Raw genomic sequence first — 55,646 nt, forward strand, 5'->3', positions numbered from 1 at the left:
CGGGTCGGAGATAAGCGGCCGCTTCGGGGCCGGTCCCTTGCGGGGCATCAGCTCTTCTCCTTCTTCGCGCCGTAGCGGCTGCGAGCCTGCTTGCGGTTCTTGACACCCTGCGTGTCGAGAGAGCCACGGATGATCTTGTAACGAACACCCGGCAGGTCCTTCACACGACCGCCACGCACGAGCACCATCGAGTGCTCCTGGAGGTTGTGACCCTCACCGGGGATGTAGGCCGTGACCTCGATGCCGCTGGTCAGCTTCACGCGAGCGACCTTGCGCAGTGCGGAGTTCGGCTTCTTGGGGGTGGTGGTGTAAACGCGGGTGCACACACCGCGCCGCTGCGGCGAGCCCTTGAGGGCCGCCGTCTTCTGCTTGGCCACCTTGTCCTGGCGGCCCTTGCGGACCAGCTGCTGGATCGTTGGCATTCGCCGGCTGCTTCTTCCGTCTTTTGCGGGTTCGCCTCTCGGGTCACCCTCGTGTTTCTTGATCCCTCTCTGCACCCGAGGTCGGGCGTGTCGCCCGCTCCCAAGGTCCGCAAGTAACAGTTCAACTGCCCCTGCGAGTGGAGGACACCGCTGCCTCACGGGCACGCGGAGCGGCCCGACATGGGTCGGGCACGAGTAGCAAAGATACCCGCCCACGTCTACCTGGGTCAAAACGGGGGTAGTGCACGCGCACCTGCAGTAGACATGCTTCCTGCGGGTTCAGCTGAGCGAGAGGCACAAACCGGTGTGGCGACAGTGGATCGTGCCCTGCGTGCTCACAGCGCTGTGCGTGGCAGGACTCACAGTGCTCGTCAGGCCGCCGAAGACGAACCACCGCTCGCCGGTCGGTGACTGCTACGCCGTGTTCGGCGGCAAGCGGTCCATCAACTTCGCCCTGGTCGACTGTTCGGCGGACAACTCGACCTACAAGGTGGTGTTGACCGTCGACTCTCCCGGCTGGTCGCTGGACCTGGGTGCCTGCCCGGGCGGGCCCTACCGCGCGCTGCGCGAACGCATCGGCGACACGGAGTGCCTGATGCTCGACCTCGGGGAGGGCGAGTGCCTCAACCGCGTCACGAGCAGGCTCGGGCAGCGGAGCGACCTCGTGAAGGGCCGGTGCGACGACCGCTCGGAGTCGAAGGTCACGAAGGTCGTCACCGGTCCCCGCGAAAGCTGCGGCCCTGGTGAGACGACGACCTTCTACTCACAGCCGGCCACGACCATCTGCCTGGTGAAGCTGTGAAGACAGCTGCCCTGCTCGCCGCGCTCACGCTGGTGCTCGCCGGGTGCTCCGGCTGGCACGAGCAGGCCGGCGTCGGCGAGTGCGCGAAGCAGATCGACGTGAACGACACGAGCGTCGACATGGAGGAAGTGGACTGTTCGTCCCAGGACGCCGTGTACCGGGTGTCGTCGCGGGAGAAGCGGACGATGTGCCCGACCGGCGACTACCTCGACGAGTCGTCCGGGCGATCGCGCAAGACCGGCAAGACGCGGTACTGCTACGTGCTGAACGTGCGGGAGGGCGACTGCCTCAAAGGGGTCAACCAGTACTTCGAACGGGTGACGTGCGGGACCGGGACGCGCAGGGTGACGAAGGTCGTCGACGGCAAGTCCGACCGACTGTTGTGCGCCGGCGAGGACTCGAAGACGTACTCGCAGCCCATGAAGACCATCTGCATCACCAAGTGAGCCCGCCTGATTCACTTGACGGCGTGGACGATCTGATCGCGGCGATGGCCTCGCTGACCGGCTCTTCCGCCGATCCCGAGGTGCTCGGCGGCGACCGCGGTGACGTCGTGGTGGTGCGGGTCGGCGACGTGGTGGCGAAGGCGCATCCCGCGGACGTCGACGTCGAGGCGTTGCGGCAGCGGGTGGAGATCGCGGCGGCACATCCGGAGTTGTTGTTGCCGCCGTTGAAGCCGTTGCAGTTCGTGGACGACCGGCCGGTGACGGTGTGGCCGTACGGGACGCCGGTGAGCCAGGAGGACCCCGACGGGGCTCCTTGGGAAGAGAGCGCAGCGCTGCTGGCGCGGCTGCACGCGTTGCCCGTACAAGGGCCGGCGGCCGGTACACCCGACCGGATCGTGCGAGCCATTCAAGCGTTGCCGCCGGACCTGCCGCACGCCGACGTGGTGCTGCGAGCGTACGAGGCTTTGCCGCCGTTGGACATGTCCGGGCGGGCGTTGATCCACGGCGACTGGCACCTCGGGCAACTGGTGCGCAGAGGCGCCTGGCGGCTCATCGACGTGGACGATCTCGGGGTGGGCGATCCCGTGTGGGACCTGGCGCGACCTGCGGCTCTGTTCGCGGCGGGGGTCCTGCCGGCTGACCTGTGGGCGCGGTTCCTCAACACCTACCGTGAAACGGGCGGTGTGGCCGTGACGACATCGGAATGGGATGTCCTCAACATTCCGGCTCAGGCGTACGTTGTTCAGATGGCAGCGCGGGCACTCATGTCCGGGCTGCAGGCAGTGGAACCGCTGGTTGAGGCTTGCCGTCGGATCGTCACGACGCAGGACAACGGCGACCGCGGCTAATATCGTTTTTGTCCGGTCCCACCGCAGGAGGCTCACCACGATGCAGTGTCCCAAGTGTCATGCGAACATGCGCACGTTCGACCGCATGGGCGTCCACATCGAGCAGTGCGACGGCTGCCGCGGGGTCTTCCTCGACTACGGCGAGCTCGAGTCGATCACTCGCCTCGAGGCCACCATGCACACGCCGCCGCCCGCGGCTCCTGCCCCGCCGCCCGCCGCCTACCCGCAGCCGGCCCAGCCCGCCTGGGGCGCCGCGCCGCAGCAGATCCACCACCACCACGGCGGCGGCCACGCGGGCTACGGCTACGGCCACCGCAAGCACCGCGGCCTCGGCGGTCTCTTCTTCTCCTCGTGACTTCGTAGGCGGCCCCGGATCCCTGCTCCGGGGCCGTTGACGACTACCGAAAAAGTGGTGAATAATCGGTAGTCAACGGGAGGAGTAGCCATGTCTGTCGCGACCGAGGCCGCCCACATCCGGGACCTCTTCGAAACCATCGAAGAGCTCGAGTCCGTAGCGTCATCCCTGGCAGAAGACGACGAACGCCGCCGCAAGCTCGACGGCGTAGTAGCGCGAACGCTGCGCCAAGCCCCACCGGTCCGTCCCGTGGTGGCAGGCGAGCTCCTCGACCTCACCGAGAAGACCGTGAAGGCCTGGGCCCGTGAGGGCGTGCTGGCCATCCACAGCCAGGAACCGCGCATGCTGCTCGACACGGTGCGCCTCCACGAGGTCCTGCACCTCGTCTCGGACCTCCGCCGCGCCGGCAAGACCCGCGGCCTGATCGACGAAGTCCACCGCCGCCTCAGCGACCAGTCCCTGCTGGACCGTCCAGACCTCGCCTCCTCCCTCGACGAGATGCGCAGCGGCAAAGGACGCGTGGTCCGCACAGCTTGATCCAGGTAGTCGAAACCCACACCGCTCACGCCCAGGCCAACGGCCTGCGCGGCCGTGCCCGCGTGGCCTACGAACGCTTCCTCGACGAACTGGCGCACTCGGGCTGCGCCTCTTTGGGTTACCGCGTGACAGGTCCGGAACCCCTACCGCGTCTCTGCGTGAAACACCTGCGCGGCCCTGACCGCGTGGTGGTGGCGTTCCCCTCCCCCGAAGTCGTGTGGGTGCTCCTGGTCGGCCCGCACGACGACGACCCCGGCCTGGACCTCTACGAAGCCCTCTACGAGATGGCCGGCGTCCGCCCCCGTCTGTCAGAGAAGCGCACCAAGCCCCGCTGCTGCACCGACGAGTCCGGCATCCCACCGCTCGTCGACGAGCACCTGGTCGACGACCTGGTCATCCGCGCCCGAGCACTGGCCAGAGCCCGCCGCCGCTGAACCATTCCTGACCTCGCACAACATCCTCTCCCTGGCTCAACCGACAAATTTTCTTGTCAAGACAGGGTTCGTTGTCTTACGCTCGTTCCACCAGACGAACGGAGATCACGATGTCCTTCCAGGCCTACCTCGACGGCGCCGAGAAGAAGACCGGCAAGACGCCGGCGGAGCTGCTGGCAGCAGCCACCGAACACGGCTTCGGCGAGGCCACCAAGGCAGGCAACTTCCTCGACTGGCTCAAGAACGACTACGACCTCGGCCGCGGTCACGGCATGCCGCTGTACCAGATCTTCAAGCACGGTCCCGAAATCGCGGCCAAGTACGACAAGTCGGAGAACCCCGCGCCGGTGCGCCTGGACGGCATCGCCAACCGCTAGAGCCCCAGCGCGGGCAGCAGGGCCTCGTCCACGATCGCCGCGATCTCGTCCGGGCCCGGGATGCGGTCGCTGTCGATGGACAGCTTGAAGACCAGCGCCTCGCCGATCTGGGTGGTGATCGGCGTCAGCCGCCGTGGATCGAGCCGGCCGCTGGCCGCGTAGTGTCGCAGGACCGTAGCGGTGAACGTGCCGCCCCGAGGGTCGAACACCTTGCGGTACAACGCTTCCGCCAACTCCGGGTAGCGCGCGCGTTCGGACGTGATCGCCAGCACCGCACCGGCCGCCGGAGTGATCATCCAGTCCGTGAGCAACGTCAGTGCCGCGATGAGATCCGCACGGAGGTCGTCCGCCGCGGGCGTCGGCACCTCGACGGGATGCGCCTCGCCCAGCGCGTCGACGAGCAGCTCGAACGGTGTCGCCCAGCGCCGGTACAGGACGGTCTTCGCGGTGGCGGCGCGGCGCGCGATGCCCTCCATGGTCAAGCCACCGAGGCCGGTTTCCGCCACCTCGGCGAGTGCTGCCTCGTGAATGGCGCGGACCAGCGCCTCTCCCCGTCGCCGCTCCGGCGTCACGACTTCTGCCCTTCCCCAACAAGAAACGATGCCGTATCTTATCAGCTCATTAAGCTACGGCTCCGTATCTAATTTGGGGGATCGCTCATGCTCACACTCACTCGGCGGGCGCTCGCGCCCGACCTCGCGCGCGGCGTGATGCTGCTGCTCATCGCACTCGCGCACGCCCACATGTACTTATCCGGGCACGAGACCGGCTTCCGCTCGTACGCGATCGACGGCAGCCCGCTCGACCTCCTGGTCACCGGGATCCAGGTGACCCTGGTCGACGGGCGGGCCATGCCGATGTTCGCCGCGCTGTTCGGCTACGGGTTCGTGCAGATCGCGGCCAAGCAGCCCGGCGACGCACGCCGGGTCCTGCGGCGGCGGAGCGCGTGGTTGCTGATGTTCGGGTGCGCCCACGCGTTGTTGTTGTTCTTCGGGGACATCCTGGCCGCGTACGGGCTGCTCGGCCTGGCGCTCGCGGGGGTGCTGCGGTGGCGGGACCGGTCGCTGCTGGTGTTCGCGGGGCTGTGGCTGGTCGTCCACGGCACGGTGATCACGTTGGGCGGTCTGCGGATCGCGGAGTTCGGTGGCGCGTCAGGGATGACGGCGGCCGCGGACCCGGTGAGCGCGTTGGTCGAGCGGGTCGCGTTGTGGGGTGCGTTGACGCCGTTCTTCGTCGTCGAACTCGTCGTGCCGTTCGTGCTCGGTGTGTGGGCGGCCCGGCGACGCCTGCTCATTGAGCCTCAGGAGCACCGGAAAGCGTTGCGTGCCATCGCGTTCGGCGGCATCGGCACGGCCGTTCTCGGCGGACTGCCGCTGGCGCTGGTCGACACCGGCGTCTGGAACGACGGACCGGAGGTGGCCCTCTACGTGCTGCACGGTCTCAGCGGAGTGGCCGGCGGGCTCGGCTACGCGGCGCTGATGGGACTCATCGCCGCCAGGGTCAGCGAACCGGGCACGGTGGTCACGGCCCTCGCCGCGTGCGGCCAACGGTCGCTGACCTGCTACCTGTTGCAGTCAGTGGTGTTCGTGGCCGTGTTCGTGCCGTACACGGGAGGGCTCGGCACAGAGGTGGGCACCGCGGCGGCGTCCGGCATCGCCGTGCTCACCTGGCTGGCCACCGTCGTGTTCGCGGAAGTGTTGCGGCGCAACGACGTTCAGGGGCCGGCTGAAACACTGCTGCGCAAGCTCGCCTACCGGTGAAACGCCGAACGGCCCCCGGAGCGGGAGGCTCCGGGGGCCGTTCCAAGACAACCGACTAGCGGTAGTCGCGACCGAAGTCGTAGTCGTCCAGCGGCACCGCGGCACCAGTGCCCGTGCCGAAGACGTCGGGGGTGTAGTACCCGTCGTCGTACGAGGGGATCGCGTACGCAGCGGCACGCGCCTCCTCGGTCGGCTGGACCTGGATGTTGCGGTAGCGGTTGATGCCCGTACCAGCCGGGATCAACTTACCGATGATCACGTTCTCCTTCAGACCGATGAGCTTGTCCGAACGCCCGTTGATGGCGGCGTCGGTCAGCACACGAGTGGTCTCCTGGAACGACGCCGCGGACAGCCACGAGTCGGTGGCCAGCGAGGCCTTCGTGATACCCATCAGCACCGGACGACCGGCAGCCGGCTCGCCACCCTCGGCGACGACGGCGCGGTTGCCCGACTCGAAGTCCGCGCGCTCGACCAGCGAGCCCGGCAGGAACTCCGTGGCACCCGAGTCGATGATCGTGACCCGGCGGAGCATCTGCCGGACGATGACCTCGATGTGCTTGTCGTGGATCGCCACACCCTGGGCGCGGTACACCTTCTGCACTTCCTGCACCAGGTGCAGCTGAGCCTCGCGCGGGCCCATGACGCGCAGGACCTCGTGCGGGTCCGGAGTACCTTCCAGCAGCTGCTGGCCGACGGCCACGTGGTCGCCGTCCTGCAGCGGGCCGGTGGCCGTGTTGGCGAGACGCTGACGCTTGGACAGCTTCTCGAACACGATCTCCTCGGAACCGTCGTCCGGGATCAGCGTGATCTTCCAGAAGCGGTCGCCGTCCTCGATGCGCACGCGGCCGTCGACGTCGGCGATCGGCGCCTTGCCCTTCGGGACGCGGGCCTCGAAGAGCTCCTGGACACGGGGCAGACCGGTCGTGATGTCGTCACCGGCCACACCACCCTGGTGGAACGTACGCATCGTCAGCTGCGTGCCGGGCTCACCGATCGACTGGGCGGCGACGATGCCGACGGCCTCGCCGACGTCGACCAGCTGGCCGGTGGCCATCGAGCGGCCGTAGCAGGACGCGCACACACCGACCGCGGACTCGCAGGTCAGCACCGAGCGCACCTTCACGCGGATGATGCCGGCCTCGACCAGTCGCTCCAGCGCCGGGTCACCGAGGTCGTCGCCGCGGTTGAGCACCAGGTTGCCGGAGGCGTCCAGGATGTCGTCCGCCACCGTGCGGGCGTAGACCGACGTCTGCGCGAACTCGTGCAGGCCGACCTTGTCGCCCAGCTTCTCGCCGACGGTCATGTTCACGCCACGCGTGGTGCCGCAGTCGACCTCGCGGATGATGACGTCCTGCGAGACGTCCACCAGACGACGGGTCAGGTAACCCGAGTCGGCGGTACGCAGCGCGGTGTCGGCCAGACCCTTACGAGCACCGTGCGTCGCGATGAAGTACTCCAGCACCGACAAGCCCTCGCGGAACGAGTTCTTGATCGGACGCGGGATGTACTCACCCTTCGGGTTGGTGACGAGACCACGCATACCCGCGAGCGAACGGACCTGCGTCATGTTGCCGGCGGCGCCGGACTGCACGATGACGCGGATCGAGTTGTCCTCGGGGAAGTTGTCTTCCATGATCTCGTGGACCTGCTCGGTGGCCTTGGTCCACACCTTGACCAGCTCGGAGTTGCGCTCCTCGTGGGAGAGCTGACCGCGCTGGTAGCGCTTCTCGACGGCGTCCGCGAGGCGCTCGTGCTCCTCGAGGATGTCCTGCTTCGCCGCGGGCACGAGGACGTCCGAGATCGCGACGGTCACACCGGAACGGGTGGCCCAGTGGAAACCGGCGTCCTTCAGCTTGTCCAGCGTCCGGGCGACGGTGACCATCGGGTACCGCTCGGCGAGGTCGTTGATGATCACGGCCTGCCGCTTCTTGGGCATGACCTCGTTGATGAAGGCGTAGTCCTGCGGCAGGATCTCGTTGAACAGCACGCGACCCAGCGTGGTCTCCGCGAGCCACGGCTGACCGGGCTCCCAGCCCTCCGGCTCGGCACCCTTGGGCGGGTTCTTGTCCGAGACGCGGATCTTCACCATCGCCTGCAGGCCCAGGACCTTGCGGTCGAACGCCATCAGGGCCTCGGCGGGCGACGAGTAGAAGTGGCCCTCGCCGATGTCGCCGGCCTTGTGCCGGGTCAGGTGGTACAGACCCGTCACCATGTCCAGACGCGGCATGGCCAGCGGCTTGCCGGACGCCGGGGACAGGATGTTGTTCGACGACAGCATCAGGACGCGGGCCTCGGCCTGCGCCTCGGCGGACAGCGGCAGGTGGACTGCCATCTGGTCACCGTCGAAGTCGGCGTTGAACGCTTCACAGACCAGCGGGTGCAGCTGGATGGCCTTGCCCTCGACCAGCTGCGGCTCGAAGGCCTGGATGCCGAGGCGGTGCAGCGTAGGTGCGCGGTTCAGCAGCACCGGGTGCTCGGTGATGACCTCTTCCAGCACGTCCCACACGGCCGGGCGCGCACGCTCGACCATCCGCTTGGCGGACTTGATGTTCTGCGCGTGGTTGAGGTCGACGAGCCGCTTCATCACGAACGGCTTGAAGAGCTCCAGCGCCATCTGCTTGGGCAGACCGCACTGGTGCAGCTTGAGCTGCGGGCCGACCACGATGACCGAACGGCCGGAGTAGTCGACGCGCTTGCCGAGCAGGTTCTGACGGAACCGGCCCTGCTTGCCCTTCAGCAGGTCGGACAGCGACTTCAGCGGGCGGTTACCGGGACCGGTGACCGGGCGGCCGCGGCGGCCGTTGTCGAACAGCGCGTCGACGGCCTCCTGCAGCATCCGCTTCTCGTTGTTGACGATGATCTCGGGCGCGCCGAGGTCGATCAGTCGCTTGAGGCGGTTGTTGCGGTTGATCACGCGGCGGTACAGGTCGTTCAGGTCGGACGTGGCGAAGCGGCCACCGTCGAGCTGCACCATCGGGCGCAGGTCCGGCGGGATGACCGGGACGCAGTCCAGGACCATGCCCTGCGGGTTGTTGCGGGTCGCCTGGAAGGCGGCAACGACCTTGAGGCGCTTGAGCGCACGCAGCTTCTTCTGGCCCTTGCCGCTGCGGATCGTCTCGCGCAGGACGTCGGCCTCGGCGTCGACGTCGTAGTCACCCAGGAGCTTCTGGATGGCCTCCGCGCCCATGGCACCGGTGAAGTAGTCGCCGTAGCGGTCGTACAGCTCGCGGTAGAGCAGCTCGTCCGCGATCAGCTGAGCGCGCTCGAGCTTGGTGAAGGTGGACCAGATCTCGTCGAGGCGGTCCAGCTCGCGCTGGGCGCGGTCGCGGAGCTGGCGCATCTCACGCTCGCCGCCCTCCTTGACCTTGCGGCGCACGTCGGACTTGGCACCCTCGGCCTCGAGCTCGGCCAGGTCGGCCTCGAGCTTCTGGGCGCGGGCCTCCACGTCGGCGTCGCGGCGGTTCTCGACGCGCTTGCGCTCGACCTGCATCTCGCTCTCGAGCGTCGGCAGGTCGTTGTGGCGCAGCTCGGCGTTCACGCCCACGATCACGTAGGCGGCGAAGTAGATGATCTTCTCGAGGTCCTTGGGGGCCAGGTCGAGCAGGTAGCCCAACCGGCTGGGGACGCCCTTGAAGTACCAGATGTGCGTGACCGGAGCGGCGAGCTCGATGTGGCCCATGCGCTCACGACGCACCTTCGCACGGGTCACCTCGACGCCGCAGCGCTCACAGATGATGCCCTTGAAGCGCACGCGCTTGTACTTGCCGCAGTAGCACTCCCAGTCCCGGGTGGGACCGAAGATCTTCTCGCAGAACAAGCCGTCCTTCTCAGGCTTGAGCGTGCGGTAGTTGATGGTCTCGGGCTTCTTGACCTCGCCGAAGGACCACTGGCGGATGTCGTCCGCCGTCGCGAGTCCGATGCGGAGCTCATCGAAGAAGTTGACGTCGAGCACGTCTACTCTCTTCCCCTTTTTAGATCGGTGGCAAAGGAGCTGGTCGGAAGGCCGTCAGGGGGAACGCGGGAGGTGCTCCCCCTGACGACCGGCGAGGTGACTAGTTGACGACGTCGTCCACGGAGGGCGACTCGGACCTCGACAGGTTGATGCCGAGGTTCGCGGCCGCGCGCTCCAGGTCTTCGTCGTCGCCGTCGCGCATCTCGATCGCGGCACCGTCCGAAGACAGGACCTCGACGTTGAGGCAGAGCGACTGCAGCTCCTTGAGCAGCACCTTGAAGGACTCCGGGATACCGGGTTCCGGGATGTTCTCGCCCTTGACGATGGCCTCGTAGACCTTCACGCGGCCGAGCACGTCGTCGGACTTGATCGTGAGCAGTTCCTGCAGGGTGTATGCGGCGCCGTACGCCTGCATCGCCCAGCACTCCATCTCACCGAAGCGCTGACCACCGAACTGCGCCTTACCACCCAGCGGCTGCTGCGTGATCATCGAGTACGGGCCGGTCGAACGCGCGTGGATCTTGTCGTCCACCAGGTGCAGCAGCTTCAGGATGTACATGTAGCCGACCGACACCGGGAACGGGTACGGCTCACCGGAGCGACCGTCGAAGAGCTGCGCCTTGCCGTTCTCCTTGACCATCCGCTCACCGTCGCGGTTCGGGATGGTGGAGCCCAGCAGGCCCGTGATCTCTTCTTCCTTCGCACCGTCGAACACCGGGGTGGCGGTCTTGGTGCCGGGCTCGACCTCGTACAGCTCCTCGGACAGGTTCTTCGCCCAGTCCGGGTCGCCGTTGATGCTCCAGCCCTGCTTGGCGATCCACCCGAGGTGGGTCTCCAGCACCTGACCGATGTTCATACGACGCGGAACACCGTGGGTGTTCAGGATGATGTCGACCGGCGTGCCGTCCTCGAGGAACGGCATGTCCTCCGCGGGGAGGATCTTGCCGATGACGCCCTTGTTGCCGTGGCGGCCGGCGAGCTTGTCGCCGTCCTGGATCTTGCGCTTCTGGGCCACGTAGACGCGGACGAGCTCGTTCACGCCCGGAGGCAGCTCGTCGTCGTCCTCACGCGAGAAGACGCGGATGCCGATGACCTTGCCGTACTCGCCGTGCGGCACCTTCAGCGAGGTGTCGCGCACCTCGCGCGCCTTCTCACCGAAGATCGCGCGGAGCAGGCGCTCCTCGGGGGTCAGCTCGGTCTCACCCTTGGGCGTGACCTTGCCGACGAGGATGTCGCCGGGCTGGACCTCGGCACCGATGCGGATGATGCCGCGCTCGTCCAGGTCGGCCAGGACCTCTTCGGAGACGTTCGGGATGTCCCGGGTGATCTCCTCGGCGCCGAGCTTCGTGTCGCGGGCGTCGATCTCGTGCTCCTCGATGTGGATCGAGGTGAGAACGTCGTCCTGCACGAGGCGCTGCGACAGGATGATCGCGTCCTCGTAGTTGTGGCCTTCCCACGGCATGATCGCCACGAGCAGGTTCTTGCCGAGCGCCATCTCGGCGTTCTCGGTGCAAGGACCGTCGGCCAGGACCTGACCCGCCTCGATCCGGTCGCCCTCGTTGACGATGGGCTTCTGGTTGATGCAGGTGCCCTGGTTCGAGCGACGGAACTTGTGCAGCGCGTAGGTGTTGCGCGAGCCGTCGTCCGCCATGACGGTGATGTAGTCGGCGGAGACCTCCTCGACCACACCCGTCTTCTTCGCGACGACGACGTCACCGGCGTCGACGGCGGCACGCAGCTCCATGCCGGTGCCGACCAGCGGCGACTCGGAACGCAGCAGCGGCACGGCCTGACGCTGCATGTTCGCACCCATCAGGGCGCGGTTCGCGTCGTCGTGCTCGAGGAACGGGATCATGGCGGTCGCGGCCGACACCATCTGGCGCGGCGAGACGTCCATGTAGTCGACGTCCATCGGGTCGATGAACTCGACCTCGCCGCCCTTCTTGCGGACCAGGACGCGGTCGTCGGTGAAGTTGCCCTCTTCGTCGGTCGGCGAGTTCGCCTGCGCCTTGACGAAGCGGTCTTCCTCGTCCGCGGTCAGGTAGTCGATCTGGTCGGTGACCCGGCCGTCGGTGACCTTGCGGTACGGCGTCTCGATGAAGCCGAACGGGTTGACCCGCGCGTACGACGAGAGCGAACCGATCAGACCGATGTTCGGGCCTTCCGGCGTCTCGATCGGGCACATGCGGCCGTAGTGCGACGGGTGGACGTCGCGGACCTCCATGCCGGCCCGCTCACGGGACAGACCACCGGGACCCAGCGCCGACAGGCGGCGCTTGTGGGTCAGACCCGCGAGCGGGTTGGTCTGGTCCATGAACTGCGACAGCTGCGAGGTGCCGAAGAACTCCTTGATCGCCGCCACGACGGGACGGATGTTGATCAGGGTCTGCGGCGTAATGGCCTCGACGTCCTGCGTGGTCATGCGCTCGCGGACGACGCGCTCCATGCGGGACAGACCGACGCGGATCTGGTTCTGGATCAGCTCGCCGACGGTGCGGAGACGACGGTTGCCGAAGTGGTCGATGTCGTCGACCTCGACAGGCACGTCGCCACCGGCGGCCGCGTCCATGACCGTCTCACCGGCGTGCAGGCGGACGAGGTACTCGATCGTCGTGACGATGTCGTCCTCGGTCAGGACACCGGTGTTGATCTCGGTGTCCAGGCCCAGCTTCTTGTTGACCTTGTAGCGGCCAACCTTCGCCAGGTCGTAGCGCTTGTCCTTGAAGAACAGGTTCTCCAGCAGGGCCTGCGCCGACTCCTTCGTCGGCGGCTCGCCCGGACGCAGCTTGCGGTAGATGTCGAGCAACGCCTCGTCGGTACCCGCGGTGTGGTCCTTCTCGAGCGTGGTCAGCAACGTCTCGCTGAACGCGAACCGCTCGCGAATCTGCTCCGTGCTCCAGCCCAGAGCCTTCAACAGCACCGTCACCGGCTGGCGACGCTTCCGGTCGATGCGGACACCGACGGTGTCGCGCTTGTCGACGTCGAACTCCAGCCAAGCACCCCGGGACGGGATGATCTTGACGCTGAAGACGTCCTTGTCGGTCGTCTTGTCGACCGCGGTGTCGTAGTACACACCGGGCGAACGCACGAGCTGGGAGACCACCACGCGCTCGGTGCCGTTGATGATGAACGTGCCCTTGTTCGTCATCATCGGGAAGTCACCCATGAACACCGTCTGGCTCTTGATCTCGCCAGTGGTGTGGTTGGTGAACTCCGCCGTGACGAACAGCGGTGCCGCGTACGTCATGTCCTTGTCCTTGCACTCTTCGGTCGAGGCCTTGACCTCGTCGAAGCGCGGGTCGGAGAAGGACAGTGACATGGAGCCGGAGAAGTCCTCGATCGGCGAGATCTCGTTGAGGACCTCTTCGAGGCCACCCGTCGGGGTCTCGTCGCCGGCGTCGACGCGGCGCTGGAACCACGCCTCATCGCCGGTCAACCACTCAAAGGACTGGATCTGCAGGTCAAGCAGGTTGGGCGTCGAAAGGGGCTCATGAATCTTCGCGAACGAGACCCGCTTCGGCGCTCCAGGGATCCCCGACGTGGAGTTGGTCGCAGCAGTGGCCTTGGTCGCGCGAGAGATCGCCAAGATGCGTCCTTCCAGGGACAAATAGCTGGCTAGAGCGAACTAGCACGGCTGTCAAGGGTGCGGCGCTGCTCGACTAATCCACGCTCTCGGCGAAGGGCAAGCGGAAAATGGGCAGCGCAAAGGGGCAGTCTAGCCACGCGCACGGCGACTGTCGAGAGGCACCTGGAAGGACCCTCCTCTTGCTCACCGACAGAGTGACCCTGCATGAGCGTGCAGTCAAGATGTCAGCGGCCGATCCACTCTCTGGATGGAGCGCTCTTCACCGTCAGTCACCCATTTGACCTGCATAAACACGCGTGCGGCCGATTTGGTGGGAAGTTGGCGGCGTCAAGCGGACCTACAGAGCGCCACGAGATTTGATGTGACCGAGATCACGCGTGTCGGGGCTGGCGGAGGGCGTCTCGGCGGTGCTTTCGGGGCACTTCGAGGACCTCACGGCGGAGTTGATCTTAGAACACGGAGATCAAGTACCCGCCACCGACCCGACCCAAACGACCCCTGCTCTCCGGGAACGCGGGGGCCCCGCGTTTCCTCCTGGGGAACGTGGGGGCCCCGCGTGCCGGTCAGCAGCCTTGGAGTTGGCGGTTCTGCTCCGCCGTGGCCCCGAACATCTCCATGTTGTCGATCTTCCAGCGGCCACCGTCGTCGACCGCGCTGACACGGAGCATGGCGGTGCCGCCGCCCGACTGGTTGTCCGTGGTGCGGGTGGTGACCTGGTCGGCGAAGACCAGGACGGTGGCGTGGCCGTCCTTCAGCGACGACACGGCGGAGGACACCACGCGGACGGTCACGACCAGCTTCTGCTGGGGCGCGACCTCCTTGACCGGGCCGAACACGGCGTTGTACTGGCACAGCGCCTTGCCGGTGAGCAGCTCGCGGGCTGCCTTCTCGGTGGCTTCCACGTCGGCGAAGTTGTACGAGAACGACTTCTCCACGGCCTCGCGGACCTGGCCGTTCACCGCCGAGGTGGTCGCCGAGTCGACCAGGGCCGCGTCGTAGGCCACCCCGCGCGACTTGACCAGGAAGAACGTGCCCAGGCCGCCCAGCAGCACCGCGACCAGCAGCAACGCCACCGGCAGCAGCCAGGCCTGCTTCGCGGCGGGCTCCGGGTCGGCCTTCTTCTCCGCGACCTCCTTCGCCGCGGCCGGCTGCTTCTCGGCCGGCTTCTCGGCCGGCTTCTTGGCCGGCTTGGTGGCCTGCTGCTTGGTGGTCGGCGGCGTCCACTCGTCCGGCGTCGGCGCCTTGAGCTCGTCCAGCTCCTCCACGCTCTCCGGAACGACCGGCGCGACGTCCTCGGCCTCCGGCGTGCCGGGCTCGGCGGCGCGGCGGTGCAGACCGGCGACCTTGGGGCGGCCTCCGACGGGGGGCGTGGGGATGGGGCGGCGGCGGGATGGAGGCACGGACACTCGTTCCAATCAGCTCAGACGCCTGCCCGCAGCGGGCCCAGCTGGCTCAGCTTCCAGCCGTCCTCGGTGCGGGTGAGCTTGGTCAGGTACCGGTTGATCTTGGTGACCTTCTGGCCGTTCTCGGGGGTCACGGTGCTCTCGACGACGGCGATCATCGAGGCGGTGCCGGCGCGGTCGTCCAGCTCGGTGATCGCGGAGTCCAGCACCTTCGACGACGTGACGGACTTGGCGTCGACCAGCTGCTTCTTGCGCGAGTCCTTGTCCTTGTCGATCTCGGCGCGCAGGTCGCCGGTCGAGGAGTTGAGCCAGCGCTGCAGGTCCTCGTCGACCTTCTTGTAGTCGAGCGTCAGGAAGTTCGTGATGCCGACCTGGCCGGACCGCAGGGCGTCGTCGCGCGTGGCGGCGAACGACGACTCCGACGAGTGCGACGCCGAGTACCAGGCCACGCCGAAGTACGCGGCGTACCCGAACGTCAGCACCGCCAGCACGGCGGCGACCACGGTGAAGATCCGCACCACTACTTCCCTTCCGGCAGACCGAGCAGCTGGCCCAGCGACGTGAGCAACGGCAGCTCGGCGGCTGCCTGCTGCCCGGTCGGCTCCTGGCCCGGCTGCGTCGTCGCGTTGCCGACCGGCGTCGTCGGCGTTCCACCGTACGGCGCATTCTGAGAGCCTCGCACCGAGGTCGCCGATCCGCGCGCGAGAGCGCAGTACGCCTGTGTGTTGAGCGGCGCAGCAGAGGTGTCGGAACCCGGTCGCACGGTCGTGCCCTCGTATCCGACGGTGCACGGCATCGGGTCGAACACGTTCAGCGCGAGCCCGAAGTGCGCGGAACCGTCACCCGGCGCCACGCTGAAACCGCCACCGACGGCGATGGGGTACGTCACCGCGATCTGTTCCAAACCATCGCGCCTGGTCACGAGGATGTTCGAGGTCGTCAGCAGGTTCGCGAAGACCACGCCGAGGTTCGGCCCGCTCTCCTTCAGCAACGCCGACACCTGCTCGGACGCCGGCGGCACCGCGACGATCAACCGCCGCAGGTCGCCGTCGGAGGCCTTCAGCTGCTCCGCGAGCAACCGCAGGTCACCGCTGAACGACCGGATCGCACCACCAGAAGAAGCCTGCGTGGCCAGCACGATGCGGCCGTCCTTCAACAGCTGCGTCGTCTGCGGCAGGTGCTCCTGAGCGGCCTGGGTGAACGCCGCGGTGTTGTCGATCAACACCTGCAGGTCGCCACCGGTGCCGCTGAACGCGGTGTGCAGCTCGTCGACGACGGTCTTCAGCGAGTCCGTCGGCACCGACGACGCGAACGCGTCCAGGTTCGACAGCAGGCCGTCGACCGGCGGCGGCGTCTTGGTCGCCGAACGCGGGATGACCGACCCGGCCTCCAGGTACGGCGCCCCGTCGCTCTTCGGCCGCAGGTCCACGTACTGCTCACCCACCGCCGACCGGTTGGCCACCACGGCCTCGGTCGACGCGGGCACGCGCGGTGCGTCCGAGTCCAGCTCCAAATCCACCTCGACGCCGTCGGCGGTCAGCCGCAGCTGCCCGACCCGGCCGATGGTGACACCGCGGTACGTGACCTCGGCGTTCGAGAAGATGCCGCCCGAATCGGCGAGCTGCATCGTCACGACCGTCGACGACGACTTGAACAGACCGACGTAGTTGGCACTCACGTACGAGATGCCCAGCAACGCGACCAGCACGAACGCGCCGATCTTGAGCTTCGTTCCCCGCGTGATCACTTGCGGCCACCTCCCAGCAGCCCGCCGAGCAGGTCGCCCAGCCCGGATCCGGTGCCCTGCCCGAGGTTCGGCAGCGGGATGTTCGGCATCGGCAACGGCGTGCCCTGGGTCGGCAGCAGCGAGTCCAGCGGGGACTGCCGCGACCGCCCGAGGTTGTCGACGATCGTGCCGAGGTTCAGGTCCAGGTCGATGAACAGGTTGGTGTAGTCGCCCTTGATGCCGTCCATCGCCTCGTCCGGGAACGGGTAGGTCAGCAGCAGCTCCAGCGACTTCGGCAGGTTCTGCCCCGACTCCGCGAGCTTGGTCAGCGTCGGCTGCAACGCCTTCAGGTCCGCCACGATGTCGTCACGGCTCTTGTTCACCGTGTCGGTCGCGACGTCGGACAGGGTGTTCAGCGACTTCAGCAACGTCACGAGCTGCGTGCGCTGCTCCGCGAGCACCTTCAGACCGGGTTCCAGGTCCGTCAACGCGACCGCGATCTTCTCGCGCTGCTGGGCCAAAGTCCCCGCGAGCCGGTTCATCGAGTCGAGCGCGCGGACGATCTCCGCCTTGTGCTTGTCGAGCTCCCCGACGAACGTGTTCAGGTTGCCCAGCAGCGAGCGGATCTCCTGCTCGTTGCCCTCCATCGCGGCGTTGAGCTCCTTGGTGATGTTCTGCAGCTGAGCGACACCACCGCCGTTGAGCAACATCGACAACGCCCCGAAGACCTCTTCGACCTCGGGGTTGCGGTTGGTCTTCGCCAACGGGATCACCGCGTTGTCCGCGAGCTTGCCCGTCGCGTCCTTGGGCTTGCCCAGCTCGACGAACTTCTCGCCCAGCAACGCCGACTGGCGCAGGTTCGCGAACGCGTTGGCCGGCAGCTGCACGTCGCCGTTGACCAGCATGGTGACCTCGGCGGTCCAGCCGTCCGCGCCGAGGTCGATCTTCTCGACCCGGCCGACCGGCACGTCGTTGACCTTCACGCCCGCCTGCGGCACGAGGTCCAGCACGTCCTTGAACTGCGCTTTGACCCGGTACGGGTGATCACCGACGTCGGCACCGCCCGGCAGCGGCATGTTGTAGACGCCGTCGAACCCGCCCGAGCCGCAGCCCGAAACGAGCAACAACGCCGTCAGCGCGACCACGAGCTTCTTCACTGGGGCACCCCCGCGAGCGGCAGGGGCAGCGGCAGCTTGCCCGCGTTCAGGTCACCGAGCACCTCGGCCGGCGACTTCAGCGGCACCGCCCCGGTCAGGATCGGTTCCAGCGACTTGCAGGTCTGCGCGAGCACCGGTGGCACGTTGTTCGGCGTCGCCTGCTGGATCAGCTTGCAGATCAGCACGATCGGCGGCTGGTTCAGCTCGTTGATGTTCGCGCGGGTGTCGAGCGTGCCGGACGCCGCGTTGTAGGAGTTCTGCAGGTTGCCCAGCGCCAGCGGGGCGACGTCGAGCGTCTCCGCCAGCGCGGCCCGCTGGTTCACCAGCACCTGCGTGATCGAGGCGAGTTTGTCCACATTGGACTTGAGCGCCTCGCGGTTGTCCTTGATGAACCCCTGCACCTGTCCCAGCGCGGTCGCCAGCTCCGACAGCGCGGCACCGAGGTCACCGCGTTCGTCGGCGAGCATCTTCGACACGTCCGCGAGCTGCTTGTTGAAGTCGCGCACCTGGCTGTCGTTCGCGGCCAGCATCGCGGTGAACTTCTGCAGGTTGTCGACCGTGGCGAACAGGTCCTCTTTGGACCCCGACAGCGTGCGGGTGGCCTGGCCGAGGTTCTTCAACGTGTCGTTGAGCGCCTGGCCGTTGCCTTCGAGGTTCTTCGCCGCCGCGTTCAGCAGGTCCGCCAGCGCTCCGTCGGCGTTCGCGCCGTTGGGGCCCAACGCGGTCGTGAGCTTGTCCAACGACGAGTACAGATCGTCCAGCTCAACGGGCGTTGCCGTGCGCTCGCGCGGGATCACGGCGTTGTCGCCCAGCGTCGGCCCGCCGGTGTAAGCGGGCGCGAGCTGCACGTACCGGTCGCTGACCACGCTCGGCGCGACCACGACGGCCTGCGCGTTCTCGGGCACCCGCACGTCGCGGTCGACGGTGAAGACGACCTTGACGGTCTTGCCCTCGGGCGTGACCTCGTCGATGGTGCCGACCTTCACGCCCAGCACCCGCACGTCACCGCCGGGGTAGACACCGACGGCCGCGGCGAAGTGCGCGGTGACCTTGCGCCCGTTCATGCCGGCGAAGACCCACCACAGCGCGGCGGTCATCACCAGCGCGAGCACGCAGGCGATCGCGATGAAACGGCCGATCTTGCTCTGAGCAGCAGTGGTCATCGCTGCACCCCCGGAGGCAGGCAGCCTTCCTCGTTGAACCCGACGACGCCGAGGTTCACCGAGGGCGGCAGCAGACCGCAGATGTAGGTGTCGAACCAACGGCCGTTGCCCAGGGTGTTCGCGAACACCCGGTAGAACGGCGCCATCAGCGCGAGGCTTCGGTCGAGGTTGTCCTGGTTGCGCTGCAGGATCGTGGTGACCCTGCCGAGCTGTTCGAGCGCGGGCTTGAGCTGGTTCTGGTTGTCGTTCACCAGACCGGAGAGTTCCCTTGCCAGATCACGCGTGCCGGTCAGCAACGCGCTGATCGACTCGCGGCGCTTGCGCAGCTCGCCGAGCAGCAGGTTGCCGTCCGAGAGGAGCTTCTCGAACTCCGCGTTGCGGTCGGCCAGCGTCTTGGACAGCTGCCTGGTGTTGTCCAGGAGCTTGGCCAGCTGCTCGTCGCGCGAGGAGATCGTCTTGGACAGCGCGGACAGACCGTCCAGCGCGCCCCGCACGTGCTCCGGCGAGTTCTTGAAGGTGTCGGACAGGACCGTGAAGCTGTCCGCGAGCTGCTTGGTGTCGATCTGGCCGACGGTCGTCGCGAGCCCGTTGAACGCCTCGTTCACGTCGTACGGCGCGAGCGTGCGTTCCTTCGGGATCGGGTCACCTGGACTGAGCGGCGCGCTGCCCTGCGGGTCGAGCGCCAGGAACTTCTGGCCCAGCAACGTCTTGATGCGGATCATCGCGGTCGTCCGGTCGCCCACCCAGGCGTCCTTGACCTTGAACGTCACCCGCACGCGATCGCCGTTGAGCCTGACCTTGGTGACCTTGCCGACCTTCACGCCGGCGACGCGGACCTCGTTGCCCGGCACCAGCCCCGCGGCCTCGCTGAAGTCCGCGGCGTAGCTCGTGCCGCCGCCGACGATCGGCAGGTCGTCGGAGTAGAACGCGGCCAGCAACAGCAGGGCGATCAAAGTCAGGCTGATCGCACCGGTCCTGATCGGGTTGCTCGTCTTCATCGGCGGCACCTCTGCTGTGTCACCGGCAACGCCGTGATCGGAATCGGGTTCGGGATGACCGGCGGCACGGCGACCTGGCCGCTGGCCTCGCACAGGTAGAAGTTGAACCACGAGCCGTAGGTGGCGGTCCGCGTGATCGTCTCCAGCTTGTTGGGCAGACGCTGGAGCATGCCGTCGACGAGCACCTCGTTGTCCGCCAGGTTCTTCGACACGAGACCGAGCTGCGCGATGTCGTTCTTCAACGGCTCACGGCCCTGCTCCAGCAGTCCGGACGTGGCCTGCGTCAGGTCGCCGAGCGCGGTGATCGCGTCACCGATCGGCTGGCGGTCCTGGGCGAGCCCGGAGACCAGCGACTGCAACGTGATCACCAGGTTGTTGAAGTCCTCGTCGCGCGAGTTCACCGTGTCCAGCGCGGTGTTGAGGTTGTCGACGACCTCGCCGATCACCTTGTCCTTGCTCGCCAACGTGCTGGTCAACGACGCCGTGTGCTGCAACAGGCTGTCGATCGTGCTGCCTTCTCCCTGCAGCACCTGGATGATCTCGAACGACAGTTTGTTCACGTCCTCCGGCGACAGCGCCTGGAAGAGCGGCTTGAAGCCGTTGAACAGGACGGTGAGGTCGAGCGCGGCCTTGGTGCGCTCCAACGGGATCGTGCCGCCCTCGGGCAGCACCGCCTTGGTGTCACCGGTGCCGGCTTCCAGCGCGATGTACCGCTGTCCCACCAGGTTGCGGTACTTGATCGTCGCGGTGACCGCCTCCGGCAGCTTGCGGTCGCCGTCGAGCGAGAACTCCACCTCGGCGGTCTTGCGGTCGACGACCCTGATCTCGTCGACCTGCCCGACCCGGACACCGGCGATGCGGATGTCGTCGCCCTCGTTCAACGCGGTGACGTCGGTGAACCGCGCCTTGTAGTCGGTGGCACCAGCCAGGTTCACGTTGGCGATGGTGACCGCGAGCAGCGAGGTGGCGAGAATCGTGACCACCGCGAAGGTGATCAGCTTGAGCAGCGGGGCGAGCACGCCTTTCACTTGACCGTCACCTCCGTTCCGCGCACGAGCGGTCCGAGCAGCAGACTCGACCAGCCGGGCATGTCCTGCGGGTCCACGCCGATGCGCGGGCCGAACAGCGCCGCGATCAACCTGGCCTCCTCCGGCGAGTTGGCGAGCCGCAGCACGCTGTCCTGGGCCGACGACGTCGAGGTGTTGCCGGCGTTGGCGGGCGGCAGGATCCCGTCGTGGGCCACGCGGGCGGGCGGCGGCGAGCTGGAGCCGTCCTGCACCGGACCCTCCGGCGGGTACTGCGGGAACGGGTCCGGCCGCGGCACGATGTCGTAGCAGCGGGGCCCGCGCTTGTCCTTGTACTCGGGCTCGTCGAGGTTCGGCTTGTACTTGCCGCGGTTCTGCGTGATCTCCAGCGTGATGTGCAGGCCGGGCTCGTTCGTGCCCTCGCCGAACGCCTTGCTGATGATCGGCTCGAACTCCGCGAGTCCCTTGAGCAGGCAGGGGTACTCGGGGGCGTACTTGGCCAGCAGCTCCAGCGTCGGGCGGCTCGTGTCGGCGAGCCCGATGATGTTGTTCTTGTTGACCGTGACGAAGCTGGTGACGTCCTGCGACGTCGTGGTCAGCGACCCGTACAGCGCGAGCAGGTTGTCGCGCTGCTCGACGACGGTCTTGGTCGTCGTGGTCATGTCGTTGAGGGCCTGCAACAGGTCCGGCGCGGCGTCCGCGTAGACGTTCGAGACGTCCGCGAGCTTGGAGATGTTCTCCTTCAACGCCGGCAGCTGCGGGTTGAGCTCACCGAGGTAGCGGTCCAGCGACACCAGCGTTTCGCCGAGCGGCTTGCCGCGGCCGTCGAGCGCCTGCGACAACGCGGTCAGCGTGGTGGCGAGCTTCTCCGGCTGGATCGCCTGCAGCACCGGCATCAGGTTGTCGAGCACGCGTTCGAGCTCGATCGCGCTGCTGGTCCGGTCCTGCTCGATGACGGCGCCGGCCTTGATCGCGCCGCTCTTCTGCTGCGGCAGCACGAGGTTGACGTACCGCTCGCCGAACAACGTCTTGGGCAGCAGGCGCGCGCTGACGTTGCCGGGGATCTGCTCGACCTTGTCCGGCAGCAGCGCGAGCTCCAGCTCGGCGCCGTCCCCGCGGGTGCGGATGGCCTTCACCGAGCCGACGATCAGGCCGCGGACCTTGACGTCACTGGCCGTCTGCAGCTGGTTGCCGATGTGGTCGGTCTTGAGCGTGACCTTCACGTAGTCGCCGAAGGCGTCCTTGTACAACGCCACCGTGAGCGACAGGAACATGGCGATCGCGAGAAGAAAGGCGATGCCCAGCACGCGTTTCTTCATCCCGCGATCCTCACCGTCGTCGTCGCTCCCCAGATCGCGAGGCTCAGGAAGAAGTCCAGCAGCGCCGTCGTGACGATCGCGGTCCGCACCGCGCGCCCGACCGCCACACCGACGCCCGCGGGGCCGCCGCTCGCGCGGTAGCCGTAGTAGCAGTGGGTCATGATGATCACGACCGCGAAGACCAGCACCTTGCCGAACGACCAGAGCACGTCGATCGGCGGTAGGAACAGGTTGAAGTAGTGGTCATACGTACCTGCCGACTGCCCGTAGAACTCGACCGTGATCGTTCTGGCGGCCAGGTAGCTCGTCAGCAGGCCGATCACGTACAGCGGGATGATCGCGACGAAGCCCGCGATGATCCGCGTGGTCACCAGGAACGGCAGGCTGGGAATGCCCATGACCTCCAGCGCGTCGATCTCCTCGGAGATCCGCATGGCGCCGAGCTGTGCCGTGAAGCCTGATCCGACCGTGGCGCTCAGAGCGAGACCGGCGACCAACGGCGCGATCTCGCGGGTGTTGAAGTAGGCGGACACGAAGCCGGCGAACGCACTCGTGCCGATCTGGTTGAGGGCGGTGAAGCCCTGCAGACCGACGACCGTGCCCGTGAAAACACTGAGTCCGACCATCACGCCGATCGTGCCGCCGATGACCGCGAGCGCGCCGGACCCGAAGCTGACCTCGGCCAGCAGCCGCATCGTCTCCTTCGAGTACCGCTTGAGCGCGCGAGGGGTCCAGGCCAGCGCCTTGATGTAGAACGCCAGCTGGTCACCGAAGCCGTCCAGAGTGGACAGCGCCTTGTTCGCCATCAGCTCCCCTTCGCGGGCACGACCTGCAGGTAGATCGTGGTGAGGACGAAGTTGACGAAGAACAGCAGCAGGAACGTGATGACCACGGCCTGGTTCACCGCGTCACCGACGCCCTTGGGCCCACCGGCCGGGTTGAGCCCCCGGTAGGCCGCGACGATGCCCGCGATGAACCCGAAGATGAGCGCCTTGAGCTCACTGATCCACAGGTCCGGCAGCTGCGCCAGCGCACTGAAACTGGCCAGGTACGCGCCGGGCGTGCCGTCCTGCATGATCACGTTGAAGAAGTAACCGCCGAGCACGCCGACGACGCTCACCATGCCGTTGAGCAGCACGGACACCAACATCGTGGCCAGCACGCGGGGCACGACCAGGCGGTGGATCGGACTGACGCCGAGCACTTCCATGGCGTCGATCTCTTCGCGGATCTTGCGAGAACCGATGTCCGCGCAGATCGCGCTACCGCCCGCCCCCGCGATCAGCAGCGCCGTCACGATAGGACTGGCCTGCTGGATGATCGCGAGCACGCTGGCCGCACCCGTGAACGACTGCGCACCGATCTGCCTGGTGAGACTCCCCAGCTGCAACGCGATGACCGCGCCGAACGGGATGGAGACCAGCGCCGTCGGCAGCACCGTCACGCTGACGATGAACCAGCTCTGCTGAATGAACTCCCGCAGCTGGAACGGCCGCCGGAACGTGGCCCGCACGACGTCGATGCCGAGCTGGCACAACTTCCCGGTCTCCCGCAGTGCACCGGCGCCGGGGAACGTGGTCTGTGCTGATCCCTTCTGGGTGGTCACAGCACACCACCCTGCCGAGGCCAGGGGCTCGGGGTGGGACTCGGCGTAGCGGCGTGCACCCGATACCGCGCCTGCTCCTCCGGCGTAAGACTGGCGACAATCCCCTGCTGAGCCTCGTACGGCAGCTGATGGATGATCGACATGACCCGGTCCTTCCGCCGCCGCACCGCATCGCGGAACGGCAACCCGGGCGTCGGCTCCAACTGCGGCACGATCCCGCGAACATCCCCCTCAGGCGACCCGTCCGAGTGCCCGGCGTCCGCATGCGCCTGCTCGGCAGCCATGGTCGCCGTGTCCTTCTCCTCGGACATGCCGATGGGCCCAAGCCGACGCCCGTTCAAGAACTGCTCGACCACCGGCTCATCACTGGTCAGCAACACCTCACGCGGCCCGAACATGATCAGCTCGCGCCGGAACAACATCCCGAGGTTGTCCGGCACGGTCCGAGCAATGTTGATGTTGTGCGTGACGATGAGAATCGTCGCGTCGATCTGCGCGTTGAGATCGATCAACAACTGGCTCAGGTACGCCGTCCGCACCGGGTCGAGCCCGGAGTCCGGCTCGTCGCACAAAATGATCTCGGGGTCCAGCACCAGCGCCCTGGCCAGCCCAGCCCGCTTGCGCATACCGCCGGAAATCTCACCGGGGAGCTTCTTCTCCGCACCGACGAGACCGACCATCTCCATCTTCTCGAGAACGATGCGCCGAACCTCGGCCTCGGTCTTGCGAGTGTGCTCCCTCAGCGGAAAAGCGATGTTGTCGTACAGGTTCATCGACCCGAACAACGCACCGTCCTGGAACAGCACCCCGAACATCTTCCGGATCTCGTACAACCGGTGCTCGGAGCACTTCACCAGATCAGTGCCATTAATGATGATCTTGCCTTTTTCCGGCTTGAGCAGCCCCACCAACGACTTCAGGAACACGCTCTTGCCGGTACCCGACGGCCCGAGCATCACGCTGACCTCACCAGGCGGCAACGTGAGCGTCACGTCCTGCCAGATGGTCTGCTTGCCGAAGGACTTGGTCAGACCCTCGACGACCACCTCGACGCCCATCCGCACCTCCGCACACACCCGAAGACGCCGTGGCGATCGGCGTCACACCTGGGCAACGAGTTCGTTCGCGGCAGGTTACTCACCAGTTGGCCTAACGCCGGTTGCGTTCCGGTAACGCCACGCTGCGTGACCTCGCAAAACGGTCATCAACGCGTAGACCACTGCCTGACAACCGGGAAATCCGCCACAGGTGTGAGGTCACGCACACCGACCGATTACCCGCCGATGGCGCAGCCGAGGCGACGCGAAGGCGCAGCCGAGCTGCTTTTCCCGTGCGCTCCGGGTGGGGTCTGGGGCAGAGCCCCAGGGGAAGCACGCAACCGCAAGGTCGCCGCCCGCAAGCCGACCACCCGCCCGCTTGCGCCCCAAAAACAACAAAACGGGCGTGCACCCCCGTTGAAAAGGTGCACGCCCGTTTCAGGCACTGCGAGGCAAAGCGCGACCCCCGAAGGGGCCCAGATCACTTGAGGGTGATCTTGGCGCCGGCAGCCTCGAGCTTCTCCTTGGCGGCGTCGGCAACGTCCTTCGCCACGTTCTCGAGGAGCGGCTTCGGAGCGGACTCGACCAGCTCCTTGGCCTCCTTCAGGCCCAGGCCCGAGACGACCTCGCGGACGACCTTGATGACCTGGATCTTCTTGTCGCCGGCGCCCTCGAGAACGACGGTGAACTCGTCCTTCTCCTCGGCAGCCTCAGCCGGGGCGCCGGGGCCCGCGACGGCGGCAACGGCGACGGGCGCCGCGGCGGTGACCTCGAAGGTCTCCTCGAACTGCTTCACGAACTCGGACAGCTCCAGGAGGGTCATCTCCTTGAAAGCGTCGAGCAGCTCGTCGGTGCTGAGCTTCGCCATGATCGGCGTTCCTTTCTATTTCCCGCGCGAAAGCGTCGGGCGTGTCTTCGGGTGATCAGCTTTCGGCGGGAGCGTCGGCTTCGGCGGCGGGAGCCGCAGCGGCCTTCTTCTCCTGCAGGGCAGCAGCCAGGCGAGCGACCTGGGAAGCCGGGGCGTTGAACAGACCCGCGGCCTTGGCCAGGTTGCCCTTCATCGCGCCCGCGAGCTTCGCGAGCAGCACCTCACGGCTTTCGAGGTCCGCGATAGCGGTGACCTCGTCGACCGAGAGCGGGCGGCCATCCATGTAGCCGCCCTTGATGACCAGGGCCTTGTTGTCCTTCGCGAAGTCACGGATCGCCTTGGCGGCGTCGACGGGCTCGCCCTCGACGAACGCGATGGCGGTCGGACCGGACAGGAGAGCCTCGAGGCCCTCGACGCCGGCGTCCGCAGCAGCCAGTTTGACCAGCGTGTTCTTCGCGACGGTGTACTTGGTGCCCGCGCCGAGAGCGCGACGCAGCGTGGTGAGCTGCGCCATGGAGAGGCCACGGTACTCGGTGACAACCGCTGCCGAGCTGCTGCGGAACTGGTCCGCGAGCTCAGCGACCGCCGTAACCTTCGTGGGCTTCGCCATGATCGCCTCCTCTCTGGGCTGGGTTAGACCGCCAGCCGAGAAGGCTCCGAAACAACAAAAACGCCCACGCGCACAAGCAGCACGGGGCGTTGCAAGAGCTAGCCTCGTCCTCCCTGCGCGGGCCGCCCGTGTTGCAACGGGGCCTTCGTTCTCCTCGCGGAGAAAACCAGCGGTCTTCGGTAGAACCGTTGAAAACAGTACTCGACTGTGTACTGCCGGACCAAATCGGCATGATGTGACCTGTGACAGACGAGCCCGGCAAGGACCTCGCGCCCCGCCAGCCGCAGCCTCCGGCCCCTCAGGTGGACCCGGAGCAGCTCAAGCAGTTCCAGGAGTTCCAGCGCTTCCAGGAGTTCCAGCGCTACCAGGAAGCCACGGGCCAGGCGCCGCAGCCGCCCAGGCAGCAGGGCAAGCGCTGGTGGCTCGTCGTGCTGGGCAGCCGCATCTTCTGGCGCACGCTCTTCTTCGTCCTGGTCATCGGCTCCGTGATCTGGGCCTACAACCACTTCTTCGGCGTGGACGACCCCGGCGACATCGCGCAGGACAGCGGCGGCGTCACCGGTCCGGCCCAGGGCCTCTCCTCGCCGGCCGGTCTGCAGGGCACGGTCGGCATGTTCTACAAGCACGTCTCGTTCGCCGACACCACCCGTGCCTGCACGCTCTTCCTCCGCGACGACACCCGCCAGAAGTTCGCCAACGCTTACGGCGCAAGCGATTGCGCGGACGCGGTGAAGACCCTGAAGACCAAGGTGACCAGCGTCGACAAGTTCCAGCAGGTCATGTTCCCGCCGGACATGCTCAAGACGCCGACCACCGACAAGGTCACCATCGACTCCTGCGCGCTGACCGTGGAGGGCGGCCCACGCCTGGGCTCGTTCGTCGTGGAGAAGATCAAGAACGGCTGGGTCATCACCGACTGGTCCCCCAGCACCTGTGGTTGATTGGACCGCATGGCAAATGCACTGGGGGTGCCGAGCCCCGACAAGGCCGCGTACATGGACAACGTCGCCGCGGTGGCCGTCGACTACAAACAGCAGCTGCTCGACCTGCTCCAGCTGGAACCCGGCCTGAAGGTCCTCGACCTGGGTTGCGGCCCCGGCGCGGATCTCCAGGCGATGGCCGACGCGGTCGAGGTGTCCGGACGTGTCATCGGCGTCGACGTCGACCCGACGATGGTGGAGGCCGCGAGCGAACGATTCCGCGACCACCCGCAGGTCGAGGTGCTCCTCGGTGACGGCCACGCGTTGTCGTTCGAGGAAGCCTCGTTCGACCGCGCGAGGATGGATCGCGCGCTGCAGCACGTGGCGGACCCCGCCGCCGTCCTCGCCGAACTGCTCCGCGTGCTGAAGCCGGGCGGCCTGCTGCGGATCGGCGAGCCCGACTGGGATTCGCTGGTGGTCGACGGCGACCTGGAGATGAACCGCGCGTTCAACCGTTTCGTCTGTTCGACGATGGTCCGCAACGCCACCGTCGGCCGTCAGCTCGCCCGGTTGGCGCGTGCGGCCGGCTTCGAAGTCGACGAAGTCCGCACGGCATCACCTGTGTTCCACGACTTCGCCCAGGCCGACAAGATCTTCGCCTTCACCCGCAACACGGAAAGGGCGATCCGAGCCGGCGCCATCGAGCGCGCGGACGGCGAGCGATGGCTGGCGGAACTGCAGGCCGGTGACTTCCTGGCTGCACCGCTGATGTTCCTGATGTCAGCGCGCAAACCGTTGTGAGACAGCAAAAGGCCCCGGTGCCGAAGCACCGGGGCCTTTCGAAGAGCTAGAACCGTGAGGCTCAGGCCTCGTCCACCAGCATGTTGCGGGTGCGGTTCGGGTCGACCGGGATGCCGGGGCCCATCGTCGTGGAGACGGTGACCTTCTTGACGTACCGGCCCTTGGCGGCGGACGGCTTCGCACGAAGAACCTCGTCGAGGGCGGCCGCGTAGTTCTCGACCAGCTTCTCGGAGTCGAACGACACCTTGCCGATCACGAAGTGCAGGTTGGCCTGCTTGTCAACGCGGAAGTTGATCTTTCCGCCCTTGATCTCGTTCACGGCCTTCGCGACCTCGGGGGTCACGGTGCCGGTCTTCGGGTTCGGCATCAGGCCACGCGGGCCCAGGATGCGAGCGATGCGGCCGACCTTCGCCATCTGGTCGGGGGTCGCGATCGCGGCGTCGAAGTCGAGCCAGCCACCCTGGATGCGCTCGATCAGGTCCTCGGAGCCAACGGCGTCCGCACCGGCGGCCTCGGCCTCAGCGGCCTTGTCACCGGTTGCGAAGACGATCACGCGGGCGGTCTTGCCCGTACCGTGCGGCAGGTTCACGGTGCCGCGGACCATCTGGTCGGCCTTGCGAGGGTCGACGCCGAGGCGGATTGCAACCTCGACGGTGGCGTCCAGCTTCACCTTGGACGTTTCCTTGGCGAGCTTGGCGGCCTCCAGCGGCGAGTACAGCCGCTCCCGGTCCACCAGCTCGGCGGCGGCCTTGTAGGCCTTGCTGCGCTTCATAACTTCTGTCCTTACCGTGGATCAGTTCGTGGTGAATGAGCCGCGCTCGGCTCTCCCACGCTTGCTAGAAAAGGGTGCGATCAGCCTTCGACCGTGATGCCCATGGAACGGGCGGTGCCAGCGATGATCTTCGCGGCCTGGTCGATGTCGTTCGCGTTCAGGTCGACCATCTTGGTCTGCGCGATCTGACGCACCTGCTCCATGGTCACCTTGGCGACCTTGACGCGGTGCGGCTCGCCGGAGCCCTTGTCGACACCGGCAGCGGCGAGGATGAGCCTCGCGGCGGGCGGGGTCTTCAGCTTGAAGTCGAACGAGCGGTCTTCGTACACGGAGATCTCAACCGGCACGACCTGACCGCGCTGCGACTCGGTCGCGGCGTTGTAGGCCTTGCAGAACTCCATGATGTTGACGCCGTGCTGACCAAGCGCGGGACCGACGGGCGGCGCCGGGTTGGCGGCACCAGCCTTGATCTGCAGCTTGATGATCGCTGACAGCTTCTTCTTCTTGGGTGGCATTGTCCGTACTTCCTGTTATTGCGGTGTCCGCGCGCGGCCCTGCCAGCCGCAGCGTGGCCGATCGACCTCTCCGCGAGGAGAGATCGCTCAGATCTTGGAGACCTGGCTGAACGACAGCTCGACCGGCGTCTCCCGGCCGAAGATCGACACCAGGACCTTCAGCTTCTGGCCGTCCGCGTTGACCTCGCTGATCGTTGCGGGCAGCGTGGCGAACGGGCCGTCCATGACGGTGACCGACTCGCCGACCTCGAAGTCGACCTCGATGGTCGGCTTCGGCGCACTGGTGGAGGCGGCCTTCTTGCCCTCGGCCGGCTTCTGCTCGCCCTGGGGGAGCAGGAACTTCAGCACCTCGTCGATCGTGAGGGGCGAGGGCTTCGAGGTGGCTCCGACGAACCCGGTCACGCCCGGCGTGTTGCGGACGGCGCTCCAGGACGCGTCGGTGAGCTCCATGCGGACCAGGATGTAGCCGGGCAGCACCTTGCGCTGCACCAGCTTGCGCTGGCCGTTCTTGATCTCGGTGACCTCTTCGGTCGGCACCTCGACCTGGAAGATGTAGTCCTCCATGTCGAGCGTGTGGATACGAGTCTCGAGGTTCGCCTTGACCTTGTTCTCGTAACCTGCGTACGAGTGCACGACGTACCAGTCGCCGGGCGCGTGGCGCAGGGCCTGACGCAGCTCTTCGGCGGGGTCGGCGATCTCTTCGTCGATCGGCGTCTCGTCGATCGCGAGAACGTCCGCATCTTCGGGATCGACAGTCTCGTCGTCGGCCTCGGCGGTCTCGCCGTCCTCGGACTCCACAGCGTCCGACTCGACCGTCTCGTCGACAGCGGTGTCCTCGGACACCTCGTCGTCGATGAGGTCGGTCTTCTCCTGGGCGTCGACGCCGTTGTCGGAGGTCACTGTGGATCTCGCTTCCTGATTGCAGCGGCAGCTGTCCGGCTCAGCCGAACAACTCGAAAACAGCCGCGCCGAAGCCGAGGTCGAGAGCCCACACCAGCGCCACCATGAACACCACGAACACCAGGACGACGCCGGTGTACGTGACGAGCTGCTTGCGCGTCGGCCAGATCACCTTGCGGAGTTCGCCGACGACCTCGCGGATGTAGCGGAAGCCCCGCCCGATCAGCGAGGGACGCTTCTCCTGTCCTTCACGGGTCTTGGTCGGGCGACCCTTCTTCGCGTCCTCGTCCGACTCGTCGGACTTGACGACGCTCTTCTTCGACTCAGCGCTGCTGCCGTCCTTGCGGGCGGCCGGGCGTGAGGAGGCACGACGTTCACGTCGCGCCGCAGCAGTGGACGGCCGGACAGCGCCTTCGCGCTCCTCCGGCTGGTCCTGCTCGCGGCCCTCGCTCATGCCGTGCCTCCACTCCACCCATGACGCGCTTCGACAGCAGGGGCGACAGGACTTGAACCTGCAACCTGCGGTTTTGGAGACCGCTGCTCTGCCAGTTGAGCTACACCCCTTTGAGATCCACGCGAGATCCCCTGGCCAAGCAGGAAGTGTACGGGAGCCTGTCCCGTCCATTCCAACCAGACCGCTCAAGCACTTGCCGAGCGGCCTGTCGCACAGCCTACCCACACGCGAGCCGAGAACACGAATCAGGGTCGGGCAATCGCACCCGACCCCGTGTGTCAAGAAACACGTACGCGAGCAAAAGCGCCGGTCAGGACCGACTTGCCCTCGAACGCCGCGTTGATGTTGACCTTCACAGTTCCGTCTTCGAAGTCCTTGGTGACCTTCGCGGTCACCTCGACCAGCGCGCCCTCGCCGTCGTTCGGCACCACGACGGGCCGGCCGAACCGGCAGCCGTACTCGACGATCGCGCCGGGGTCGCCGATCCACTCCGCGACGATCCGCGAGGCGACGGCCATGGTCAGCATGCCGTGCGCGATGACGTCCGGCAGGCCGACGTCCTTCGCGGTCTTCTCGTTCCAGTGGATGGGGTTGAAGTCCAGCGAGGCGCCCGCGTAGCGCACCAGGTCGGCCCGCGTGAGGCGGACGGACAACGCCGGCAGTTCCGTTCCGACCTCGGTGACGATTCCTGCGGTCACGCGTCTTCTCCCCTCACGACGAGCATCGACTTGGCGGTGGTGACGAGCTCGCCGTCGACCGTGCTGATCTCGGTCCGCACGGTCACCATGTCGTTGCCCATGCGGGACGTGATGGCGTCGACGTGCGCCACGCTGACGAGCTGGTCGCCCGCGGTGATGGGGCGGTGGTGCGTGAAGCTCTGGTCGCCGTGCACGACGCGGCTGTAGTCGAGCTTCAGCTCGGGGTCGAACATGACCGTCTCGTTCGTCTTCATCGCCACCACGATCGCGAACGTCGGCGGCGCGATGACGTCCCTGTGCCCCAACGCCTTCGCGGCTTCGGCGTCGCGGTAGGCCGGGCTGGTCGCACCGATGGCGTCGGCGAACTCGCGGATCTTCTCGCGGCTGACGTCGTACGGCTGCGACGGCGGATAACTACGTCCGATGAAGCTGGGGTCGAGAGGCACCCGAAGAGCCTATATGCGACGAGGCCCGCCCCAGGTGTGGGACGGGCCTCGTCGAAAGTCTTCGCTACGCGCTCAGCGGGTTTCCTTGTGCGCGCGGTGCGTCTTGCAGTTCGGGCAGAACTTCTTGACCTCCAGGCGGTCCGGGTCGTTGCGCCGGTTCTTCCTGGTGATGTAGTTCCGGTGCTTGCACTCCTCGCACGCGAGGGTGATCTTCGGGCGTACGTCGGTTGCAGCCACGGTCCTTGCCTTCCTGAGAGCTCTGCGAACCCCGTAAGTCCCAGTCCGGGCTTACCGTCTGGCGGGGCGGGCAACGTCGCTGCCCGGGGGTGTGGGGGCTTGGCCCCCAAAATCATGCGGAGCGAGGACGGTCGGCGCTTTCCGCCGACAGACCCCACCCACTCGCGTAGCGGTGGCCGGACTTGAACCGGCGACACAGCGATTATGAGCCGCTTGCTCTACCAACTGAGCTACACCGCTTTACACAACTACAGCCGCAGCGCTCAGCACTGCGGCCAGTAGTGGAGCCCCTTTACGGAATCGAACCGTAGACCTTCTCCTTACCATGGAGACGCTCTGCCGACTGAGCTAAAGGGGCTTGCTCTTTCGTTCTTGCTGAGCTGTGGAGAACTCTACAACACGCGGCAACCAAGAACGAAATCCGGGGGTGCCTCTAGTGCACCAAGGTGAGCACCGTCTCATCGCGAGCACCCCTGACCTGCACCGTTCGGGCGCGCAGCCACGCCTCGAAGCGGTCCTCGGACAGCGGACGAGAGATCAGGTAGCCCTGGGCCACATCGCACCCCATGCCCACGAGTTGATCGCGAGCGGCGTCGTCCTCCACGCCCTCGGCGACGACGACGAGGCCGAGCGAGTGCCCGAGCTCGACGATCGACCGGACCACGGCCATGTCACCGAGATCCGTGCCCATCCCGAGCACGAACGACTTGTCGATCTTCACCTCGTCCACCGGCAGCTGCCGCAGGTACGCGAGCGACGAGTAGCCGGTGCCGAAGTCGTCGACCGCCAGCACGACACCGATCGCGTGCAGGCGCCGCAGCACCGGCAGAGCGCGCTCGGGGTCGGCCATGACGCCCGACTCGGTGAGCTCGAAGGTCAGCAGCCCGGACGGCACGTCGTGGCGTTCCAGGGCGGCCGACACGCGGTTCGGGAAGTCCTCGTCGCCCAGCGTCCGCACGGACAGGTTGACCGCGATGGACATCCGCAGCCCGCGGTCGAGCCAGCGGCGCACGCGTTCCAGCGCCCGGTCCATCACGAAGTCGGTCAGCACGTCCACCAGGCCAGTGGCCTCGACGGCGGGCACGAACTCGTCCGGGTCGACGCGGCCGAACTCCGGATGTGTCCAGCGCACCAATGCTTCCGCGCCTACGACCTGACGGGACGGCAGCGCCACCTTCGGCTGGTAGTGCACGGAGATCTGCCCGGTCTCGACGGCCTGGCGGAACTGCGTCACGAGCTGGAAGCGGCGCAGGAACAGGTGCCCCATCGAAGGCGCGTAGGCCTTCACCGGCGTGCCTTCCGACGTCGCGCGCACGGCGACGTCCGCCCGCTGCAGCAACGCGTCCGGGTCCGGGTCCTCGGTCTCGGAGTCCGCTTTGGACGCATAGCCGACAACGGCGGAGGCCTCGACGGTCAGGCGATCGACGGGATACGGCACGGAAAGCCCGGCGCGCAGCCGTTCGGCGATCTCGTGGGCGGACGCGGCACGGGTGTCGTCGAGGTACGCGGCGAACGCGCCACCTTCCAAGCGCGCGAGCGGCACGTCGGCTCCGAGTGCGTCGCGCAGCCGGCGTCCGGCGGCGACGACCATGCGGTTGCCCCAGGCCTGGCCCAGCGCATCAGAAACCGTCGACAGGATGTCGAGGTCGATGCGCAGCACCACTCCCTTCTGGGACTCGCGCAACGGCTCGGCGCACGCTTCGCGCAGGCCCGGCCGGTTCAGCAGACCGGTCAGCGGGTCGTGGTAGGCGTCGTGCCGCAGGCGGGCCAGCAGCCGCCGGTTGTCGACGGCCGTCGCGAGGTGCGAGGCCAGCGTGCGCAGGAGCTGGATGTCCGCCTTGCCGAAACCGCGCCAGCGGGACAGCCGGTCGTGCGCCTCGACCGCGCCGAGCAGCTGGGTCGCGCCGCGCAACGGGACGACCAGCGCTTCCTGCGCGTCCCGGCGCAGCAGGGCCTCCGTGACGTCCTCGGTCGCGTCGGCCACGCGGTAGTAGCGGACGTGCGTGCCGGGCAGTTGCAGGACCGGGTCCTCGCGCACGGCCCGCGGGTCGGTCGCGGTCATCTCGTCGGGCAGCGGTTCGCCGGCGACGAGGGTGATCATGGCTTCTTGCGGGTCGGTGCGCAGGCGCAGCACGACCCGGTTGGCGTTGAGCTGCTCGCGGATGCGCTCCGCGATGAGCTGCCACTCGTCCTCTTCCACGCCCGTGGTGAGGTCGTCGTCGGGCTGGTGCGGTCCGGTGCCGTGCTGTCCCGACCTCGCGACGCGGAGGCTGACCTCGCTCAACGCCTCCAGGTCGCGCTGTTCGCGCAGCAGCCCGGAGTAGGCGAGGTAGGTGGCCACGATCCCGGCGAGCACCAGGATGATCAGGACGCCGCCCCACGCGGTGGTGGAGACGATCTGGAAGCCGACGAGACCGGCCGAGGTGTTCAGCAGCGCCACGACCAGCGTCTGGAGCACGAGACGCACGCTGTTGCCGACGCGCATCGACTTGCCCATGAGCCGCAACGCGCACAGGCCCAGCACGCTCGCGAGCAGCGGCACGGTGATCGTGCCGACGAAGGCACCCGCCCAGAACGGTCCGCCCTCGCCGATCATCCGCTTCACGGCCTCCGCGGCCGCGAACGCCACGGAGATCTCCATGAACATGAGGCCCGCGTTGTAGACGGCGCGGTCCAGGATCCGCCGGCCGAGCAACGTGCCCACGCCCGCGACCACGTGCGCGGCGAGCACCACCTCGAACGGGGCCACCAACAGGCCCAGGACCAGCGGAATCTCGGTGAAGGAGATCGTCCACGCGACGCCGCTGCGGACGTCGACGTTGATGGCGAGCTGTTCCGCCAGCAGGAAGCCGACGACGAGAAGGGGCCCGATCCAGAAGAGGGAGGTGGTCTCCTTCTCCGGCAGCCAGGCCGCGACCATGCCCGCGCAGACGACACCGGCCACCAGGAGGGTGACGGCGAACGCGCTGAACGCGCGGTTGGTCGACTTGGCCGACCAGGCGGCCGAGTCCGACACGGGGGCCGACGCTCGGTCGGACATCCAGCCTCCTCGTCGGCCTGGGGCGGGGGAACCTCTAGGCGTGACTGAGGGGTCCCGCACTTGGCGATCAGGACCCCTCCACAGGGGCACCAATGTACCCCGCTCGGGGGACGAAATGGCAGGTCGAGCACCCCGTGTGACTTCGATTCACCCAGACGTGGTTAGCCGCTCAGGCGTCCTCGGAGCACCGTCACGGCCCGCCAGGAGAGCAGTACACGATCTTGGGCGAGGGTGGTCCCGACGAACCCGCCGCGCGGCGACGCCCGCTCCGCCAGCAGGTCAGCGCGCTGGAGCCGAGGCACCCACCAGGACGCCAGCGTGCAGTGGGCCGATCCGGTGACGAGGTCCTCCTGGATGCCGACCGCCGGGCGAAAACAGCGACTCACGACGTCAGATTCACCGTCGCCAATCGCCGTCACGATTACTCCGCGTGACGGGATTGTGTCAGTCCTTGGACATCAGGTCGCAAGGAACGGACCTCGGCGGCGCTTCCCAACTCGATCAGGTAGTCGAAGCGCCCACGTGAGACGGACTTGATCGTCGCATGTGGCAGCGCCTCTGCTAGACCGATTGGCGGGTCAGTCAACTCTGGAGGGTCCGCCGGGAAGTCCATCAGGACCCATCCATCGTCATTGGTGCATGTGAGCACCCCACTACGCGTGGTGAACCCCTGCTCGCCGCCTAGCACATGAGCGGCGGCGAGGGTGGCGTGTCCGCACAAGTCGACCTCGGCCATGCTCAGATGGGGCCGTGACCGAGATTTTCTCTTACCGCGAGACAGATCCGGACTCCCTCATGCCCACGTGGGGAGCACTGCGCACGCACGGCCTCAACTGGCACCCCGGCTGGGACCTGCCCGCGCTGCTCGACGAGTGGGAGCCCCAGCTCACCGGCCTGGACGACCCGGACACCGCGGCGATCGTGACGCTGCCGAGCCACGAGACCAGCGACGCGCTTCCGTTGGTACGACACGGTTTCGCGCCGCTCGTCGTGGTCGCCGAACGCCTTGCACAGCGCGTGGCACCGCAACGGCCGTCCGATGTGCACGTCCGGCCGGCGACGCACGCCGATCTGGACGTCGCAGTCGAGTTGAACCTGGAGACCATTCGGTACGACGCCGCGTTCGGGATGGTCAACGAACGCCCGAACAGCGCGCAGCACCTGCGCACCGCGCTCGCCGAGGTGCTCGACCGCGACCACGAGGCGATGTGGCTCGCCGTTCGCGACGACACGCCCGTCGGCATGCTTCACGTCGACATGCCGACGGACGCGGGGTGGATGGAGCGGTACGCGGAAGCCCGCCCGTTCGCCTACCTCGGCCACCTCGGCGTGCGTCCGGACGTTCGCGGCGGCGGTGCGGGCAGCGCGCTCGTGGCGCACGTCCACGACGTGCTGGACCGGGCCGGCGTGGCGTCGACGCTGCTCCACCACGCCCTGCCGAACCCGCGCTCGACGCCGTTCTGGTACTCGCACGGCTACCGGCCGCGCTGGACGCTGTGGGTTCGCCGCCCGGCTCTGCGCTCGTCCTCCGGCGTGTCTTCGCGACCCGAACGGCCTAGTGGGACATGATCTACCCGTTCACACAAGCGAAGAACCCAAACGAACCCGTACTTGTGGAACGAATCCGGCCTCTATTTCGACAAAGGGGTAGCGGATTCGGACACCACACCTGGGGGGTCGAAATGGAACTCAGCGGAAGAGCGAGAGCGATGCTGCGGGCGGTCGCCGCGGGTCGTGCCGAGGTCACCGGCGGCACGGAACCCGACCTGTACGTCGACGGACTGCCCTGCTGCGACCAAATGGCGACGCACGACCTCGTGCACGCGGGCCTGCTGCGCCCCACGCAGCCGACGAGTTTCGGGCGGCGCGTCTGCGCGGAACTGACCGACGACGGCCGGGCAGCGCTGGCCGCCAGTTGACCGGCGTGTTGATCGCCCAATGATCGAACATCTGTTCGACATGGGGTATGCTCCGCGCTGAAGCCGGCACGCAAGAGAGAGGAAGCTCTTGCGCGCCGGCTTCAACCTTCTTCAGGCCACTTTCTGCTGCGTGGCCACGTTGAGGCGGTTCCAGACGTTGATCGCGGAGATGGCGACCGTGAGCCCCGCGAGCTGTGCCTCGTTCCAGTGCTTCGCGGCCTCGTTCCACACGTCGTCGCTCACGTGCACGTGTGTCATCTCCTCGGCGAGCGCGAACGCCGCCTTCTCCGCGTCCGTGTAGTACGGCACGTCCCTCCAACCGGCCACGGAGTAGACGCGCTCGTCGGTCTCGTTCGCCTTGCGCAGCAGCTTGCTGTGGTAGTCGATGCAGACCCCGCAGCTGTTGATCAGGCTGACCCGGAGGTAGACCAGCTCCAGGAAGTTCTTGTCCAGCCCGGTCTTCTCCGCGGCCTCGGACAGCCCCAACAGCGCCTGCATGGCACCGGGCACGGACATCATGGGGTTGGCGATCCTCATCTTCGTTCTCCCTGTCTTCATCGTCTTCTGCCCTCTCGACCCGGCGGGCGACGGATGTGTGACAGGTAGTTCGAAGATTTTTTCTACGCGCTCACGCCCTGCCCCAGGCCACCGTCGACGGGCAGGTCCGCGCCGGTGGTGAAGGTCGCCTCGAAGGCCAGGAACAGCACGGCGGCCGCGACCTCGTTCGCGGTGCCGTGGCGCTTGAGCGGCGTGATCTCGTCGCCCTGCTGTTTGAACACGTCCAGAACGTCCTGTGGCACACCGGTCACACCCATGGACGGCGTGTCGATGAAGCCGGGGCTGACCACGTTGACCCGGATGCCGCGGGGCGCGAGCTCGGCCGCGAAGGACCTGCCGAACGACCGCACCGCCGCCTTCGCCCCCGAGTAGGCGCTCATCCCCTTCGCGCCGCCGGTCTGCGCGATCGAGGTGGTGAAGATGATCGATCCGCCTTCGTTGATGAGCGGCGCCAGCTTCTGAGCGGTGAAGAACGCGCCCTTGGTGTTCACGTCGAACGTGTGGCCGTAGTCCTCCTCGGTGACGTCCTGGATCTCGCGCAGCGTCGCGTGGCCGACGTTGATGAAGAGCAGGTCGATGGTTTGAAGTCGTTGCGCTACTTCGGTTTTGAGGTTGGCGATGTCGGTCAGGCTCGCCGCGTCGGAGGCGATGGCGTGTGCCTTGACGCCCTCGGCCTTCTCCGTCGTGCGGCCGGTCAGCAGCACCTCGGCGCCGCCTTCGATCAGCTTGTCCACCACCGCGCGGCCCATGCCGTGCGTGCCGCCGGTGACGACGGCCTTCTTCCCCAAGTAGTTCTTTTCCTGGATCCCCATGCTTTTCATGCTGGTTCGGCCACTGGCGAGCCGACAAGTACCCACTATTTTGTCAGGTACCCACTTCTTGGTAAGGATCCAGCAGGCGCTCTGCCCACCGCGGCAGTTCGTGCCCGCGGGCCGCTTCCCGGAGACGGACCCGGAGCGGTCCGGGCAGGCGAGCCACGTCCAGCCGTTGCCTGATCCTGCTGTTGCCCAGGAGCAACAGGCGCGCCGCACCCTTGTCATGACGTTGATCGGCCTGGGGATCCTGGAGTGCGGCGATGATCTCCGCGATCGGTGTCTCGCGCAGGACGAGGCCCGGAACGTCCTCGTACGGCGGGTGCTTCGAACCCCTGCCGACGCCGGCCGAGTTCCACGCCAGCAGTTGCAGCACACGGGTCACGGGGTCGACGACCTGCATCCGCTCGCGCGCCCGGACCACGCGGCTGGAGTCGGCGGGCGTCTCGAAGTGGCCGACCAGATCCCCGGCCATCTCCTCCAGCGCGGGAGGCATGGCCGCGATCCAGGCCAGGCGCTCCGGCCGTTCGCTGTTGCTGAGCAACACGCCAGGCAGGCCGTGCTCCTTCAACCAGCGCAACAGCACCAGGCCGTCCGCGAGCTCCGCGTTGCCGCTCTGCCACTGCCAGGCAATCGAGACGCCGTGGTGGAGTACGACCACGGTGAGCAGTTCACCTTGCGCGTCGAGGAACTCGAACCGAACCTGGCCGCGGCACGCGCACACGTAACCCGGCAACGACTCGACCTTCATCGCCGCGCGCAACCGATCGCGGTCCTCTTCTCGAGACAGGTCGACGAGCGCCTCGCCGTACCACTCGATCTCGGCGACGCGGACGCTCGCGGCGGCGCGCAGCACGTCGTCCAGCGCGGTGAGCGTCACCGTTCGAGATAAACGACGGTCGCGTCGTCAGAAACCTTCGTGCGCGGCCATTCAACGGCCTTGACGTCCTCTTTTTCGACCTGTCGCATTTTGCGGATCAGATCGTCCGGCCCGTTCGCCGCCATCAGTTCGAGCGCCTTGGGCCAATCGAAGAGACCGAACAGGTCAACGGCCCGTGCAGCGCCGTCGGAGAGGACCGCGACACGGCGCACGTCCTGCACCGGAATCTCACCTGTGAGCGCATGCTCAACGTCCGAGGGCTTCGCACCGGCCGTGCGGTTCGTCTGCGTGTCGCTCACGACGTGCAGCTCGCGCTTGGTGTCCACCACGACCGTGGCATCACCCAGCACCAAGTACCGCAACACGTCGTCCTTGATCTGCACCATCGCGATCGCCACGCTGGGCGAGCCAGGGTGGTCGAGGTCGCAGGTGCCGGAGTGCAGCTCAGCAGCCTGCTTGATGGCCTCGGTCAACGCCGGGGCCGGACCGAGGTGCGCGAACCGCAGCAGTTCCGCGGCCAGCTGGTCGGCGAACCAGCCGACGCCGTGCTCGCAGCCGGTCTCCGGTTTCGCCGTCACACCGTCGAGCACGGCGAGCAGGTTCGGCCCGACCAGCGCGCGATCCTCGCTGGGCGCCGTGGTTCTGCCGGCCTCGGTGGCCATCTGCGTGCGCATGGAGATCCCCCTCGGTCGCGTACTTCGGTACGTCCTCGGTACAGCCGTCGGGAAACTCCGGTTCGAGTCGGACCCGACCCGCCAACACTACAAAGACCTTGTGACCAGTTGTCTGGTCACAAGGTCTTATGTCCTGCTGTGGCGGGTAGAGGATTCGAACCTCTGTAGCTTTCGCGACGGATTTACAGAGTGCCGCGAACATCACGCTTGACCTCGTGTTTTGCGGTCTACACGCACAGTTTCGGCAACAGTTCGGCAAGGGGTGCCCGGCCAACGGGCGATCGCAGGGGGTGGGTCACGCCTTCGCGGGCACGGTGCGGGCGCGGTCGATGTCCGGACCGCGGTAGAGCCGCTCCGGGATCGTGGCCAGCGTCGAGGGGTGCACCTGCGGCCCGAGGCCGTAGAACTTCTGAAAGCTCATGATCAGCGGGCGCCAGGCGTCCGGGTCGATGTGGTCGTCGGTGCCGGCCAGCCGCATGTTCTCGTGCACGAACACCCGCTGCACGCGGACCTCGAACGCGATGATCGACCCGCGCTGGCTCTCGTCCGCCTCCGCGATCGGGTGCACCGCCTCGACGACGACCTCCATCGCCACCGGGCACTCGGCCACCCGCGGCGGTGTCACCGTCTCCGACGAGACCGGGGTCAACCCGGCACGCCCGAACTTGTCGGCGACGTGGAAGTAGCCGCGCTGGGCCTTGGTCGGCGGCACCGGGTCGGCGCCGGTGGTCAACGCGAGCCGGTCCACCGCCGGGGCCAGCTCGTCCGAGGGCAGGTTGAGCACACCCTCACCGGTGCGCAGCAGGTTGCGGGCCGTCTGCGACTTCGCACCGAAACCGAGTACCGCCCGCCAGCCGAGCCAGAATGCCGAGGAGATCGGCGCCAGGTTGGCCGTGCCGTCTTCGTTCTCGCTGGACACCAGCACGACCGGGGTGCCGAAGTACAGGATGCCGGGCTCGATGGACTGGTGCGCAAAGACTTCCGTGTTCACACCGCACAGTCTGGACGTCCACACCGGACGATCGCTGGCGGAAATCAGCCGTCGTGAACGGCCGGCGCAGCGCTGCGGCTTGAGGTTCGACCAGCCAGGATGACCCGTCGTTGTTGCGCACCGCGAGGCTCCCGCTGCCCTTGGGGTCCATGACCAGCAGCATCGAGTCGCCGCTGGGCTTGCGGCGGAACTTGAGGCCGTACACGACCACCGTGTGCGCCGGGCCGCCACGTGCGAGGTTGTAGAACAGGGTCAGGTAGCCGGGAGCGTTGATCTTCCCGGCCAGGTCCACAAGCCCAGGACCCGCGCGCCCGCACCGACGATCTACGCGACCGCTTCCCAGGCCTGCTCGATCCGCCCCTGCGCCTCGGCACGGCCGAGCCGTTGAACAGCGGTCTGCGGTAAAGATCTCGGCCTACGCTGGTTCAAGCAGCGATGGGAAGACTCGCAGCGTCGGCATAACTTCGGCATAACTTCGGCAAGGATGGCCGTAGAACGCCGGTTCGAGCCGGACACAACCGGACAAGACGACAATGGGCCTGTGACCAGTTCGCGCTGGTCACAGGCCCATTCGTAGTGCTGTGGCGGGTAGAGGATTCGAACCTCTGTAGCTTTCGCGACGGATTTACAGTCCGCTCCCATTGGCCGCTCGGGCAACCCGCCCCACACCGCCGTAACGGTGCAGGCGGAACAATACATAACCCCTTCGGGAGGCCCCAAATCGGGGTACCCCAGTAGCATCGACGCTGGCTGTGACCCCGAGATCGTTGAGGAGTGAAGTCGTGGCGGACCCGTCGTTCGACGTGGTGAGCAAGGTGGACCGGCAGGAGGTCGACAACGCGCTCAACCAGGCGGCCAAGGAGCTGAGCACGCGCTTCGACTTCCGCGGGACCAACACCACCGTGGCCTGGGCCGGCGAGGAGGCGATCACCTTCACCTCCGAGACCGAGGAGCGCTGCAAGGCGGCGATCGACGTCTTCCAGGAGAAGCTGGTCAAGCGCAACATCTCGATGAAGGCGTTCGAGGTGGGCGAGCCCGCGGTGTCCGGAAAGGTGTTCAAGGTCACGGGAAATCTCGTGCAGGGCATCACGTCCGAGAAGGCCAAGGAGATCGCCAAGAAGATCCGCGACGAGGCGCCCAAGGGCGTGCAGGCGCAGATCCAGGGCGACCAGCTGCGGGTCTCCGGCAAGAAGAAGGACCACCTGCAGGACGTCATCGCCCTGCTGAAGGGCTCTGACTTCGGCATCGCCCTCCAGTTCACCAACTACCGGTGAAGGGCATCGTCCTCGCCGGTGGCAGTGGGACGCGCCTGCACCCGATCACGCAGGCCGTCTCCAAGCAGCTGCTGCCGGTGTACGACAAGCCGATGATCTACTACCCGCTGTCGGTGCTCATGCTGGCCGGCATCCGCGAGGTGTTGATCATCTCCACGCCGACGGACTTACCGCTGTTCCGCCGCCTGCTCGGCGACGGAACCCAGTGGGGCATGGCCTTCTCCTACGCGGAGCAGGCCGCGCCGAACGGGCTCGCGGAGGCGTTCGTCATCGGTGCGGACTTCGTCGGTGACGACGACGTGGCGCTGGTGCTGGGCGACAACATCTTCTACGGCCAGGGCTTCTCCACCACGCTGCAGGAGCAGGTGTCCTCTTTGGACGGCTGCGTGCTGTTCGGGTACCAGGTCAAGGACCCCGAGCGGTACGGCGTGGGTGAGGTCGACGCGACAGGGAAGCTGCTGTCCATCGAGGAGAAGCCCGCGAAGCCGAAGTCGAACAGGGCCATCACCGGGCTCTACTTCTACGACAACGGCGTGGTCGACATCGCGCGGAACCTCAAGCCGTCGCCGCGCGGCGAGCTGGAGATCACCGACGTCAACCTGCACTACCTGCGCGACGGCCGGGCGCAGCTGGTGGACCTGAGCCGCGGGTTCGCGTGGCTCGACACCGGCACGCACGACTCGCTGCTCGAGGCCGGGCAGTTCGTGCAGGTGCTGGAGCACCGGACCGGTGTGCGGATCGCGTGTCCCGAGGAGATCGCGCTGCGAATGGGCTTCATCTCCGCGCAGGAGTGCTACGCGCTCGGCGAGAAGCTCGGCAAGTCCGGGTACGGCGAGTACCTCATGGCCGTGGCGAAGGTCGGGCGCTAACGCCGCGCCATCTCCTCGAGCCTGCGGATGCGGTCGGCGATCGGCGGGTGAGTCGAGAACCACTTCGCGAACTGTTCCCCCGAGCGGAACGGGTTCGCGATCATCAGGTGGCTCTGCGACACCACCTCCGGCTCCGGTGCGAGCGGCGCCGCCCGCGTCCCCAGCTCGATCTTGCGCAACGCGCTCGCCAGTGCCAGCGGGTCGCCGGTGAGCTCGGCGCCGGCCTGGTCGGCCTGGAACTCGCGCGAGCGGCTCACGGCCAGGCGCACCACGGTGGCCGCGATCGGGCCGAGCAGTGCGATCAGCAGCAGGCCGAGCGGGCCCGGGCCGTCGTCGTCTCCGTCGCCGCCGCCGAAGATGCCGGCGAACAGGGCCAGGTTCGCGAGCATCGTGATCACGCCGGCCAGCGCGCCGGCCACGCAGCTGATCAGGATGTCTCGGTTGTAGACGTGTGCGAGCTCGTGGCCGAGCACGGCGCGCAGTTCGCGTTCGTCGAGCAGGTCCAGGATGCCCGTGGTGCAGCACACGGCGGCGTTGCGCGGGTTGCGGCCCGTCGCGAACGCGTTCGGTGCGATGGTGGGGCTGAGGTACAGCCTCGGCATGGGCTGGCGCGCCTTCTGCGACAGCTCCCGCACGATCGCGTAGAGGAGAGGTTGCTCCACCTGCGACACCTGCTGGGCCCGCATCGCACGCAGCGCGAGCTTGTCGGAGTTGAAGTACGCGTAGGCGTTCACGCCCAAGGCCAACACCAGGCCGATGACCAGTGCGGTCCGGCCGAACAACCCGCTGATCACGATGATCAGCGCGCTCATCCCGCCGAGCAGCACGGCCGTCTTCAACCCGTTGAAGTGCTTGTGCACGGTTCCGCCTCCGGGTCTTTTACGTCCTACCTCTCAACGAACCAGGCCTCCTGCCGGTTCCGGTGGCCGTTTCCGGCGCTGCCTCAGCGGCCGGGTCGAGCGGTGGTGGCGGCGCCACCTTCTCGACCCACGTGGCGAGCACGTCGCGTTCGTGGACCAGTTCCGCGACGGCGCCCTCGCCCTCGATCGAGCCCGTTCCCGGATAGCCGAACTCCGGTGCCCAGTGCAGGGCGTCGAACGGGCAGACCTCGACGCAGATGCCGCAGTACAGACACTGGCCGTAGTCGATCGCGAACCGGTCGAGCACGTTGCGGCTGCGCGGGCGGGCGCTTCCCGGCTGCTGCTCGACCTCGGTGTGGCTCGTGATGTGGATGCACCAGTCAGGACACTCGCGCGCGCAGATCATGCAGACCGTGCAGTTGGCGTCCAACAGCGCGATGACGCCCCTCGTACGTGGGGGAAGGTTCGTCACGACTGCTCCTCTTCACTGGCACGTTCTCTGCGCGGGCCCCACGACGGGTCGGGCACGCCAGGTGGTGCGGTGCGGCGGCGGCTCGGGGCGCTCGTGTTGTCCTCGCCCGGTTCCAGCGCGCCTGGCCAGGGGCGCACGACGCGGGAGGCCAGCACGAAGTCCTTGCGCAGCGGGTGGCCCTGGAAGCTGTCCGGCAGCAGCAGGTGCTCGAGTTCGCCGTCGACGGTGATGCCGAACATCTCCGCCGCTTCGCGCTCGTGCCAGTGCGCGCCCTTCCAGAGGTGCGCGACGCTGGGCAGCTGACCGCTCTCGTCGAGCTCGGTCCGCAGCATCACGCCTTCGCGCGTCCGCGGGTCGATGACGTGCAGGAACACCGCGTGACGTTGCCCGGCGGCGCCCGGCCGGCCCGCGTCCTCGACGCCGAGCCAGTCGAACATCAGGCAGCCGTTCCGGTGGTGCTCGGTGGCCGTGGTGAGCCAGTCGGCGAGCGCCACGTGGTGGATCGTCTGGCCGAAGGCGGTCTTCGGGGCGGTCATGCGTGCACCAGCCCGTGCAGCGCCTTGAGTCCTTCGAGCAGCGCTTCGGGGCGCGGCGGGCAGCCGGGAACGGCCACGTGGACCGGCAGGGCCTGGTCGATCCCCTTGGTGACGCTGTAGGAATCCCAGTACGGGCCGCCGGTGTTGCTGCAGGCGCCCACGGAGATCACGTAACGGGGTTCGGGCATGGCCTCGTAACTGCGGATCACAGCAGGCAACATGGCGTCCGTGACGGTGCCGGAGACGATGAGAACGTGTGCCTCGCCCGCGCCGTCGACCGGCGTGACGCCGAGGTCGGGAAGGCGGTCGAGTGCGGCCATCACTTCGACTCCGCAGCAGGCGAGCCCGAGTTCGAGGACGGTGACCCGGTAGGTGGTGCCCCAGTTCAGGACAACATCGTCCGGGCGAGCGGAAACGGTCACAACCAGCGAGGGTAATACTTGGGGGCCCGCCGGCTTGCGCCTGGCGGACCCCCACCCCCCAATGATTCCCCCCGGAATCGGCTCCCACGCGTGGTCGCCGCAGATAGTTTTGTACACCGCGCGATATGTGTCCAGGGATTAGCCAACAGGATCTGCAGATAATTTGTCAGCGAAATGCGGTCAAGTTCAGTTCAACTGATCGATAGAACATCAGAGAGGGTCTCGATGTCCGGCTCGTCCCAGCTGGTGCTTCCCACCAGCACCTCGCTGCACCGTCTGCTGAACATGCCCGGCGCACTCCTGGATACCACAATGGACCAGCTCAGGACGCTTCTGACGGTGCACGAGACCCGTTCGGCCCTACGGGCGGCGCGGGCACTGGGTCGCGAGCAGTCGAGCGTTCAGAAGCAGATCGACACGCTGAACAGGAACTTCCAGCAACTGTGCGGCGAACCGCTCGTGGTGAAGCAGGGACGCGGAAAAGACGTGCTGTTCACGCCCACTGGTGAGTCGCTCGTCGAATTGGCGCGGGAGACGCTCGCGGAGTGGCTCGACGGAATTCACGAGTGCCGCCGCAAGCTCGGCACGACCGTCACCGTCGGCACCACCCGATACATGCTCGACACGCTCGCGAAGGCGTGGCACCACGTCGCGGACGAGTTCCGGGAGCGCGACGTGGACCTCAAGGTCGTGCACATCCGCACCAAGGACATCTGGACGAAGCTGGAGACGCAGGAGGTCGACATCGTCTGCGGCAGCGTCGTGACGCGCGCCGGCGCGGGCTGGGAGCGTCCCGAGTTCGACGTGATCGAGTGGCGGCGCGGCGGGCTTGCGTTGCTGACGAACCTGCCGACGACGGTCGTGGGCGACCGCGTGCGCGTGCCGTCGTTGCGCTCGGTGCCGTTGGTGGTGCCGGGGGCCGGGTTGATCGCGGAGTTCCTGCGCGGCTGGTTCGGGCCGGACTACCGGCAGGGGCTCGACATCGCGGCCGAGATCGACGAGATCCAGTACGGCATCTCGCTGCTGCGCTCGAACCTCGTCCAGGGAGCCATGATCGTGACGTCTGGTTTGGGCGTGGTGGCGTCGAACAACGAGCTCCGGGAGGGCGGGGGGCTCCGCGTCGTCGAGCTCTCAGATGACTCGCTGGAGCGGCTTGTGGGCGTTTTCGCCCGAACGGACGAGCTGTCGAAGCATCCGGCGGATCATCCGCTCAACCTGCTGTGGTCGGCCTTCAAAGCAGAAGCGCCCCGGCCGTAGCCGAGGCGCTCCCTGGTGGTGCTTGTCCTTACTTCTTCGCGGGTGTCATGGCGTCGTGCTCAGGCCTCCGCTGTTCGACTTTGGGACGTTGCTGGGCTTTGGCCATCTTGGCCAGCCAACTCGTCGCCTCCGAGCGGATCTTCGCCAGCTCGTCGTCGCGTGCCTGTTGCTCGTTCATCGGCCACTCCCTGCGTTCGGGAAATCGCTTCGATGGGAGCACTACCGGGCGTGCGCCCGCTAGGGCCGCCATGCTTGTGGGTGAACCTGTTTGACAGCATCGCTCGCCGATGGGTTTCGCGCACCCCGACACGGCGTGATTGGCCTCTTTAGTACCCCCGGTACCCGCCACCCAGGCCCATGGAGACCAGACCGGGGTGGTTGTGGAAGCCGCCGTAGCGCGCGTAGGTGTAGCGAACGCCCGCGATGATGTTGTCGACCGGCGCGAGGATGTTGTCGTAACCGGGCAGCTTGTAGGCGCGGAACGTCGGGTCGATGCACTGCATCAGGCCCTTGGACGGCGTGCCCCTCATCGCGTTGGAGTCCCAGTTGTTCACGGCGTTGGGGTTGCCGTTCGACTCCTTCATGATGATCGTGTAGATCTCGTCGACGCTGTTGTTGTCGATGTTCGTGCCGTTGGCCTGCAGGACCTTGATGGCTTCCTTGATCCAGCCCTCGACCTCGCGCTGCTTGGCGGGCTTGCGCATCTCGATCTGACGCTCGGCCTCGGCCTTGGCAGCCGCCTCGCGCTGAGCGTGGGCGTCCGCGGCGACCTTGGTGGCCTGCTCGAACGCCTGCTGCGCGTACATCTGCTGGGTCTGCAGGAGACGACCGACCTGGGTGCCGGGGTTCACGTCGTGAATCGTCTGGATCGTCTTGGCCTGCTGGTCGGGAAGAGCGCCCAGCTCGGCCGCACCTGCGGCGAGTTCCGTGGCAGTGCCGCTCGTGGCCGCGTTCGCGATGGCGGCGGTGCCGGCGGCGACACCTGCTGCGACGACAATGGCGCTCACCCGGTGAGCGAGCGGAACCTTGTCGTCCTCGACGCGGTGAGCGCCGGGTTTCGTTTCAGCTGTGGGCACGACCGTGTACACGGTTCGGCCGGCGGCCTTGCTGTGCCGGGCCAAGGGGGAGCCTCCTGCGTCGGGGAGCTTGGCCACCGGGCTTGCTCGGCGGGGGATTCCGGGCCGGACTTTGGACCCTATGCACTGCGGTTCCTGTGTCCTGCCGGTGACCAAACCGTTATCGGCGGGCGAGAACGTAACCTCGCGTCACGAGCGCAGGCAAGCCTGAGCGCCCGTTGGGTGACTCTCGTCACGTTTCCGATGACTTGGGCTATCCGCTGCTAACAGACAGTCAGCGAGCCGCTTGCGTCCTGCTTAAGTTCATCGTTGCCTCCTGACGAACTGGCGGAGCTGTCTGTTAGTTCGGCGTGAGCCCGGCTCTCGTTATGGGTTAGGTCGACGACCACGCGATCGAGTGATGCGATCACGCTTCGTAGCGTTGTCGGGGTGTTGGACGCTGACCTGCGCGGACTTGATCGCTGGACAGCGTTTGGTGCTGTTCTGAAGAGGGGTACGGAGCGAGCGCTGTGGCGGTTCACCCGATGTTGTGGGTTAACAGTTGCGCTTCTGTTCCAAGGCCTTGAGCACCCAGTCCGGGCTGTCGACGGGGCTGTCGTTGAAGGCGATCGCCGCCTCCGGCTGGTTCCAGTGCACGAGGTTGACCACGGTTTGGAAGAGCTCCAAGAGCCCAGGTCCCTTGCGGATGCCGCCGCCGACCACCACCGCGTCGTACTGCTTCTGCCGGAGCTTCTCGATGAGCTTGGCCTGGGCACGGCCGTCCAGTTCGGCGAAGTCGACGAGGAAGAGGTCTTCGGCTAGGCCGAGTTCGGCGAACGCCTTGCTGCCTTGCTCGATGCCGGCCGCGACGGGAGCGGGGTCGAAGCCGGGGATGGTGTGCGGATCGAAGCCGATCACGAGGATGTTGGGCACTCCCCCGAGGCTAGGCCGTCGGGGACGCCGGATCAGCCGGATTCAGGCACTCAGGGACGCGTCGAGTTCGGCGAACAGCGCGGTCGGGGCATCTCGCCCGAAACGGGCGGCGATCACGGGCCACAGGCGGCGGCCCAGCTCCAAGGCGGCGCGCAGTGCCTCGGTCAGCTCTTGCGGCGACGCGGCGGACGTAGCTGCCCTCAGCCCCGCCACCATCTCTGCGGACAACTCACGCTCGGCACCTCGCGATGGGGTCAACCAGTGCGCAGTGGACTCCTCGGCGAGACGCGCCATCCACAGGAGATGCCGCTGGGCGTGTCCGAGCGCGTCCCACGCACGCAGATCCTCACCTCGCGCCGCCAGATGGTGTGCCAGCACCAGCCAGTTGGCGAAGGGGTCGCAGTACTTCGCGATGATCTCGGGGCTGTCGACCGGTGGCACGTACCGCTGGGGCAGGCCGCGCAGCACCGGAGCCAGCGCTCCACGGCGATCGACCATCAGCATCCGCTCGACCGCGGCACCGCGCGCCGGCCACTCCGCCACGCCGGCGATCTCGTCCACGGTCGCGAAGTGGAACTCGCCGCGCACGAGGCCCGGGAAGAACGCGACATAGCTACCGAACTCGTTGAGCAAGCCGTAGCTGATCGGCGCGATGTCGGCGCACCACGAATGCGGATCGATCTCGGCGTGTCTCTGCGGGGTGAAGAACAGCCAGAACTCGATGTCGCTGTGCTCATCCGCCTCGCCGGCGGCGAAGGAGCCGTACATCAGCGCTGCGTCCAACCCCTCGTCGGTCGCGCACTTCTCTCGGACACGCCCGATCAGCTCTTCCTGAAACAGCACACGCCCACCCAATCAGCTTCCGTCGGAGACCGGCAAAAACCTGGGCGACAGTCGGCCGACGAGTGGATAACGTCCGCCGAATGCCGGTTCGCGGGACCAAGCCGAAGCTGACTTACCGCCAGGTCGTGCTGATGCCGCAGGTCGCGCCCCTGCTCGGCGCCGCACTGTTCTCCCGCCTCGCCGAGGAGATGTTCACGCTCGCGCTGGTGTTGCACGTGCTCGACGTTTTCAGGTCGCCGACGCTGGCCGGTGTCGTGGTGTTCGCCGCGGTCGCCCCAGGCTTGATCATCAGTCCTGTGGCAGGCGCCCTGCTCGACCGCGTCGGAGCGGTGCGTTCGGTCGTGGCCGACCTGGTGGCGAGCGCGGTTCTGGTCGGCGCGCTGGCGTTCGTCTCCGGCGGCATCGTGCCGATCGTCGTGCTGGCGGTGCTGTACTCGCTCACCAGCCCGTTGAACATCGCCGGGGTGCGCGTGTTGTTGCCGCGACTGGTGCCCGGCCCGGCCGCCGAACGTGCGAACGCGTTGGACAGCGGTCTGTTCAACCTGGTCGAGGTGTTGGGGCCGGTGCTCGCGGGCGCGTTGTTCGCCTTGGCGGGCGGGCGGACCACCATGCTGGTCGTCGCTGTGCTTTACGCCGTGGCCTGCGCGTTGATGCTGCTGCTGCCGGCCACACCTCCCACACACACCGAACACCGACCGTTGCTGCGTTCCACCGTCGAAGGCGTGCGTTATGTCCTGACACACCCCGTGCTGCGGGCGTTGGTCGTGTCCTACGGGCTCTACCAGGTGGCTTGGGGCGTGCTGGTGGTGGCGGTGCCGACGGTCGCGGGCAGCGCACGGGCGGGACTGTTGTGGGGCGTCGCCGGCTTCGCGGGCATCGTCGGCGCCTTGATCGTCGGCCACGTCCTGCGCGAGGGCCGCGAACGCGCGGCGATGATCGTGGGCACCGCGCTCACGGCGGTCGCGGCGGTGGTCGCCGTCGGCGGCATCGTCGGGCTGACCATCGGCCTGGTCGTGGTCGGTCTGGTGTCCGGGCTGGTCAACGTGGGCCTGTTGACGCTGCGTCAGCGCCGCACCGATCCGGAGAAGCTCGGCCGGGTGCTGGCCGTGTCGATCAGCCTCAACATCCTCGGGATGCCCATCGGCTCGGCGGTCGGCGGCTTCGTGATCGAGAGGTCGTCCGCTCTGGCGTTCGTTGTGGCTGGTGTCGCCGCGGCGCTCGGTGCGGTGGCGATGTGGGTGATGGTGCCGAATCAGGCCAGGTGAGAGGAGCCACGTCACCCGAACGAGAAAATCTATGGTGGCTGAGGTAGACATTCTCCGCCAGGTCCATGTACTCTTCTTCTCGTTGGACAAGAGACAATGTGGCACGGGAGATGACGAACTACCCGTGAGTTGAGCGCAAGACGGTCAGGCGTGCCAGAGCCGCAGTTCGAGGGCTTCAGGCAGATGACCGCAGGCAGTCGGTGAGCAGTACCGCAGTACGCAAGGAAATACCGAACCGACAGCCGTTGGATCAGCAAGTGCACGACGCAGTTGAAGTACGAAGTTGCAAGGGCAGTCGGCGGAAGTGAAGCCGGCACGTGCATGAGGTCCGGTGCCGACAGCCACGTGAGAAAAAGTAGTGATCAGAGGAGAAGGGAAGGGTTGCACGCCATCGGATCGCCCGCCTTCGGCTGAACTCCGCCGGACGGGTACCGCAGTTCCATCAGATTGGAAGGTGGTCTTCGGTTACGCACACGCGATCCCCGCTACGCCCGCTTCTGCCAGGGGTCATGCGGACAGAGAGAGTCGATCTCACGGTCGGCTAGGTGGAAGTGAAACCCAACAACCCTGGGGCCCCGGTGCTACGCACCGGGGCCCCTCGTGATGCGGAGGCGCGATGACCCCAGGTACCAACAAATCAGCGGACGACGAGCCGCAGACCACAGCCGAGAAGTTCGATGACGAGCACTACCCCGCCTACACGATGGGCCGGGCCGCGGAACTGCTCAACACCACGGCGAACTTCCTGCGCAGCCTGGACGAGGCAAAACTGATCGAACCGCAACGTTCGGCCGGTGGACACCGTCGCTACAGCCGTTACCAACTGCGCCTGGCCGCCCGTGTCCGCGCCCTGGTGGACGAGGGCACCGGACTGGATGCCGCCTGCCGCATCGTCACCCTGGAAGACCAGCTTCAGGAAGCTCAGGCGCTCAACGCCAAGCTCACGCCTCCGCCGGCGCCCGAGGAGCCGCACCCGCCGTTGCAGGGCGTGTAACACCATCCGAGCATCGGGACGTCGAAACGAAGCTGAGCTCGCCACGGACCTGCCGTGATCGCGAATCGTGTCGACGTCCCCCAGGACCTACGTCCTGGCGCGACCTCGTGCGGCGTCGCCGGGCACGTCGGCCTTGAGGATCTTCATCGTGCAGCGGGACTGAAGCTTGGCCAAGCCGGCAGGCGCGCTGCTGACGCGAGCGGCAACCATCACCTGAAGCCCGACATGCTCGACGTCAACATGGGCATCGGAAGCTCAGAGCCGCCGCAGCGACCGTTGGGAAGGGCATCCGATCCGTTTGACGATCTACGCCCGTTTCATGCAACACACTTCGCCCGGCTGGGCGGCTTCTTCAGCAAAGAAGCCCTGTCCGCCGAGGCAGCGAACAGGGCTTCTTCATTCCGCTCGCCGACGCCGTGCGTCTGCCCGCCCGGGACAGGAACTTGCCTTCAGGCGGGCGGCCCCGAAGATTCGGCCAAGCCAGCGGCCAACAGAATCTGAGAAATCTGCCCGACACTTCTTGCAAGTGCAAGCAAGAATGCCTAGACGAACGGAGTGGATGTCGCCCGAGCCCTGAGCGGCGACATCCACCCCGTCACTCTTGAAGTGACTTCAGTATTAGCGGACTGAGCCTTACCGGCCGATCAGGCTGCCGTGGACGGCCGCGTCCTGCTGGTACACCGGGGCGGTGCTGCAGGCGTTGTAGTCCGAACCGAGCAGGCCACCCTGCTGCCACGGAGCCGGGCACGGGACGTTGACGTTGACCAGCGGCGCACCGACGGTGCCGACGAGCTGGTTGATCGGCGCGTTGGCGTACACCGGCGCGGCAGCGGTCTGACCGAAGCCCGTCGGGTGGTTCGCCCAGGTCCGTTCCGTGCCGATGAGGTCACCGCCGACAGGCGCGTCCTGCTGGAAGACCGGGGCGGTGTTGCAGGCGTTGTAGTCGGCGCCGAGCAGGCCACCCTGGTTCCACGGGGCCGGGCAGGGGATGTTCACGTTGACCAGCGGCGCACCAACGGTGCCGACGAGCTGGTTGATCGGCGCGTTGGCGTACACCGGCGCGGCAGCGGTCTGACCGAAGCCCTCGTTGCGGGAGCTGGATTCGCCGCCCAGGTTGCCGCCCACCGGCGCGCTCTGCTGGTAGACCGGGGCCGTGTTGCAGGCGTTGTAGTCCGAGCCGAGCAGGCCACCCTGCTGCCACGGAGCGGGGCACGGGATGTTCGCGTTGACCAATGGCGCACCAACGGTGCCGACGACCTGGTCAATCGGCGCCTCGGCGTACACCGGCGCAGCAGCGACCTGGCTGAAGTCAGACGCCTTACCGTCGCCCTCACCAGCAAAAGCGACCGCGGACGACGCCAGAACGGAACCAACCGCGACGGTGACTGCTACAGACCCGAGAACCGTCCGACGCAGGGCGTCCAAATTGAACATGGAAACTTCTCCGTTTCTTGCCAGATAAGGGACCGCTCAGATGGCACCCTGCTCAGGACCGAGCAGGAATGCACGCGGTGAATCGAGTGCCGTCACATTAGCGCCGACCGCCTCCGTCGCAAGTGGACAGACCAACTTTCCGGCGGCATTCACTCGAAAGTGTTTACGACGAACGCTTGAGCGCTCACCAGGATGGGTATGTCGAGGGGTTTCCGGCATGAAACAGATGACCGCCCTGTTGATTGCAACCGGTCGGATATTCGAAACCCTGAGGTCTCACCGGCGGAGCGATCAGGACGATGCTTCGAGCGGACCCGCGAAACGAACTCGCCAGCTCCTGGCTGCTCGAAACCATGTAGCGAGATGAGGAGCTACCCCATGATCAGCCGTCGCAGCGAGGCGAGATCCGTCAAGTCGGGCAGCACGGTGTTGACCCCAGCCGCCTGCAGTTCCTCGACGCTGCTGCGACCACTCGCGACGGCGATCACGCGCACGTCTGCGATCCGGCCGGCCGCTACGTCTCGCGGCGTGTCACCGATGAGCAAAGTCTGAGCGGTGTCGAACGTCGTGCCGGTCTCCAGGCTGGCCCTCTCTCGCGCAATCGTCACCAGTTCTGCGCGGTCCGCGTCGCCATAGGCACTGGCCCTCAAGTCAAGGAACTGGTCCAGTTCGAGCGCCACCAACTTGATGCGCGCCACCGCCCGGAGGTCACCCAGGCGCGCGAGTTGTGTCAGGTCGTTGAGCGCGGGATTCATCTGCATCTGTGGTTCCTCGGCGACTGACCGCACCCGACGTTCGACGTGACCGGTCGAGGGCCAAGATCGACGGAACGACGGCCGAGCAAGAGGTAGTGTGTTCGTGCAGGTCAGAGGCCCTCGGCAATCATCGCCGGGGGCTTTTCCGTCCCGTGACTGTCCCGTGGAGGGTGACGACATCCGTCGTTCGGTGCCGGTCAGTGACGGACGCCGCTTCATCCCGAAAATAGATCTGCGCTGGTCAAGGCCTGTTTCAAGCCGTAGACCAGCGCAGATCAGAAGGACTGCGTGGGCGAGGTCAGCCGCGCAGTTCCATCGTGCAGCACTTCGGGCCGCCGCCCGACTTGCGCAGTTCCGAGATGTCCACGAACACGGGCTCGAACCCGCGCCGCGCCACCTGCTCGGCAAGATGCGTTGCCTCGACCGGCATCACGACGTGCTTGCCGTCGGACACCGCGTTCAGGCCCAGGCACACGGCGTCGTCGTCGTTGGCGATCACGGCGTCCGGGAACAGGCGCTTCAACACGGCCTGAGACCCAGGAGAGAACGCCTCCGGGTAGTAGGCGACCAGCGGTGACGGGGACTGGTCGTCGAGCATGAACAGAGCCACGTCGAGGTGGTAGAAGCGCGGGTCGACCAGTTGCAGCGACACGACCGGGACGCCGAGGACCTCCTGGGCCTCGGAGTGCGCGTGCGGGTCGGTGCGGAAGCCCGTGCCGGCCAGCAACAACGAGCCGGTCCAGGTGAAGTCGCCTTCGGCCTCGTTCACTGCGGTGGGCATGACCACGGACTTGTAGCCGGCGCCGAGGAACCAGCGGCGGAAGTGGTCGGCTTCGGCCGAGCGTTGTGAGGCGCGGAAGCGGGAGCCCAGGACTCGGCCGTCGATCACGGTGCCGCTGTTGGCCGAGAAGACCATGTCCGGCAGGCCCACCACGGGCTCGATGACGTCTACCTGGTGGCCCAGGCGTTCGTAGGTTTCCTTGAGAGCCGTCCACTGTTCCACTGCCAGCGAGGTGCTGGTGGGCTGGGTCGGATCCATCCACGGGTTGATGGCGTACTCCACCGTGAAGTACGTCGGCGGGCACATGAGGTACCGACGGGTCGTCGGCATGCGCGTCGGCGCTAGGGGCGTGGCGATGTCGAGCGTGATCGGCTCGCCGGGCCCGGAGATGGATACCGTCATGGATCGAAATGTAAAGGGCACCTGGACCATCGAACAACGCCGCGACATTGCGTTAACTAGGGCAGAATGTTGCGTGTGGACAGCATCGACCAGCGAATCATTTCGTGCCTCATGGCCAACGCGCGATCCAGCTACGCGGAGATCGGGAAGGAGGTGGGGCTGAGTGCGCCCGCGGTGAAGCGGCGGGTGGACAAACTGCTGGACACGGGGGTGCTCAGGGGGTTCACGGCGGTGGTGGACCCCGAGGCTCTCGGGTGGGGTACCGAGGCGTTCGTCGAGGTGCACTGCAAGGGGAACGTCGCGCCGCACGACATCCAGCACCGGTTGGAGCCGATGGCGGAGGTCAGCGCCGCGTACACGGTGTCCGGTGCGGCGGACGCGATCGTGCACCTGAGGGCGGCGGACATCCATCATCTGGAGACCGCGCTCGAACGGCTGCGCGCCGT

Annotated in this window: 62 protein-coding genes, 4 tRNA genes and 1 pseudogene (2 of these 67 only partly in view); 19 read left to right on the forward strand and 48 right to left on the reverse strand. The window is 67.0% G+C overall.

Translation table 11 applies throughout. The features are described 5' to 3' along the window. Both rpsG and rpsL read right to left on the reverse strand, forming a co-directional pair. Positions 1–48, reverse strand: partial view of a 30S ribosomal protein S7 gene (rpsG, locus tag G7043_RS07005; protein ID WP_030478293.1) — the start only. 423 nt of this gene lie to the left of the window's left edge; only the first 48 of its 471 coding nucleotides appear in the window; its start codon is at positions 46–48; the stop codon falls past the left edge of the window. Next, the gene (gene rpsL / locus G7043_RS07010) at positions 48–422 is read right to left on the reverse strand and encodes a 30S ribosomal protein S12 (RefSeq protein WP_030473471.1); all 375 of its coding nucleotides are present in this window, start codon (positions 420–422) and stop codon (positions 48–50) included. Before rpsL ends, rpsG begins: the two co-directional genes overlap by 1 nt. Before the next feature lie 331 nt (positions 423–753). On the opposite strand from rpsL, the gene G7043_RS07015 reads away from it, so the two are divergent. The 7 genes from G7043_RS07015 (at position 754) to G7043_RS07045 (ending at position 4,221) form a co-directional block, all read left to right on the forward strand. Then, a complete protein-coding gene (locus G7043_RS07015) occupies positions 754–1,224 on the forward strand; it encodes an LppU/SCO3897 family protein (protein ID WP_166044662.1) in 471 nt (156 codons plus the stop codon). Beyond that, positions 1,221–1,670, forward strand: a complete 450-nt coding sequence (locus G7043_RS07020; protein ID WP_166044663.1) for an LppU/SCO3897 family protein — start codon at positions 1,221–1,223, stop codon at positions 1,668–1,670. Before G7043_RS07015 ends, G7043_RS07020 begins: the two co-directional genes overlap by 4 nt. A 23-nt stretch (positions 1,671–1,693) precedes the next feature. Further along, the gene (locus G7043_RS07025; RefSeq protein ID WP_166044664.1) at positions 1,694–2,518 is read left to right on the forward strand and encodes a phosphotransferase family protein; all 825 of its coding nucleotides are present in this window, start codon (positions 1,694–1,696) and stop codon (positions 2,516–2,518) included. 67 nt (positions 2,519–2,585) lie between these two features. Further along, a complete protein-coding gene (locus G7043_RS07030; RefSeq protein ID WP_242641843.1) occupies positions 2,586–2,873 on the forward strand; it encodes a TFIIB-type zinc ribbon-containing protein in 288 nt (95 codons plus the stop codon). 90 nt (positions 2,874–2,963) lie between these two features. Continuing rightward, the gene (locus G7043_RS07035) at positions 2,964–3,410 is read left to right on the forward strand and encodes a hypothetical protein (RefSeq protein ID WP_166044666.1); all 447 of its coding nucleotides are present in this window, start codon (positions 2,964–2,966) and stop codon (positions 3,408–3,410) included. After that, positions 3,407–3,844: a hypothetical protein gene (locus tag G7043_RS07040; RefSeq protein WP_166044667.1), complete on the forward strand. Its 438-nt coding sequence runs from the start codon at positions 3,407–3,409 to the stop codon at positions 3,842–3,844. Before G7043_RS07035 ends, G7043_RS07040 begins: the two co-directional genes overlap by 4 nt. Before the next feature lie 110 nt (positions 3,845–3,954). Then, positions 3,955–4,221, forward strand: a complete 267-nt coding sequence (locus tag G7043_RS07045; RefSeq protein ID WP_166044668.1) for a DUF4287 domain-containing protein — start codon at positions 3,955–3,957, stop codon at positions 4,219–4,221. On the opposite strand, the gene G7043_RS07050 is transcribed toward G7043_RS07045, so the two are convergent. Continuing rightward, positions 4,218–4,793 (reverse strand): TetR/AcrR family transcriptional regulator, encoded by a 576-nt coding sequence (locus G7043_RS07050; protein WP_207310584.1) that lies wholly within the window; start codon positions 4,791–4,793, stop codon positions 4,218–4,220. The genes G7043_RS07045 and G7043_RS07050 overlap by 4 nt on opposite strands. Positions 4,794–4,880: 87 nt before the next feature. Between G7043_RS07050 and G7043_RS07055 the strand changes: the two genes are divergently transcribed. Continuing rightward, positions 4,881–5,981 carry a DUF418 domain-containing protein gene (locus tag G7043_RS07055; protein ID WP_166044669.1) on the forward strand — a complete coding sequence of 367 codons (1,101 nt, stop codon included), beginning with the start codon at positions 4,881–4,883 and terminating at the stop codon, positions 5,979–5,981. 55 nt (positions 5,982–6,036) lie between these two features. Here the strand turns inward: G7043_RS07055 and G7043_RS07060 are convergent, their stop codons facing one another. From G7043_RS07060 to rplJ, 15 genes are all read right to left on the reverse strand, one after another. Continuing rightward, positions 6,037–9,933, reverse strand: a complete 3,897-nt coding sequence (locus G7043_RS07060; RefSeq protein WP_166044670.1) for a DNA-directed RNA polymerase subunit beta' — start codon at positions 9,931–9,933, stop codon at positions 6,037–6,039. A gap of 100 nt (positions 9,934–10,033) precedes the next feature. Further along, the gene (rpoB, locus tag G7043_RS07065) at positions 10,034–13,519 is read right to left on the reverse strand and encodes a DNA-directed RNA polymerase subunit beta (RefSeq protein WP_166044671.1); all 3,486 of its coding nucleotides are present in this window, start codon (positions 13,517–13,519) and stop codon (positions 10,034–10,036) included. Positions 13,520–14,082: 563 nt separating this feature from the next. Further along, positions 14,083–14,919, reverse strand: coding sequence for a hypothetical protein (locus G7043_RS07070; protein ID WP_166044672.1), 837 nt, complete (start codon positions 14,917–14,919; stop codon positions 14,083–14,085). A 20-nt stretch (positions 14,920–14,939) separates the two neighbouring features. Beyond that, positions 14,940–15,440, reverse strand: a complete 501-nt coding sequence (locus tag G7043_RS07075) for a hypothetical protein (protein WP_166044673.1) — start codon at positions 15,438–15,440, stop codon at positions 14,940–14,942. 2 nt (positions 15,441–15,442) lie between these two features. Continuing rightward, a complete protein-coding gene (locus G7043_RS07080) occupies positions 15,443–16,669 on the reverse strand; it encodes an MCE family protein (RefSeq protein WP_166044674.1) in 1,227 nt (408 codons plus the stop codon). Further along, positions 16,666–17,805, reverse strand: coding sequence for an MCE family protein (locus G7043_RS07085; RefSeq protein ID WP_313887729.1), 1,140 nt, complete (start codon positions 17,803–17,805; stop codon positions 16,666–16,668). The genes G7043_RS07080 and G7043_RS07085 overlap by 4 nt, the downstream gene beginning before the upstream one ends. After that, positions 17,802–18,968 carry an MCE family protein gene (locus tag G7043_RS07090; RefSeq protein WP_166044675.1) on the reverse strand — a complete coding sequence of 389 codons (1,167 nt, stop codon included), beginning with the start codon at positions 18,966–18,968 and terminating at the stop codon, positions 17,802–17,804. The genes G7043_RS07085 and G7043_RS07090 overlap by 4 nt, the downstream gene beginning before the upstream one ends. Then, positions 18,965–19,966 (reverse strand): MCE family protein, encoded by a 1,002-nt coding sequence (locus G7043_RS07095; RefSeq protein ID WP_166044676.1) that lies wholly within the window; start codon positions 19,964–19,966, stop codon positions 18,965–18,967. Before G7043_RS07095 ends, G7043_RS07090 begins: the two co-directional genes overlap by 4 nt. Further along, positions 19,963–20,994 carry an MCE family protein gene (locus tag G7043_RS07100; protein ID WP_166044677.1) on the reverse strand — a complete coding sequence of 344 codons (1,032 nt, stop codon included), beginning with the start codon at positions 20,992–20,994 and terminating at the stop codon, positions 19,963–19,965. The genes G7043_RS07095 and G7043_RS07100 overlap by 4 nt, the downstream gene beginning before the upstream one ends. Further along, positions 20,991–22,310: an MCE family protein gene (locus G7043_RS07105; protein ID WP_166044678.1), complete on the reverse strand. Its 1,320-nt coding sequence runs from the start codon at positions 22,308–22,310 to the stop codon at positions 20,991–20,993. The genes G7043_RS07100 and G7043_RS07105 overlap by 4 nt, the downstream gene beginning before the upstream one ends. After that, on the reverse strand, positions 22,307–23,116 hold the full coding sequence (locus G7043_RS07110) for an MlaE family ABC transporter permease (RefSeq protein WP_086666435.1): 810 nt from the start codon (positions 23,114–23,116) through the stop codon (positions 22,307–22,309). Before G7043_RS07110 ends, G7043_RS07105 begins: the two co-directional genes overlap by 4 nt. After that, positions 23,116–23,916 carry an MlaE family ABC transporter permease gene (locus tag G7043_RS07115; RefSeq protein ID WP_166044679.1) on the reverse strand — a complete coding sequence of 267 codons (801 nt, stop codon included), beginning with the start codon at positions 23,914–23,916 and terminating at the stop codon, positions 23,116–23,118. The genes G7043_RS07110 and G7043_RS07115 overlap by 1 nt, the downstream gene beginning before the upstream one ends. Beyond that, positions 23,913–24,974 carry an ABC transporter ATP-binding protein gene (locus G7043_RS07120; protein WP_166044680.1) on the reverse strand — a complete coding sequence of 354 codons (1,062 nt, stop codon included), beginning with the start codon at positions 24,972–24,974 and terminating at the stop codon, positions 23,913–23,915. Before G7043_RS07120 ends, G7043_RS07115 begins: the two co-directional genes overlap by 4 nt. 460 nt (positions 24,975–25,434) lie before the next feature. Then, positions 25,435–25,821, reverse strand: coding sequence for a 50S ribosomal protein L7/L12 (gene rplL / locus G7043_RS07125; RefSeq protein WP_166044681.1), 387 nt, complete (start codon positions 25,819–25,821; stop codon positions 25,435–25,437). Between the two features lie 55 nt (positions 25,822–25,876). Beyond that, positions 25,877–26,431 (reverse strand): 50S ribosomal protein L10, encoded by a 555-nt coding sequence (rplJ, locus tag G7043_RS07130; protein ID WP_166044682.1) that lies wholly within the window; start codon positions 26,429–26,431, stop codon positions 25,877–25,879. Positions 26,432–26,673: 242 nt separating this feature from the next. Between rplJ and G7043_RS07135 the strand changes: the two genes are divergently transcribed. Together G7043_RS07135 and G7043_RS07140 are read left to right on the forward strand one after the other, a co-directional pair. Beyond that, a complete protein-coding gene (locus G7043_RS07135) occupies positions 26,674–27,372 on the forward strand; it encodes a hypothetical protein (protein ID WP_166044683.1) in 699 nt (232 codons plus the stop codon). A 9-nt stretch (positions 27,373–27,381) separates the two neighbouring features. Continuing rightward, entirely contained in the window at positions 27,382–28,152 is a 771-nt protein-coding gene (locus G7043_RS07140) for a methyltransferase domain-containing protein (protein ID WP_166044684.1), read from the forward strand. A gap of 61 nt (positions 28,153–28,213) precedes the next feature. Here G7043_RS07140 and rplA read toward each other — a convergent pair whose 3' ends face one another. The 13 genes from rplA to G7043_RS49275 form a co-directional block, all read right to left on the reverse strand. Further along, positions 28,214–28,924, reverse strand: a complete 711-nt coding sequence (gene rplA, locus G7043_RS07145; protein WP_166044685.1) for a 50S ribosomal protein L1 — start codon at positions 28,922–28,924, stop codon at positions 28,214–28,216. An 80-nt stretch (positions 28,925–29,004) separates the two neighbouring features. After that, positions 29,005–29,439: a 50S ribosomal protein L11 gene (rplK, locus tag G7043_RS07150; protein ID WP_065915943.1), complete on the reverse strand. Its 435-nt coding sequence runs from the start codon at positions 29,437–29,439 to the stop codon at positions 29,005–29,007. 87 nt (positions 29,440–29,526) lie between these two features. After that, positions 29,527–30,339: a transcription termination/antitermination protein NusG gene (gene nusG, locus G7043_RS07155; protein WP_166044686.1), complete on the reverse strand. Its 813-nt coding sequence runs from the start codon at positions 30,337–30,339 to the stop codon at positions 29,527–29,529. A gap of 40 nt (positions 30,340–30,379) precedes the next feature. Further along, the gene (secE, locus tag G7043_RS07160) at positions 30,380–30,793 is read right to left on the reverse strand and encodes a preprotein translocase subunit SecE (protein WP_166044687.1); all 414 of its coding nucleotides are present in this window, start codon (positions 30,791–30,793) and stop codon (positions 30,380–30,382) included. Positions 30,794–30,830: 37 nt separating this feature from the next. Next, positions 30,831–30,903: transfer RNA gene (locus G7043_RS07165), tRNA-Trp, on the reverse strand. Positions 30,904–31,071: 168 nt separating this feature from the next. After that, complete coding sequence (locus G7043_RS07170) at positions 31,072–31,491, reverse strand: MaoC/PaaZ C-terminal domain-containing protein (RefSeq protein ID WP_166044688.1); 420 nt, start codon at positions 31,489–31,491, stop codon at positions 31,072–31,074. Next, a complete protein-coding gene (locus G7043_RS07175; RefSeq protein ID WP_166044689.1) occupies positions 31,488–31,937 on the reverse strand; it encodes a MaoC family dehydratase N-terminal domain-containing protein in 450 nt (149 codons plus the stop codon). The genes G7043_RS07170 and G7043_RS07175 overlap by 4 nt, the downstream gene beginning before the upstream one ends. 72 nt (positions 31,938–32,009) lie before the next feature. Then, positions 32,010–32,174 (reverse strand): 50S ribosomal protein L33, encoded by a 165-nt coding sequence (gene rpmG, locus G7043_RS07180; RefSeq protein WP_053733184.1) that lies wholly within the window; start codon positions 32,172–32,174, stop codon positions 32,010–32,012. A gap of 167 nt (positions 32,175–32,341) precedes the next feature. Further along, positions 32,342–32,414: transfer RNA gene (locus tag G7043_RS07185), tRNA-Met, on the reverse strand. A gap of 42 nt (positions 32,415–32,456) precedes the next feature. Continuing rightward, positions 32,457–32,532, reverse strand: a tRNA-Thr gene (locus G7043_RS07190). Positions 32,533–32,607: 75 nt separating this feature from the next. Beyond that, entirely contained in the window at positions 32,608–35,214 is a 2,607-nt protein-coding gene (locus tag G7043_RS07195) for a putative bifunctional diguanylate cyclase/phosphodiesterase (protein ID WP_166044690.1), read from the reverse strand. 161 nt (positions 35,215–35,375) lie between these two features. Then, positions 35,376–35,600: a PhzF family phenazine biosynthesis protein gene (locus tag G7043_RS49270; protein WP_313887730.1), complete on the reverse strand. Its 225-nt coding sequence runs from the start codon at positions 35,598–35,600 to the stop codon at positions 35,376–35,378. A 35-nt stretch (positions 35,601–35,635) separates the two neighbouring features. Beyond that, positions 35,636–35,950 (reverse strand): PhzF family phenazine biosynthesis protein, encoded by a 315-nt coding sequence (locus G7043_RS49275; protein WP_278185679.1) that lies wholly within the window; start codon positions 35,948–35,950, stop codon positions 35,636–35,638. A gap of 14 nt (positions 35,951–35,964) precedes the next feature. Between G7043_RS49275 and G7043_RS49800 the strand changes: the two genes are divergently transcribed. Both G7043_RS49800 and G7043_RS07210 read left to right on the forward strand, forming a co-directional pair. Continuing rightward, positions 35,965–36,783, forward strand: a complete 819-nt coding sequence (locus tag G7043_RS49800; protein WP_166044691.1) for a GNAT family N-acetyltransferase — start codon at positions 35,965–35,967, stop codon at positions 36,781–36,783. Positions 36,784–36,896: 113 nt separating this feature from the next. Further along, positions 36,897–37,133, forward strand: coding sequence for a hypothetical protein (locus G7043_RS07210; RefSeq protein ID WP_166044692.1), 237 nt, complete (start codon positions 36,897–36,899; stop codon positions 37,131–37,133). Between the two features lie 111 nt (positions 37,134–37,244). On the opposite strand, the gene G7043_RS07215 is transcribed toward G7043_RS07210, so the two are convergent. The 6 genes from G7043_RS07215 to G7043_RS07240 form a co-directional block, all read right to left on the reverse strand. Then, entirely contained in the window at positions 37,245–37,670 is a 426-nt protein-coding gene (locus tag G7043_RS07215) for a carboxymuconolactone decarboxylase family protein (RefSeq protein WP_242641844.1), read from the reverse strand. Between the two features lie 83 nt (positions 37,671–37,753). After that, positions 37,754–38,503 (reverse strand): SDR family NAD(P)-dependent oxidoreductase, encoded by a 750-nt coding sequence (locus tag G7043_RS07220; protein WP_166044694.1) that lies wholly within the window; start codon positions 38,501–38,503, stop codon positions 37,754–37,756. Positions 38,504–38,555: 52 nt separating this feature from the next. Continuing rightward, the gene (locus G7043_RS07225; protein ID WP_166044695.1) at positions 38,556–39,383 is read right to left on the reverse strand and encodes a hypothetical protein; all 828 of its coding nucleotides are present in this window, start codon (positions 39,381–39,383) and stop codon (positions 38,556–38,558) included. Continuing rightward, entirely contained in the window at positions 39,380–40,057 is a 678-nt protein-coding gene (locus G7043_RS07230; RefSeq protein ID WP_166044696.1) for a protein phosphatase 2C domain-containing protein, read from the reverse strand. Before G7043_RS07230 ends, G7043_RS07225 begins: the two co-directional genes overlap by 4 nt. 295 nt (positions 40,058–40,352) lie before the next feature. Continuing rightward, positions 40,353–41,048: a flavin reductase family protein gene (locus G7043_RS07235; RefSeq protein WP_166044697.1), complete on the reverse strand. Its 696-nt coding sequence runs from the start codon at positions 41,046–41,048 to the stop codon at positions 40,353–40,355. Positions 41,049–41,630: 582 nt separating this feature from the next. Further along, positions 41,631–41,711 (reverse strand) — tRNA-Tyr (locus G7043_RS07240). Between the two features lie 119 nt (positions 41,712–41,830). Here G7043_RS07240 and G7043_RS07245 point away from each other — a divergent pair. Both G7043_RS07245 and rfbA read left to right on the forward strand, forming a co-directional pair. After that, positions 41,831–42,322 (forward strand): YajQ family cyclic di-GMP-binding protein, encoded by a 492-nt coding sequence (locus G7043_RS07245; RefSeq protein ID WP_086666415.1) that lies wholly within the window; start codon positions 41,831–41,833, stop codon positions 42,320–42,322. Beyond that, positions 42,319–43,191: a glucose-1-phosphate thymidylyltransferase RfbA gene (gene rfbA, locus G7043_RS07250; RefSeq protein ID WP_166044698.1), complete on the forward strand. Its 873-nt coding sequence runs from the start codon at positions 42,319–42,321 to the stop codon at positions 43,189–43,191. Before G7043_RS07245 ends, rfbA begins: the two co-directional genes overlap by 4 nt. Here rfbA and htpX read toward each other — a convergent pair. Genes htpX through G7043_RS07270 form a run of 4 tightly spaced genes read right to left on the reverse strand, consistent with a single transcriptional unit; the run spans position 43,188 to position 45,481 of the window. Then, on the reverse strand, positions 43,188–44,051 hold the full coding sequence (gene htpX, locus G7043_RS07255) for a zinc metalloprotease HtpX (RefSeq protein ID WP_166044699.1): 864 nt from the start codon (positions 44,049–44,051) through the stop codon (positions 43,188–43,190). The two genes, rfbA and htpX, sit on opposite strands and share 4 nt — an antisense overlap. A gap of 19 nt (positions 44,052–44,070) precedes the next feature. After that, complete coding sequence (locus G7043_RS07260; RefSeq protein ID WP_166044700.1) at positions 44,071–44,523, reverse strand: 4Fe-4S binding protein; 453 nt, start codon at positions 44,521–44,523, stop codon at positions 44,071–44,073. Continuing rightward, complete coding sequence (locus tag G7043_RS07265; protein WP_166044701.1) at positions 44,520–45,059, reverse strand: NADH-quinone oxidoreductase subunit C; 540 nt, start codon at positions 45,057–45,059, stop codon at positions 44,520–44,522. Before G7043_RS07265 ends, G7043_RS07260 begins: the two co-directional genes overlap by 4 nt. Then, entirely contained in the window at positions 45,056–45,481 is a 426-nt protein-coding gene (locus G7043_RS07270) for an NADH-quinone oxidoreductase subunit B (RefSeq protein ID WP_313887731.1), read from the reverse strand. The genes G7043_RS07265 and G7043_RS07270 overlap by 4 nt, the downstream gene beginning before the upstream one ends. A 225-nt stretch (positions 45,482–45,706) precedes the next feature. On the opposite strand from G7043_RS07270, the gene G7043_RS07275 reads away from it, so the two are divergent. Further along, on the forward strand, positions 45,707–46,738 hold the full coding sequence (locus tag G7043_RS07275) for a LysR family transcriptional regulator (protein WP_086666410.1): 1,032 nt from the start codon (positions 45,707–45,709) through the stop codon (positions 46,736–46,738). A 28-nt stretch (positions 46,739–46,766) separates the two neighbouring features. Here G7043_RS07275 and G7043_RS07280 read toward each other — a convergent pair whose 3' ends face one another. The 4 genes and pseudogenes from G7043_RS07280 to G7043_RS07295 all read right to left on the reverse strand — a co-directional run bounded on the left by G7043_RS07280 (position 46,767) and on the right by G7043_RS07295 (position 49,569). Then, positions 46,767–46,916 (reverse strand): hypothetical protein, encoded by a 150-nt coding sequence (locus tag G7043_RS07280; RefSeq protein ID WP_158102858.1) that lies wholly within the window; start codon positions 46,914–46,916, stop codon positions 46,767–46,769. A gap of 148 nt (positions 46,917–47,064) precedes the next feature. Next, positions 47,065–47,415: pseudogene (locus tag G7043_RS50345) on the reverse strand (transglycosylase SLT domain-containing protein); the annotation flags it as partial. Between the two features lie 933 nt (positions 47,416–48,348). Then, complete coding sequence (locus G7043_RS07290; protein ID WP_207310586.1) at positions 48,349–48,726, reverse strand: hypothetical protein; 378 nt, start codon at positions 48,724–48,726, stop codon at positions 48,349–48,351. A 42-nt stretch (positions 48,727–48,768) separates the two neighbouring features. Beyond that, entirely contained in the window at positions 48,769–49,569 is an 801-nt protein-coding gene (locus G7043_RS07295) for a hypothetical protein (RefSeq protein ID WP_166044702.1), read from the reverse strand. Between the two features lie 80 nt (positions 49,570–49,649). Between G7043_RS07295 and G7043_RS07300 the strand changes: the two genes are divergently transcribed. From G7043_RS07300 to G7043_RS07310, 3 genes are all read left to right on the forward strand, one after another. Next, entirely contained in the window at positions 49,650–50,834 is a 1,185-nt protein-coding gene (locus G7043_RS07300; RefSeq protein WP_166044703.1) for an MFS transporter, read from the forward strand. 616 nt (positions 50,835–51,450) lie between these two features. Next, entirely contained in the window at positions 51,451–51,828 is a 378-nt protein-coding gene (locus tag G7043_RS07305) for a MerR family transcriptional regulator (protein ID WP_166044704.1), read from the forward strand. A gap of 54 nt (positions 51,829–51,882) precedes the next feature. Then, positions 51,883–52,329, forward strand: a complete 447-nt coding sequence (locus G7043_RS07310) for a hypothetical protein (RefSeq protein ID WP_166044705.1) — start codon at positions 51,883–51,885, stop codon at positions 52,327–52,329. A 132-nt stretch (positions 52,330–52,461) separates the two neighbouring features. Here G7043_RS07310 and G7043_RS07315 read toward each other — a convergent pair whose 3' ends face one another. The 3 genes from G7043_RS07315 to ddaH all read right to left on the reverse strand — a co-directional run bounded on the left by G7043_RS07315 (position 52,462) and on the right by ddaH (position 55,128). After that, a complete protein-coding gene (locus tag G7043_RS07315; RefSeq protein WP_166044706.1) occupies positions 52,462–53,262 on the reverse strand; it encodes a hypothetical protein in 801 nt (266 codons plus the stop codon). A gap of 371 nt (positions 53,263–53,633) precedes the next feature. After that, entirely contained in the window at positions 53,634–54,023 is a 390-nt protein-coding gene (locus tag G7043_RS07320; RefSeq protein WP_166044707.1) for an HAD hydrolase-like protein, read from the reverse strand. Positions 54,024–54,315: 292 nt separating this feature from the next. Beyond that, entirely contained in the window at positions 54,316–55,128 is an 813-nt protein-coding gene (gene ddaH / locus G7043_RS07325) for a dimethylargininase (protein ID WP_207310861.1), read from the reverse strand. Positions 55,129–55,275: 147 nt separating this feature from the next. Between ddaH and G7043_RS07330 the strand changes: the two genes are divergently transcribed. Next, positions 55,276–55,646 carry the 5' portion of an Lrp/AsnC family transcriptional regulator gene (locus G7043_RS07330; protein ID WP_166044709.1) on the forward strand. The gene runs 70 nt beyond the window's last position, so the window shows 371 of its 441 coding nt (coding positions 1–371); the start codon lies at positions 55,276–55,278; its stop codon lies beyond the right edge, outside the window.

It is taken from the genome of Lentzea alba (assembly GCF_011067745.1).
GTDB lineage: Bacteria > Actinomycetota > Actinomycetes > Mycobacteriales > Pseudonocardiaceae > Lentzea > Lentzea alba.

What these genes read in the sequence shown, in the direction of transcription:
- rpsL (WP_030473471.1), bottom strand. Translation starts at nt 422, where the DNA reads ATGCCAACGATCCAGCAGCTGGTCCGCAAGGGCCGCCAGGACAAGGTG.
- G7043_RS07030 (WP_242641843.1), top strand. Translation starts at nt 2,586, where the DNA reads ATGCGCACGTTCGACCGCATGGGCGTCCACATCGAGCAGTGCGACGGC.
- G7043_RS07035 (WP_166044666.1), top strand. Translation starts at nt 2,964, where the DNA reads ATGTCTGTCGCGACCGAGGCCGCCCACATCCGGGACCTCTTCGAAACC.
- G7043_RS07045 (WP_166044668.1), top strand. Translation starts at nt 3,955, where the DNA reads ATGTCCTTCCAGGCCTACCTCGACGGCGCCGAGAAGAAGACCGGCAAG.
- G7043_RS07055 (WP_166044669.1), top strand. Translation starts at nt 4,881, where the DNA reads ATGCTCACACTCACTCGGCGGGCGCTCGCGCCCGACCTCGCGCGCGGC.
- G7043_RS07090 (WP_166044675.1), bottom strand. Translation starts at nt 18,968, where the DNA reads ATGACCACTGCTGCTCAGAGCAAGATCGGCCGTTTCATCGCGATCGCC.
- G7043_RS07095 (WP_166044676.1), bottom strand. Translation starts at nt 19,966, where the DNA reads ATGAAGACGAGCAACCCGATCAGGACCGGTGCGATCAGCCTGACTTTG.
- G7043_RS07105 (WP_166044678.1), bottom strand. Translation starts at nt 22,310, where the DNA reads ATGAAGAAACGCGTGCTGGGCATCGCCTTTCTTCTCGCGATCGCCATG.
- G7043_RS07110 (WP_086666435.1), bottom strand. Translation starts at nt 23,116, where the DNA reads ATGGCGAACAAGGCGCTGTCCACTCTGGACGGCTTCGGTGACCAGCTG.
- G7043_RS07120 (WP_166044680.1), bottom strand. Translation starts at nt 24,974, where the DNA reads ATGGGCGTCGAGGTGGTCGTCGAGGGTCTGACCAAGTCCTTCGGCAAG.
- rplL (WP_166044681.1), bottom strand. Translation starts at nt 25,821, where the DNA reads ATGGCGAAGCTCAGCACCGACGAGCTGCTCGACGCTTTCAAGGAGATG.
- rplJ (WP_166044682.1), bottom strand. Translation starts at nt 26,431, where the DNA reads ATGGCGAAGCCCACGAAGGTTACGGCGGTCGCTGAGCTCGCGGACCAG.
- G7043_RS07140 (WP_166044684.1), top strand. Translation starts at nt 27,382, where the DNA reads ATGGCAAATGCACTGGGGGTGCCGAGCCCCGACAAGGCCGCGTACATG.
- rplA (WP_166044685.1), bottom strand. Translation starts at nt 28,924, where the DNA reads ATGAAGCGCAGCAAGGCCTACAAGGCCGCCGCCGAGCTGGTGGACCGG.
- rplK (WP_065915943.1), bottom strand. Translation starts at nt 29,439, where the DNA reads ATGCCACCCAAGAAGAAGAAGCTGTCAGCGATCATCAAGCTGCAGATC.
- secE (WP_166044687.1), bottom strand. Translation starts at nt 30,793, where the DNA reads ATGAGCGAGGGCCGCGAGCAGGACCAGCCGGAGGAGCGCGAAGGCGCT.
- G7043_RS07195 (WP_166044690.1), bottom strand. Translation starts at nt 35,214, where the DNA reads ATGTCCGACCGAGCGTCGGCCCCCGTGTCGGACTCGGCCGCCTGGTCG.
- G7043_RS49275 (WP_278185679.1), bottom strand. Translation starts at nt 35,950, where the DNA reads ATGGCCGAGGTCGACTTGTGCGGACACGCCACCCTCGCCGCCGCTCAT.
- G7043_RS07210 (WP_166044692.1), top strand. Translation starts at nt 36,897, where the DNA reads ATGGAACTCAGCGGAAGAGCGAGAGCGATGCTGCGGGCGGTCGCCGCG.
- G7043_RS07215 (WP_242641844.1), bottom strand. Translation starts at nt 37,670, where the DNA reads ATGAGGATCGCCAACCCCATGATGTCCGTGCCCGGTGCCATGCAGGCG.
- G7043_RS07220 (WP_166044694.1), bottom strand. Translation starts at nt 38,503, where the DNA reads ATGGGGATCCAGGAAAAGAACTACTTGGGGAAGAAGGCCGTCGTCACC.
- G7043_RS07230 (WP_166044696.1), bottom strand. Translation starts at nt 40,057, where the DNA reads ATGCGCACGCAGATGGCCACCGAGGCCGGCAGAACCACGGCGCCCAGC.
- G7043_RS07265 (WP_166044701.1), bottom strand. Translation starts at nt 45,059, where the DNA reads ATGACCGCCCCGAAGACCGCCTTCGGCCAGACGATCCACCACGTGGCG.
- G7043_RS07275 (WP_086666410.1), top strand. Translation starts at nt 45,707, where the DNA reads ATGTCCGGCTCGTCCCAGCTGGTGCTTCCCACCAGCACCTCGCTGCAC.
- G7043_RS07280 (WP_158102858.1), bottom strand. Translation starts at nt 46,916, where the DNA reads ATGAACGAGCAACAGGCACGCGACGACGAGCTGGCGAAGATCCGCTCG.
- G7043_RS07300 (WP_166044703.1), top strand. Translation starts at nt 49,650, where the DNA reads ATGCCGGTTCGCGGGACCAAGCCGAAGCTGACTTACCGCCAGGTCGTG.
- G7043_RS07305 (WP_166044704.1), top strand. Translation starts at nt 51,451, where the DNA reads ATGACCCCAGGTACCAACAAATCAGCGGACGACGAGCCGCAGACCACA.
- G7043_RS07315 (WP_166044706.1), bottom strand. Translation starts at nt 53,262, where the DNA reads ATGTTCAATTTGGACGCCCTGCGTCGGACGGTTCTCGGGTCTGTAGCA.
- G7043_RS07320 (WP_166044707.1), bottom strand. Translation starts at nt 54,023, where the DNA reads ATGCAGATGAATCCCGCGCTCAACGACCTGACACAACTCGCGCGCCTG.
- ddaH (WP_207310861.1), bottom strand. Translation starts at nt 55,128, where the DNA reads ATGCCGACGACCCGTCGGTACCTCATGTGCCCGCCGACGTACTTCACG.